72 protein-coding genes and 3 pseudogenes (2 of these 75 running past the window's edge) are annotated in these 53718 nt (G+C 54.3%); 27 read left to right on the top strand and 48 right to left on the bottom strand.

The features are described from left to right. From ACT3T7_RS02330 to ACT3T7_RS02220, 23 genes are all read right to left on the bottom strand, one after another. A protein-coding gene (locus ACT3T7_RS02330; protein WP_444629958.1) for a DUF4055 domain-containing protein crosses the window boundary here: on the bottom strand, positions 1-380 show its 5' portion. Its footprint begins 1018 nt before the window's first position; the window shows 380 of its 1398 coding nt (coding positions 1-380); the start codon lies at positions 378-380; the stop codon falls past the left edge of the window. A gap of 2 nt (positions 381-382) precedes the next feature. Continuing rightward, positions 383-1837, bottom strand: a complete 1455-nt coding sequence (locus tag ACT3T7_RS02325; protein ID WP_444629957.1) for a terminase large subunit domain-containing protein — start codon at positions 1835-1837, stop codon at positions 383-385. Further along, positions 1837-2382, bottom strand: coding sequence for a terminase small subunit (locus ACT3T7_RS02320; RefSeq protein ID WP_444629956.1), 546 nt, complete (start codon positions 2380-2382; stop codon positions 1837-1839). The genes ACT3T7_RS02325 and ACT3T7_RS02320 overlap by 1 nt, the downstream gene beginning before the upstream one ends. 94 nt (positions 2383-2476) lie before the next feature. Beyond that, the gene (locus tag ACT3T7_RS02315) at positions 2477-2737 is read right to left on the bottom strand and encodes a hypothetical protein (protein ID WP_444629955.1); all 261 of its coding nucleotides are present in this window, start codon (positions 2735-2737) and stop codon (positions 2477-2479) included. Continuing rightward, the gene (locus tag ACT3T7_RS02310) at positions 2730-2864 is read right to left on the bottom strand and encodes a hypothetical protein (protein ID WP_444629954.1); all 135 of its coding nucleotides are present in this window, start codon (positions 2862-2864) and stop codon (positions 2730-2732) included. The genes ACT3T7_RS02315 and ACT3T7_RS02310 overlap by 8 nt, the downstream gene beginning before the upstream one ends. A 25-nt stretch (positions 2865-2889) precedes the next feature. After that, on the bottom strand, positions 2890-3180 hold the full coding sequence (locus ACT3T7_RS02305; RefSeq protein WP_444629953.1) for a hypothetical protein: 291 nt from the start codon (positions 3178-3180) through the stop codon (positions 2890-2892). Beyond that, positions 3173-3406: a DUF7940 domain-containing protein gene (locus tag ACT3T7_RS02300; protein ID WP_444629952.1), complete on the bottom strand. Its 234-nt coding sequence runs from the start codon at positions 3404-3406 to the stop codon at positions 3173-3175. The genes ACT3T7_RS02305 and ACT3T7_RS02300 overlap by 8 nt, the downstream gene beginning before the upstream one ends. Beyond that, positions 3403-3711 carry a hypothetical protein gene (locus ACT3T7_RS02295; RefSeq protein WP_444629951.1) on the bottom strand — a complete coding sequence of 103 codons (309 nt, stop codon included), beginning with the start codon at positions 3709-3711 and terminating at the stop codon, positions 3403-3405. The genes ACT3T7_RS02300 and ACT3T7_RS02295 overlap by 4 nt, the downstream gene beginning before the upstream one ends. Then, positions 3708-4040, bottom strand: coding sequence for a phage holin family protein (locus ACT3T7_RS02290; RefSeq protein ID WP_444629950.1), 333 nt, complete (start codon positions 4038-4040; stop codon positions 3708-3710). Before ACT3T7_RS02290 ends, ACT3T7_RS02295 begins: the two co-directional genes overlap by 4 nt. Before the next feature lie 44 nt (positions 4041-4084). Further along, complete coding sequence (locus ACT3T7_RS02285) at positions 4085-4690, bottom strand: hypothetical protein (RefSeq protein WP_444629949.1); 606 nt, start codon at positions 4688-4690, stop codon at positions 4085-4087. 264 nt (positions 4691-4954) lie between these two features. Beyond that, complete coding sequence (locus tag ACT3T7_RS02280; RefSeq protein WP_444629948.1) at positions 4955-5620, bottom strand: hypothetical protein; 666 nt, start codon at positions 5618-5620, stop codon at positions 4955-4957. Then, positions 5617-5814: a hypothetical protein gene (locus ACT3T7_RS02275; protein ID WP_444629947.1), complete on the bottom strand. Its 198-nt coding sequence runs from the start codon at positions 5812-5814 to the stop codon at positions 5617-5619. The genes ACT3T7_RS02280 and ACT3T7_RS02275 overlap by 4 nt, the downstream gene beginning before the upstream one ends. After that, positions 5811-5957 (bottom strand): hypothetical protein, encoded by a 147-nt coding sequence (locus ACT3T7_RS02270; RefSeq protein WP_444629946.1) that lies wholly within the window; start codon positions 5955-5957, stop codon positions 5811-5813. The genes ACT3T7_RS02275 and ACT3T7_RS02270 overlap by 4 nt, the downstream gene beginning before the upstream one ends. Further along, positions 5954-6256, bottom strand: a complete 303-nt coding sequence (locus tag ACT3T7_RS02265; protein WP_444629945.1) for a hypothetical protein — start codon at positions 6254-6256, stop codon at positions 5954-5956. The genes ACT3T7_RS02270 and ACT3T7_RS02265 overlap by 4 nt, the downstream gene beginning before the upstream one ends. Before the next feature lie 35 nt (positions 6257-6291). Continuing rightward, entirely contained in the window at positions 6292-6513 is a 222-nt protein-coding gene (locus tag ACT3T7_RS02260; RefSeq protein WP_444629944.1) for a glutaredoxin domain-containing protein, read from the bottom strand. Further along, positions 6510-6935 (bottom strand): DUF968 domain-containing protein, encoded by a 426-nt coding sequence (locus tag ACT3T7_RS02255; RefSeq protein ID WP_444629943.1) that lies wholly within the window; start codon positions 6933-6935, stop codon positions 6510-6512. The genes ACT3T7_RS02260 and ACT3T7_RS02255 overlap by 4 nt, the downstream gene beginning before the upstream one ends. After that, positions 6932-7072 (bottom strand): hypothetical protein, encoded by a 141-nt coding sequence (locus ACT3T7_RS02250; protein WP_444629942.1) that lies wholly within the window; start codon positions 7070-7072, stop codon positions 6932-6934. Before ACT3T7_RS02250 ends, ACT3T7_RS02255 begins: the two co-directional genes overlap by 4 nt. Then, positions 7069-7587: a recombination protein NinB gene (locus ACT3T7_RS02245; RefSeq protein ID WP_444629941.1), complete on the bottom strand. Its 519-nt coding sequence runs from the start codon at positions 7585-7587 to the stop codon at positions 7069-7071. Before ACT3T7_RS02245 ends, ACT3T7_RS02250 begins: the two co-directional genes overlap by 4 nt. Continuing rightward, a complete protein-coding gene (locus ACT3T7_RS02240; protein ID WP_444629940.1) occupies positions 7524-7760 on the bottom strand; it encodes a hypothetical protein in 237 nt (78 codons plus the stop codon). Before ACT3T7_RS02240 ends, ACT3T7_RS02245 begins: the two co-directional genes overlap by 64 nt. After that, complete coding sequence (locus ACT3T7_RS02235; protein ID WP_444629939.1) at positions 7757-8017, bottom strand: hypothetical protein; 261 nt, start codon at positions 8015-8017, stop codon at positions 7757-7759. The genes ACT3T7_RS02240 and ACT3T7_RS02235 overlap by 4 nt, the downstream gene beginning before the upstream one ends. After that, the gene (locus ACT3T7_RS02230) at positions 8014-8811 is read right to left on the bottom strand and encodes an ATP-binding protein (RefSeq protein ID WP_444629938.1); all 798 of its coding nucleotides are present in this window, start codon (positions 8809-8811) and stop codon (positions 8014-8016) included. Before ACT3T7_RS02230 ends, ACT3T7_RS02235 begins: the two co-directional genes overlap by 4 nt. After that, complete coding sequence (locus ACT3T7_RS02225; protein WP_444629937.1) at positions 8801-9709, bottom strand: replication protein; 909 nt, start codon at positions 9707-9709, stop codon at positions 8801-8803. Before ACT3T7_RS02225 ends, ACT3T7_RS02230 begins: the two co-directional genes overlap by 11 nt. Further along, entirely contained in the window at positions 9706-10494 is a 789-nt protein-coding gene (locus ACT3T7_RS02220) for a BRO-N domain-containing protein (RefSeq protein ID WP_444629936.1), read from the bottom strand. The genes ACT3T7_RS02225 and ACT3T7_RS02220 overlap by 4 nt, the downstream gene beginning before the upstream one ends. Before the next feature lie 383 nt (positions 10495-10877). Between ACT3T7_RS02220 and ACT3T7_RS02215 the strand changes: the two genes are divergently transcribed. The 21 genes from ACT3T7_RS02215 (at position 10878) to ltrA (ending at position 24849) form a co-directional block, all read left to right on the top strand. Continuing rightward, on the top strand, positions 10878-11663 hold the full coding sequence (locus ACT3T7_RS02215; protein WP_444629935.1) for a S24 family peptidase: 786 nt from the start codon (positions 10878-10880) through the stop codon (positions 11661-11663). A gap of 94 nt (positions 11664-11757) precedes the next feature. After that, positions 11758-12669 (top strand): hypothetical protein, encoded by a 912-nt coding sequence (locus tag ACT3T7_RS02210; RefSeq protein WP_444629934.1) that lies wholly within the window; start codon positions 11758-11760, stop codon positions 12667-12669. Between the two features lie 207 nt (positions 12670-12876). Further along, positions 12877-13251, top strand: coding sequence for a helix-turn-helix transcriptional regulator (locus ACT3T7_RS02205; RefSeq protein ID WP_444629933.1), 375 nt, complete (start codon positions 12877-12879; stop codon positions 13249-13251). A gap of 252 nt (positions 13252-13503) precedes the next feature. Then, the gene (locus tag ACT3T7_RS02200) at positions 13504-13785 is read left to right on the top strand and encodes a hypothetical protein (RefSeq protein WP_444629932.1); all 282 of its coding nucleotides are present in this window, start codon (positions 13504-13506) and stop codon (positions 13783-13785) included. Between the two features lie 393 nt (positions 13786-14178). Then, positions 14179-14367, top strand: a complete 189-nt coding sequence (locus ACT3T7_RS02195) for a hypothetical protein (protein WP_444629931.1) — start codon at positions 14179-14181, stop codon at positions 14365-14367. Positions 14368-14458: 91 nt separating this feature from the next. Then, entirely contained in the window at positions 14459-14782 is a 324-nt protein-coding gene (locus ACT3T7_RS02190) for a hypothetical protein (RefSeq protein WP_444629930.1), read from the top strand. Beyond that, entirely contained in the window at positions 14779-15198 is a 420-nt protein-coding gene (locus ACT3T7_RS02185) for a DUF551 domain-containing protein (RefSeq protein ID WP_444629929.1), read from the top strand. The genes ACT3T7_RS02190 and ACT3T7_RS02185 overlap by 4 nt, the downstream gene beginning before the upstream one ends. A gap of 73 nt (positions 15199-15271) precedes the next feature. Continuing rightward, on the top strand, positions 15272-15559 hold the full coding sequence (locus ACT3T7_RS02180) for a hypothetical protein (protein WP_444629928.1): 288 nt from the start codon (positions 15272-15274) through the stop codon (positions 15557-15559). After that, complete coding sequence (locus ACT3T7_RS02175; protein ID WP_444629927.1) at positions 15556-16467, top strand: recombinase RecT; 912 nt, start codon at positions 15556-15558, stop codon at positions 16465-16467. The genes ACT3T7_RS02180 and ACT3T7_RS02175 overlap by 4 nt, the downstream gene beginning before the upstream one ends. Continuing rightward, positions 16464-17123, top strand: a complete 660-nt coding sequence (locus tag ACT3T7_RS02170; protein WP_444629926.1) for a lambda exonuclease family protein — start codon at positions 16464-16466, stop codon at positions 17121-17123. The genes ACT3T7_RS02175 and ACT3T7_RS02170 overlap by 4 nt, the downstream gene beginning before the upstream one ends. A gap of 9 nt (positions 17124-17132) precedes the next feature. Next, complete coding sequence (locus tag ACT3T7_RS02165) at positions 17133-18257, top strand: hypothetical protein (protein ID WP_444629925.1); 1125 nt, start codon at positions 17133-17135, stop codon at positions 18255-18257. A 37-nt stretch (positions 18258-18294) separates the two neighbouring features. Then, positions 18295-18675 (top strand): hypothetical protein, encoded by a 381-nt coding sequence (locus ACT3T7_RS02160; RefSeq protein WP_444629924.1) that lies wholly within the window; start codon positions 18295-18297, stop codon positions 18673-18675. 36 nt (positions 18676-18711) lie between these two features. Beyond that, positions 18712-18951 (top strand): hypothetical protein, encoded by a 240-nt coding sequence (locus tag ACT3T7_RS02155; protein ID WP_444629923.1) that lies wholly within the window; start codon positions 18712-18714, stop codon positions 18949-18951. Positions 18952-19036: 85 nt separating this feature from the next. Next, complete coding sequence (locus tag ACT3T7_RS02150; RefSeq protein ID WP_444629922.1) at positions 19037-19234, top strand: hypothetical protein; 198 nt, start codon at positions 19037-19039, stop codon at positions 19232-19234. Positions 19235-19408: 174 nt separating this feature from the next. Then, positions 19409-19591: a hypothetical protein gene (locus ACT3T7_RS02145; RefSeq protein ID WP_444629921.1), complete on the top strand. Its 183-nt coding sequence runs from the start codon at positions 19409-19411 to the stop codon at positions 19589-19591. Next, positions 19591-20139, top strand: a complete 549-nt coding sequence (locus ACT3T7_RS02140) for a hypothetical protein (RefSeq protein WP_444629920.1) — start codon at positions 19591-19593, stop codon at positions 20137-20139. The genes ACT3T7_RS02145 and ACT3T7_RS02140 overlap by 1 nt, the downstream gene beginning before the upstream one ends. A 279-nt stretch (positions 20140-20418) precedes the next feature. Further along, on the top strand, positions 20419-20973 hold the full coding sequence (locus ACT3T7_RS02135; RefSeq protein WP_444629919.1) for a hypothetical protein: 555 nt from the start codon (positions 20419-20421) through the stop codon (positions 20971-20973). Positions 20974-21033: 60 nt separating this feature from the next. Further along, the gene (locus ACT3T7_RS02130; RefSeq protein WP_444629918.1) at positions 21034-21453 is read left to right on the top strand and encodes a hypothetical protein; all 420 of its coding nucleotides are present in this window, start codon (positions 21034-21036) and stop codon (positions 21451-21453) included. A 71-nt stretch (positions 21454-21524) separates the two neighbouring features. Then, complete coding sequence (locus ACT3T7_RS02125; RefSeq protein ID WP_444629917.1) at positions 21525-21752, top strand: DUF4224 domain-containing protein; 228 nt, start codon at positions 21525-21527, stop codon at positions 21750-21752. After that, the gene (locus tag ACT3T7_RS02120) at positions 21749-22774 is read left to right on the top strand and encodes a tyrosine-type recombinase/integrase (protein WP_444629916.1); all 1026 of its coding nucleotides are present in this window, start codon (positions 21749-21751) and stop codon (positions 22772-22774) included. The genes ACT3T7_RS02125 and ACT3T7_RS02120 overlap by 4 nt, the downstream gene beginning before the upstream one ends. A 686-nt stretch (positions 22775-23460) precedes the next feature. Beyond that, the gene (gene ltrA / locus ACT3T7_RS02115) at positions 23461-24849 is read left to right on the top strand and encodes a group II intron reverse transcriptase/maturase (RefSeq protein ID WP_444629915.1); all 1389 of its coding nucleotides are present in this window, start codon (positions 23461-23463) and stop codon (positions 24847-24849) included. A 74-nt stretch (positions 24850-24923) separates the two neighbouring features. Here the strand turns inward: ltrA and ACT3T7_RS02110 are convergent, their stop codons facing one another. The 5 genes and pseudogenes from ACT3T7_RS02110 to ACT3T7_RS02090 form a co-directional block, all read right to left on the bottom strand. Then, entirely contained in the window at positions 24924-25244 is a 321-nt protein-coding gene (locus ACT3T7_RS02110) for a site-specific integrase (RefSeq protein ID WP_444629914.1), read from the bottom strand. After that, positions 25175-26017 (bottom strand): tyrosine-type recombinase/integrase, encoded by an 843-nt coding sequence (locus ACT3T7_RS02105; RefSeq protein ID WP_444629913.1) that lies wholly within the window; start codon positions 26015-26017, stop codon positions 25175-25177. The genes ACT3T7_RS02110 and ACT3T7_RS02105 overlap by 70 nt, the downstream gene beginning before the upstream one ends. Continuing rightward, positions 25900-26172 (bottom strand): annotated as a pseudogene (locus ACT3T7_RS02100) (helix-turn-helix domain-containing protein); the annotation flags it as partial. The gene ACT3T7_RS02105 and the pseudogene ACT3T7_RS02100, both read right to left, overlap by 118 nt. Positions 26173-26909: 737 nt before the next feature. Continuing rightward, the gene (locus ACT3T7_RS02095; protein ID WP_444629912.1) at positions 26910-27197 is read right to left on the bottom strand and encodes a hypothetical protein; all 288 of its coding nucleotides are present in this window, start codon (positions 27195-27197) and stop codon (positions 26910-26912) included. 553 nt (positions 27198-27750) lie between these two features. Further along, entirely contained in the window at positions 27751-28119 is a 369-nt protein-coding gene (locus ACT3T7_RS02090) for a hypothetical protein (protein WP_444629911.1), read from the bottom strand. Positions 28120-29233: 1114 nt separating this feature from the next. Here ACT3T7_RS02090 and ACT3T7_RS02085 point away from each other — a divergent pair. The 6 genes from ACT3T7_RS02085 to ACT3T7_RS02060 all read left to right on the top strand — a co-directional run bounded on the left by ACT3T7_RS02085 (position 29234) and on the right by ACT3T7_RS02060 (position 33014). Further along, positions 29234-29449 (top strand): hypothetical protein, encoded by a 216-nt coding sequence (locus tag ACT3T7_RS02085; protein ID WP_444629910.1) that lies wholly within the window; start codon positions 29234-29236, stop codon positions 29447-29449. 365 nt (positions 29450-29814) lie between these two features. Further along, a complete protein-coding gene (locus tag ACT3T7_RS02080; protein ID WP_444629909.1) occupies positions 29815-30612 on the top strand; it encodes a hypothetical protein in 798 nt (265 codons plus the stop codon). Positions 30613-30795: 183 nt separating this feature from the next. Beyond that, positions 30796-30999, top strand: a complete 204-nt coding sequence (locus ACT3T7_RS02075) for an AAA family ATPase (RefSeq protein WP_444630016.1) — start codon at positions 30796-30798, stop codon at positions 30997-30999. A gap of 194 nt (positions 31000-31193) precedes the next feature. Continuing rightward, on the top strand, positions 31194-31736 hold the full coding sequence (locus ACT3T7_RS02070; protein WP_444629908.1) for a DUF4276 family protein: 543 nt from the start codon (positions 31194-31196) through the stop codon (positions 31734-31736). Beyond that, positions 31688-31825 carry a hypothetical protein gene (locus ACT3T7_RS02065; RefSeq protein ID WP_444630015.1) on the top strand — a complete coding sequence of 46 codons (138 nt, stop codon included), beginning with the start codon at positions 31688-31690 and terminating at the stop codon, positions 31823-31825. The genes ACT3T7_RS02070 and ACT3T7_RS02065 overlap by 49 nt, the downstream gene beginning before the upstream one ends. A gap of 178 nt (positions 31826-32003) precedes the next feature. Then, positions 32004-33014 carry a LacI family DNA-binding transcriptional regulator gene (locus ACT3T7_RS02060; protein ID WP_444629907.1) on the top strand — a complete coding sequence of 337 codons (1011 nt, stop codon included), beginning with the start codon at positions 32004-32006 and terminating at the stop codon, positions 33012-33014. 6 nt (positions 33015-33020) lie between these two features. Here ACT3T7_RS02060 and ACT3T7_RS02055 read toward each other — a convergent pair. The 20 genes and pseudogenes from ACT3T7_RS02055 to ACT3T7_RS01960 form a co-directional block, all read right to left on the bottom strand. Beyond that, positions 33021-34124: pseudogene (locus ACT3T7_RS02055) on the bottom strand (transketolase-like TK C-terminal-containing protein). Positions 34125-34168: 44 nt separating this feature from the next. Continuing rightward, on the bottom strand, positions 34169-35122 hold the full coding sequence (gene tal / locus ACT3T7_RS02050; RefSeq protein ID WP_444630014.1) for a transaldolase: 954 nt from the start codon (positions 35120-35122) through the stop codon (positions 34169-34171). Positions 35123-35175: 53 nt separating this feature from the next. Then, positions 35176-35418, bottom strand: a complete 243-nt coding sequence (locus ACT3T7_RS02045; RefSeq protein ID WP_444630013.1) for a hypothetical protein — start codon at positions 35416-35418, stop codon at positions 35176-35178. A gap of 46 nt (positions 35419-35464) precedes the next feature. Then, positions 35465-35787, bottom strand: a pseudogene (locus tag ACT3T7_RS02040) (FGGY family carbohydrate kinase); the annotation flags it as partial. Between the two features lie 25 nt (positions 35788-35812). Continuing rightward, positions 35813-36544, bottom strand: coding sequence for an SDR family oxidoreductase (locus ACT3T7_RS02035; protein ID WP_444629906.1), 732 nt, complete (start codon positions 36542-36544; stop codon positions 35813-35815). Between the two features lie 9 nt (positions 36545-36553). Further along, positions 36554-38095 carry an FGGY-family carbohydrate kinase gene (locus ACT3T7_RS02030; RefSeq protein ID WP_444629905.1) on the bottom strand — a complete coding sequence of 514 codons (1542 nt, stop codon included), beginning with the start codon at positions 38093-38095 and terminating at the stop codon, positions 36554-36556. A gap of 55 nt (positions 38096-38150) precedes the next feature. After that, the gene (locus ACT3T7_RS02025) at positions 38151-39131 is read right to left on the bottom strand and encodes an ABC transporter permease (protein WP_444629904.1); all 981 of its coding nucleotides are present in this window, start codon (positions 39129-39131) and stop codon (positions 38151-38153) included. Beyond that, on the bottom strand, positions 39128-40630 hold the full coding sequence (locus ACT3T7_RS02020) for a sugar ABC transporter ATP-binding protein (protein ID WP_444629903.1): 1503 nt from the start codon (positions 40628-40630) through the stop codon (positions 39128-39130). Before ACT3T7_RS02020 ends, ACT3T7_RS02025 begins: the two co-directional genes overlap by 4 nt. A gap of 58 nt (positions 40631-40688) precedes the next feature. Next, positions 40689-41627 (bottom strand): ABC transporter substrate-binding protein, encoded by a 939-nt coding sequence (locus tag ACT3T7_RS02015; RefSeq protein WP_444629902.1) that lies wholly within the window; start codon positions 41625-41627, stop codon positions 40689-40691. Between the two features lie 249 nt (positions 41628-41876). Beyond that, positions 41877-42605: an SDR family oxidoreductase gene (locus ACT3T7_RS02010; RefSeq protein ID WP_444629901.1), complete on the bottom strand. Its 729-nt coding sequence runs from the start codon at positions 42603-42605 to the stop codon at positions 41877-41879. A gap of 540 nt (positions 42606-43145) precedes the next feature. Further along, positions 43146-43484: a DUF1989 domain-containing protein gene (locus tag ACT3T7_RS02005; protein WP_444629900.1), complete on the bottom strand. Its 339-nt coding sequence runs from the start codon at positions 43482-43484 to the stop codon at positions 43146-43148. A 367-nt stretch (positions 43485-43851) separates the two neighbouring features. Beyond that, positions 43852-44931, bottom strand: a complete 1080-nt coding sequence (locus ACT3T7_RS02000; RefSeq protein WP_444629899.1) for a LacI family DNA-binding transcriptional regulator — start codon at positions 44929-44931, stop codon at positions 43852-43854. 6 nt (positions 44932-44937) lie between these two features. Further along, entirely contained in the window at positions 44938-46215 is a 1278-nt protein-coding gene (locus ACT3T7_RS01995) for a D-tagatose-bisphosphate aldolase, class II, non-catalytic subunit (protein ID WP_444629898.1), read from the bottom strand. Then, complete coding sequence (locus tag ACT3T7_RS01990; protein ID WP_444629897.1) at positions 46212-47162, bottom strand: tagatose kinase; 951 nt, start codon at positions 47160-47162, stop codon at positions 46212-46214. The genes ACT3T7_RS01995 and ACT3T7_RS01990 overlap by 4 nt, the downstream gene beginning before the upstream one ends. Before the next feature lie 3 nt (positions 47163-47165). Beyond that, complete coding sequence (locus tag ACT3T7_RS01985) at positions 47166-48140, bottom strand: ABC transporter permease (protein WP_444629896.1); 975 nt, start codon at positions 48138-48140, stop codon at positions 47166-47168. Then, complete coding sequence (locus ACT3T7_RS01980; protein WP_444629895.1) at positions 48137-49645, bottom strand: sugar ABC transporter ATP-binding protein; 1509 nt, start codon at positions 49643-49645, stop codon at positions 48137-48139. Before ACT3T7_RS01980 ends, ACT3T7_RS01985 begins: the two co-directional genes overlap by 4 nt. Positions 49646-49703: 58 nt before the next feature. Next, positions 49704-50594, bottom strand: a complete 891-nt coding sequence (locus ACT3T7_RS01975; RefSeq protein ID WP_444629894.1) for a substrate-binding domain-containing protein — start codon at positions 50592-50594, stop codon at positions 49704-49706. A gap of 472 nt (positions 50595-51066) precedes the next feature. Then, positions 51067-51849, bottom strand: a complete 783-nt coding sequence (locus ACT3T7_RS01970; protein ID WP_444629893.1) for a 3-hydroxybutyrate dehydrogenase — start codon at positions 51847-51849, stop codon at positions 51067-51069. 196 nt (positions 51850-52045) lie between these two features. Further along, positions 52046-53293, bottom strand: coding sequence for an MFS transporter (locus ACT3T7_RS01965; RefSeq protein ID WP_444629892.1), 1248 nt, complete (start codon positions 53291-53293; stop codon positions 52046-52048). A gap of 78 nt (positions 53294-53371) precedes the next feature. Next, on the bottom strand, positions 53372-53718 hold the final stretch of the coding sequence (locus tag ACT3T7_RS01960; protein ID WP_441679325.1) for an antiporter. The gene runs 1249 nt beyond the window's last position; the window shows 347 of its 1596 coding nt (coding positions 1250-1596); the start codon falls outside the window, past its right edge — the gene reads right to left on this strand; its stop codon occupies positions 53372-53374.

Below are 53718 nucleotides of genomic sequence, written 5' to 3'. Positions count from 1 at the left end.
GAGACAATGCGCAGGTAAAGCTGCTTCAGCCCAAACCCGTCGCTGGTCGCCTCATGCTCCAATGCCTTCATGCGATCAGGCAAGACAATCTCAGGCTCTTGGCGTGACACTAGGCCAACCATCGTCCGTAAGCTGTCTTTAACCCACAGGGGATACTCTGCCCGCGCCTTGTATGCGTCGTACAGCTGTCGAGCTTGCTCAGCGGTTAACGGGCTATTCTCAGTGCCTGCTAGCGATTCCGCTTCGATCATGCCGCTAGTTTTGGGTAGATAGGCCGTACCAGCGGTTTTAATGACGCGAGGCCCGACAAGTGCGTCTGTCATTTCCTGCCATTCGTCGATCATGGCGGCGTATTGTTCGTGCTGCGAAGTGACCGCCATAGTTAGCCTAAGCCTCCGATTCGTTTCATGCCCGCCTTGGCGCGCTTATTCATCACGCGATAGCGCAACGTGTCATAGTCGTGATCTTCTGCCGTAGTATCGATGTCATCAGGATTGCGCTGATCGCGCGGAAGCACAGGCAGGTGGGCAATGATGCTGATGCAGTGATCCATGAAGTAGAGGCCGGGGCTTTCTGGCTGGTCTTTAGCTGCCTCTTTTAAGCGCGTGCGGATCATCTCAAGACCATTAACCCTAGAGCCTGGCTTCTTGTCTGATTCCGTCCAGCGCACACCTTCGGCTTCCATTTTCTTGGCTACCGAGTCGCTTCCGGATTCGTTGACGTTGCTTATTTGGTTATCAGCGGGACCGGGCTTCACTTGCCCAGGCAGCCACTTGCCAGTTATCAGGGAAGACTCGCGCTCTTTGATGCCTTTAGCGATTTCAGGAGCGGAAAGTTTTAAGCCCTCATTCGGGCCTTTGGCGCCGTACCATTCATGACAAACGACAATAGAGCCCTTGGGTGGGCAGAATACCGAGCCGTCTTCTAGTTCTACTTCACTGCCGTCGCTCTCTGCGAACCAAAGCACCGAGAAGGGGTGTGATGAGCCCCAGTCGAAGCCGCGATCCACATACCAGCTTGAAGGCACCTTAAAGCGAGGCTTAACGTGCCGAGCCTGATTCCAAACGTCATCAAAGGCACCACCGGAAACGATATTCCAGTCACCGTCCTTCATCGCCTTGACCAGAGCTGGGTTACCCAAGCCTTCCAGTCGGTCGATATAATCAGGGTCGTTATTCAGCAGAGTGGGGTTGTCATCGAGCCGCGCCGGGATGTACTGGCGAAGCATCCCGCCTTCAGTCTTAGCGGTTTTATGTATCTCCATCGGCTTGGCCGCATTAACAAAGGAATGCTTCACCCAGTTATGCCCGACGCCGCCCGGGTTAGTACCTGCAATCGCCCGAGGCAGCATCGCCTTGTATTTCTCGGGAACCTCAAGCGCACCCAGGCGAAGACGCCCGCGCAGATAGCGGTAAATGCTTTCTGTGAAATGCGTTAGCTCATCCATTAGCAGGACGTGTATTTCCGCGCCCTGGTACTTGAACTTGTCCTTCTCATGCTGGCAGTGGGCTAGGAAGATGCGCGACCCATTCCAGAACTCAATGTAATGCTTGGAGCCGTTGTACTTTGCCCATCCGGTCTTAAGCCATGGCGATAACATCTCAAAGAATCCACCGGGTCCATACAGGTGGTTTTTCTCCAAGTCGTCAGACAATCTGCGGAAGATGTAGACCATCAGGCCGGGGATTTCAGCACACCAGATTACGGCCGCAACGCGCATCAGGTGAGACTTACCGCCACCCGCAGCGCCGCCATAAAGTATCTCGGTAGCTACTGAGTCGAATGCCTCTCCTTGTCGCTTATGCAGCTTTACATTAAGGGAGGGGTCGTCGCTCATTATTCTCTCGTTATATTAATCACCGGGGCGGTGGTTTTAATCGTGCCTGAGTGCTCGTGCTTCTCAGTCCACATAGCCAAGTGCTTACCGATAAGCTCAAGCGGGCCCTTCTTGTCAGCCAGCTTCACCTTGTGGACGTATTCGACTTCCGGCTCTTCACCGTCAGCAGCGGGCAGAAACTTGGTCACCACCTCGATGCTTTGAATGGCGGCAGCGGTATCATCATCTAAATCGTGGATGCTCTTTAACTGACCGCTAGGCGTGAACAGCTTACGAATGTCAGAGAAGCCCATGCGCACAAGCTGGGCAATGACCTCTTTAGCAGTCACCTCAGCATCTTGTGAGCGATTCTGAAGCCGTTCCTGAATCAAATTTCCGATGTCAACATTTGTCAGCAATCGCTGACCTTGTGATCTTGCAGTCTTCTCGCTATACCCGGCGCGTATTGCCGCTTGGGTAGCATTGAAGTCAACAGTGTACTCATCAACAAAACGAGACTGCCGTGCTGTCAGCGCGACAGCCTCCGGGGCAGTCTTTGGGGGCATTTTATGGCCTCTGTACAGGTTGTGTAGATTATTGCCCGCGATACAGCTTAACCATCTGCGGTCAGGTATAAGTATTTGTGCAGTTTGTACAGCTTTAGAAGCCGTCGTTTTCATCACTCACACGCATAGCCTCCATAAATTTAATCGCCTCACTGCCACGAACATCACCACCATCCCAGAACTGCACATAGGCCTGACGGTCGTTGCCGTGGCCGCAACAGGCATTCATGACCAGCTTTTCATCGAGCGTGCCCAAACAGCCGTCATGACCTTCGGGTGTTGGCGGCAGGCCGCACTTGGCGCAAATGCCGCGCTGGCCGCTGCCTGCCATGTCAGGGGTGTATAGATCAGGCATCGCACACCTCTACGACAATGCCGTGTAACTCAATAGCCCAATCAGCTAAACGCTTTTCCCGAGTCATCAGCGCCCAGAACGCGTCATCGTTCAACGATTCGAGCTGCTCGCTATCAACCTCGGGCATGTAGCCCAGCGTGGGCACTGTGCAGCTAATCAGCGTCGGGACCGGAGGAGTGTTGGCGCAGCCTAGGATCGCCAAACAAAGCAGGCCGAGTGCCAGCGCTCTTATGCTGTTCGTTCTCACGCTGTACATGGGCTGCATCCTCTCGGGCTTTCTCTTTGGCTACGCTAATTCGCTGCTCTTGCTCTCTGCGTTGACGCTCTACGCTTGCGGTCTGGGCGTTATCTTTGGCCTGCTGCCGGGCGTTGTTGCGCTGCTTGAGTAGCACGCCCAGCGCGCCTATGAGCAGCACGAAGATGCCGCCGATTAGCTCAATCATGGGGCTTCCTCCGTTCGCGCTCTTGGGTAACAGGCTGCTGGGGTATCAATCGAGCAATGACGCCCGCAATAGCGACCAGCGAGGCCAGTACCGCATACGCCCAATCGGGGATGACGCCCTGCCAGTGGTGGATAACGGGCTGGAGGCCAAACAGCAGTGCCGCCGCTACGCCTAAGCGAACCGACCACATCTTGGGCAACGCCCGCCACTCAGGGATTAGATTCATTGATACGTCTCCCAATTAATCGGCGGCAGGTCGCGGTCTATTCGGCATGCGTTGACGCGGCCTTGGGTGCTCAGGATGTGGTGGTGCATCTTGTCGTGCTTGCTCTCAAGCTCGTCCAGGGCTTCCGCTTGTTCGGCGATAACAGCGGTGGCCCTGTTTAGCTCTGATCGAGACTCAACCGCCTGGCTGATAAAAATGGCAAGCAATGCAACGGAAATGATGAACGCAACGGTCGATGCCCATGCCTGACGCTGGTAATAACGCACCTTGCGGCGCAAGGATGTGAATTCTTCCTTGGTTGTCATTTCCCACCTCGGCTATTCAGGATGTGGCGCGCCATGGCCTCTACGGCAGGGCGAAAGAACCTAACTCCTAGAAAGCCGGTTACCACGCCAATGAATATGGCCCAGTCATCGCTCACGCCCATAGAGGTCATTACGGGACGGCAGGCCATTACGAACACGCCGCAAATCAACGCTTCCGCAATATCCTTTCGCGTCAGCTTTACTCGATCCAGATAGGCTCTCACCAGCGCCATAAAGATGGCCACCAGTCCAGCCACTAACCACGGGGCGTTGATCTGGATCCACAACGCTATTTCCCATGTTTTATGATCGTGTGGATCTGGTGGCATGAAATTCACTCTCTGCATCGGTGGCTCACCTCTGCGAGCGCGGGTTACGATTTTGTGTAAAAAACTTCTCGGGCATTGCCCGGCTTAAAACCTTCCAGATAAACGTCGCGCACTTTGCCAGCCGCTTCCGCTTTGGTGATCTTGCCGTCCTCATTAGCGTCAAGGCCGCGATTCTGTGCGTAGGCGCGGGTGCCGTCGCTGAACAGCACGGTTCCGAGCGGGCTAGAAATGTACTTAGGCATCAGAATCGCCATATACATGTCTTCAAGCGTCTTTACGCGCTCATGCCATCGGTACTTGGTGAAGTAGGCGTAAACGTACTCAAGCTGCTCAACGGCGCTCATGCGGGCTAGGGCATCGGTGGTCGTGCCTAAGTCGCGAGCGGTGGCGGGCATAAATTGAATCAATCCCGTTGCGCCGCTGCCAGCTGCGTTGCGAACACTTGGCGAGAACGTGCGCCCAGACTCAAACGCCATACAGCCCATTAGCTCGTCGGATAAATCAGGACCCCAGCCCATGCGGCCGCAAATCTCGAACAGCTTTTCAATGAACGCCTCGCTGACCTTTGCGCCCCAGGGGAGCATGAACGGTTGCGGCGTATACGTGGCCGTGCCTTTTTGCGGCACGTCTCGCATGAATAAGAGTGCCATGGCAGACCTCAGAAATAAGAAAGCCGCCGGGGAGGGCGGCAAGGGCCGAGCTAGCGGCCTAGGTAGGGAACAGGAACGAGAAAGCCCGCACTTGGCGGGCCGGTGAACTCATGCATTTTTTGCAACAGTTCAAATAGAAAAGCCCCGCGATTAGCGAGGCTTTGAAAAGGTGCTGGTGAAGCGCAACTTGTCCAGCGTAGTGATTAGTAGCTTATACCGACCTTATTTGGTGGTCAAGTATTATATGCCTACTATATGCGGTGTTTAGGCGGCTATTCGGTGCATTTTATTCGTCTGCTTAATGATCTTGTGTATCGGCTCCATGGCTCGGCCCTCGAGTACCGCCAGAATGTCGCCTATCTTCGACCACTCTTGATGCCATCCATCCTGAATCCAGTTCTTTGAAACGATCTTAACGCCCATAAACTCCCGGCAGTAGAAGCAAACCTCTTTCGGCTGCCACAGCGGGCGGCTTCCGTCCATGTCGTTACGATCCTGTATCATGCGCGCCTGTATTAGCGCCTCTACGCGCTCTTTACGTGCGGTGCGATAGCTGGACCACTCCGGCGTTTTCTCGATGTACAGCGCAAGAATGGCCTCGGCTACATCATCCAGATATTGGTTGGCTGCTCCGGTATCGGCTAGACAAAGCCAGTGGCCAACGGCGGCAAGCAGGGGAGTGTCGCGCTCCATGCGCTTAGTTGCCGCATAAACAGGTGTGTAAATATCGCCATAGGCTGCGCCGGGACCGCCTTTATTCACGCGGTCTTGTGTAGCGGTTACCGGGTCGCGCTGATCGCTCTTGCGCCGCTTACCTTTGGTTGGCTGCGCCTCCTGCATTTCAGCCAGGTCGACCGTGGCCTGAGTGCGAATGCCCGTTTCGTAAGCCATGGCCCACGCGATTCTTGGATTGCTGCTTAGGTAATTCATGCCGCCCCCTTAGCCTTGTGCTTTTCCGCGATGCGCCGCGCCTGATTGCCGTTCTCTGCGCTGCCTATTTCGTCGCTGCCGTGATAAACCACGAATAGATCGACGCCGCTTAGCGTGAATCTACTGATGCGGTACTGGCCGCAGTCGCTGATGATGCAGCGGTCGTTAGCCTTATCCTTGAGCTTCCATTTCATCGCGTCACCATCCGCAGGCAGTACAGCCCGCTATGCCCGGCCTCTCGGCATTCATCCCAGACCAAAACGCTAAACAATCCAGTGAACGCGAGGCCCGTAATCGCCATACCAATCGCTATTGCCCAACATGCTTTATCGCTCATTCGAAAACCTCCCGCTCCCAACCGCCGCCAGCCTTTTTGCTCTGCTTCTTCACCGCGATAAACCGGAAGGGGAACATTTCAGCGGCCACTTTGATCTTTACGCGAGCATCTTCTCTCCAGAAACCTTTTACCTCTCGCATTTCCATCAAGCCGTCTGCGCGTAAAACTGCGAAGTCCGGCGTGTAACGCGTGTTATCTGCCAGCTTGAAAGTCATTGCTTCAAAGGAGTACCAAACGATTTCACCAGCTTGTTTTTCAGCTTCCAGTAGGGCGGCATAGGCCGCCTCAGTCTTGTTCATGGTTCCGGCCTTCATGCGGCCTAGGGCTAAGTCGCTCACCGGCCCACCTCCAGCGCTGCAATCAGGTCAGGGCGAAAGCCACTCCACGTCTCGCTACCAGCCTCAACTATGGGCAACTGGCGATGACCGTCAGCGTAGAATCTATCGCGCACCGAGTCTGTGAATGCCATCTGACGGTATTCGATACCGCGCTTTTCAAGAGTGCGTTTGGTTGCATCGCACTGCGGGCAGTTTGGAGTTGTGTAAATTTTAATCATTGGGCTAGCTCCTTAGCTTCGATAAACGCCAGCGCCTGCGTTAACTGCTCCCGCGCTTCGCCGGTGAATTGCGCAATGCCAGCGCGCAGGGTGTGGCGTAGCCAATCCGGTTGCATGGCCTGCATTTCAGGGCTCTGGTGGGTGAGGGAATGACATGCCCTGCACAAACTCATGGCGTACGAATCCGGGGCCGTTAGCCCGACGCCTGATAGGTTCCAATGAAGGCCTATTACGTGGTGCGCGTCACAACCGTAGGTGCCGCAACCTAGGCACGGTTGTTTACGCACCCACGCCAGATACTTCTCGCTACGCCAGCGCTTGTCGGTGCTCTGCTTGCGAGCTGCTTTGCGCTTGATGGGCTTGCGGGCCATAGGCTGCTTGGCGCGCAGGGGAGTTTTGCGGGCCAATTCTGATCGTTTCATTTCGTCACCTTGATCGTGATAAAGGCTAGGAAATAAAGGTGAATCATTGCCCAGGGCGGCATAGGCATGCCGAGCGGAAACGCCGAAAAGAAAGCGAGGCCGACCGATATAGCTACCGCCAATAGAGAGTCTTTCATGCGGCCACCTCCCGGTACTGTTCATAGACCGCCAGAGCAGGCTCAGACCACTGCACGCCGTGCTGACTTCCGAAGGCATAGATAAGCTCGATGAGCTGCGCGAACTCGGCCTTGCGCATCTTGCTAGTCCGCTTACCGAGCATGACGAACCCGCCGTCGATGCCTGGGGCAACGCGCTGCTCGCTGTCGAGGCCAGCGGTTAGAATGTCTTTCCAGTCTTCCGGCGCGAGATAGCCCATGGCGCCGTTAACGTGCCACTGCACTTGGCGGGATACGTCGCTCAGCATCGGCCAGAGCTTGCGGTTTTGATCAAGCGTGCGTTTGCCGTTTTGATGCCGCAGCGCGACCTCTACCGGGGCTCGCTCAAGACCCTTGCCGATGGCCTGGGTAACGCGGGCGATGGCGTACTGCATCTCTTGGAGTGAGGAAACGGGGATGATTAGCTCGTTCTTCATACCTCCACCTCCCGCAACGCTAAGCGATGCTTGCTCACCACCGGCTGGCTTACTTGCCATTTCTCCGATATTTCCCGCTGCAGCATCGAGCTTTCCAAGTCTTCGACGTAAGCGGGGTTATCCATCAGTGTTGGTTTGCGCTTGCTTGGGTCGCGTGACTTGCGGTGTGGCGTGGCTTCGCGCATACGCCAGCCTGTTTGCTTCTGCGCCAAGTCGTGTTTTGTCAGGATCATGCGACACCTCCAAACATATCGTTTTGCGATGAATCGCTGGACCGGGCAGCGCTCAAAAGCTCAAGCCGAAAGCTGCGCGGATCACGCCAGAGAACTACGGCAGCCATGCCTTTCTGCTTTGAAATTGGGCGGTGCCAGTAAATAGTGCTGGGCGTTACCTCAGTAATTTCCAGCGGCTCAGGGAGCCGGTCGCAAACGCGGGGTATGATTTGCACGCGGTCGCCTACGCGAGGGTCTTTGTATATGTCGCGAGTCATGCGGCACCTCGTCCCAGCTCACGGCGAGCTGATTCCCAGTTAAAGACCATGAGCTTGCTGCACTCACGCAGACGATCCACAACGCGATCACCGACCCATTGGCCTAGGTCGCCTGGCTGCACGTTGGAAACGATGATGGTGGGCAGGCACTGTTCATACCGCTCGTTCATGATGTCGAACAGGTAGTTAAGCTCGGAGTCGCTACCGAAGGAGACGCCCACCTCATCCAGCACAAGCAGGGCAGGTGAAGCGAAGGCGTCAATCGCCTGAGACTCGGTTTCCTCGCTGGATTTATAGGTATCCTTGATGCGCCGAAACATGCGCGCAGCCGTGGTGTACAGGCCCGCCTCGCCGTGGTGCTGAATTACGTGATTCAGCGTGGCCACTGCCAAATGGGTTTTGCCTGTCCCGGGGTTGCCAAGCAGCATCAGGCCATCGCCGCTTTTCAAGTGCTGCGGGAAGTCGTGCGCGTACTGTTCGCAATTTTCCAGATACTTTTTCTGCTGGTCTGTCTCTGCGCGATAGCTGTCGAATTGCTTGTTAGCGAAGCGTGGCGGCATGCCAGCGTAGCCAATGCGTTTCTCAAGGCGGTACTGCGCTGCGGCTTTTCGGTTCGCTTCAAGCTCTTTGACCTGCTCTGCCATGCGCTTTTCTTCGGCGCAATCAGGGCAGCCAGACCATGTGTCTGTTTTTCCAAACAGGATATGACGCGATTCGTACTCACCATGGCTATCGCATACCACGGCTGCCGTTTCGGCGTTCATGAGTGATTGCACGAGGCTGCTAGAACTCATAGGTGCCGTCCTCCTGCGCTACCAAGCCGTCGGTGCTGGTGTTTTCCAGGCCGGTATGGCGGCCAGGTGTTAGGCGTGATTTCTTCTGCGAGTGCTCTGCTTTGGCCTGCTTGGCAAGTTGATCCCACTTGCGACGTAGCTTGTCTGGGCACAGCACAACGCCAGACCAAAACTCGTGTTTGGCAGTCCAAGTAATCAGGTAGCGGATTTGCTCAACGGTGCGGCCATCCCGCTCACGCATCAGCCGAAAATCGTTTGCCCAAGTGCTGGCGTTGTGTTTGACAGGGGTATCTAGGTCAGCGCTTACGGCAGCGACCATTTCGCCAATCAACTCATGGTCGACAGGGTCACCCCATTTTTTCGGTGAGGATTTCTTCGAGGAATTATTACTATCTTTAGATAGTAATCTTTCTTTCCTTTCTTTAGGTGTCACCCCATCTTGGGGTGATTGAGATACCCCATTTTGGGGTGACTCACCCCAAGTTGTTTTGGGTTTCTGTTTTGGGGTAACTCGTGACTTTTGAGCGGTAAAATCCCACTCATCGACGTTCTTGTTAATGCGAACCGGAGAGCGTCCACCGCCATTACGGGTAACCACTTTCTTACGGATTAAGGCATTCAGCGTCTCTGAGCATTTGCCCTCAGATATGCCGGTCATTTCGCTGATAACAGACGCAGCAATCCAGTCCTCAGCTTTACGCCAGCCGTAGGTCATGCGCTCGATGACGCGAATAACCCGAGCTTCACGGCTGGTCAGCGGAGCGCGACAGAAAGCCTCTACGATAGGGTTAGCGGTTCGTGTGTATCCATCTTCCACTTGGATACTCCTACGCTCAGGCGCGGGTGTTTCCGCCACCTGATAGCGTTCGTGATCTGAGATATGGGCTAGGTTGCTCACGCCGCCACCTCCAAGCCAACCAGTGCTAATAGCTCAGCGAATTTCTCGCGAAACCAATGCGGTTGCGTCTCTCGGGGTGATTGCGGGCTGACGATGTTCTTGCCGTAGGCCAAGCCTTCGTCGGTGATGCACCAGAAGTGTTTGATCTTGCCGCCAGTAGACTTGCGTTCACGGCGCTCCATCAGGCCGATTTGATATAGGCGCTCGTTGAAGGCAATGGCGCTAGAGCTAACGCCGTACTCGCGTAGCAGGTGAGTAGCGCTAGCGGTATCCATGGCGCCCACATGACCAGGGGCGCTGTCTTCGGTGTAGTCGGGTAGAAAGCTGGTATCGGCACCAGTGGCCTTACCAGCCTTTTGAAGCATGACGATCTTGCTGGAGTCAGAAGGGCGCAGGACGGTGATAGCAAGCTCACACAGGGCCATGGTGGCCGGAATGCTCGCTTGGCTAGCTTCGGGCTGGTAGCTGCCAGTTTTACGGATAGACGGCAGAACGTCGCCAGCCAGCCACTTTTGAAAAGGAAGGGCTTTCGGCTTATCACTGCGAGCGGTGAAGAAATACAGGCCTTGTTCGGTCAGAACGGTTAGGCGCTGCTCTCCCATAGGGGTCTGAACGGAATTGACCCCTTTCCATTCGTCGGGAACATGGGAAACCGTGGCTGATCCAGCCCAGCGATACCCAAGAGCCAAAGCAACATCCTTGGCAACAAACAGCGGCTCGCCATTGTCATCTTGAATGACGCGGACTTGATTCTTTTCGAAGTTGAACGGTTTAACGTTTTGCATTAGAGTTAACTCCATAGTTAGTAATTCGAAGCCCGGCAAATGCTCCCCAGCAGCGCCGGGCTTTTCCGTTTTGGGCGTTTGCCCACCTACCTGTATCTATTTCCAGCCCCTATAGGGGCGATGTGCTGAACCTTTGGTTCGGCTATCATTTGTTTATGCAGCGGCTTGATTGGGCGAAAACGATTTGCGGATTTCAGCAGCGCTTACGCCCTTGATTAGCCCGGCCAAGGCCTCTGAATAGTGCGTTTCGCCCGTGTACTCAGTTCGTGGTAGAGAGTTGCGAGACGCCCACTTGTAAAGCGCTCGCGGGGAGATGCCGCATGCTTTAGCTGAGGCTTCAACTCCACCTGCTTTTTCAAACAATTCCCGCAAGGAATGCATGTATGGAAACCTCTCAAGGTGTACTTTCAGTACATTCTAGACCTGTACTGACAGTACACGCAAGCAGTGGCAGCATTGAACGCATGGTTCAAAATCAAGTTTTCCGGGATGAGTTCGCCTCCCGGCTCAAAAAAGCGCTTTCTTACCGCGATGTTGCGACACATGGGGCGGGGGTATTTCTGTGCCGCGTCACTAACAAAACACCGAAGGCGGCTAGCAAATGGCTTAACGCGGAGGCAATACCGGGGGCCGCCAATATGCAGGCGATAGCTTCAAGCCTTGGTGTGCGCAGGGAGTGGCTCCAGTACGGCGTAGAGCCTATGGTTGAGACGCCACGCAACCTTGAGGGCGGCAACTTTAATATCGTCGAGCAGCCTGAAACCTACTTTCGTTACCCGGTTGTTAGCTGGGTTAAGGCTGGAAGTTGGGCCGAGGCTGTCAGTCCGTTTACCCCCGGCTGTGAAGATCGCTACTTGATGACCGACTATAAAGCCAAAGGCGGCGCGTTCTGGCTGGAGGTTAACGGCGACTCAATGACCGCCAGCGTTGGCGAGAGCGTGCCTCAGGGCATGATGATCTTGATCGATACCGGCATAGAGGCTGAAAACGGTAGCCTGGTCGTTGCGCAGATTGACGACAGCGAAGAGGCAACTTTTAAGAAGTTGGTGATTGATGGTGGGCAGAGGTACCTCAAGCCATTAAACCCGGCTTATCCTGTCCTGCGCTGTGATACGGCTAGTTGCCGCATTTTGGGTGTTGCAGTTGAGATGAAGCGCAGTTTGCGGTAACGGGGTTGCAGGTATGTATATAACAATGCCCTCCAAGAGTCGACCCTTCCCGGCACCCCATTAACCAATAAAAATCATGTCCTTAGGAGTATTTATGGCTTCGGTTCCGGCACCCCGTCAGGGAGTACTTGATCTAGGCGTAGAGGTAGAGCGTGATGTTGGCGGGATTGAAATGGGGGTGCTTGAAAATGGCGTTCCATATCTTACGCAACGTGGGCTTGCTGAAGTATCAGGGGCGCCACGAAGCACCCTTTATGACATCACTCAAGAATGGTCAGCGAGCTTTAATGACCCAGTCCTAACTAAGGACAGGCTCTCTTTTTTGCGTCAGCGCTTATTGGAGCAGGGTTTTAATGAGCCCAATCTCTATATCGAAATAAAGAAGGATGGCTCGCCACACTATGCTTATCCCGACATCGTCTGCATGGCGATTGTCGAGTACTACGCTTTTGAAGCTAGAACCCCTAACCCTACCGCTCTCAATAGCTTTAGAAAGTTCTCTTCGTATGGGCTTAGAAGCTTTATTTATGATGCTTTACATTATCGCCCAGCCGATAAGTGGAAGTTTCACCATGATAGGGTTTCGATTTTACAAAACGTTGTGCCCGTTGGTTATTTCTCAATTTTTCATGAGATTACCGGCTTGATAGTCGATCTTATTGAAGCTGGGGTTAGTGTTAACGATAAAACTATCCCTGATATAAGCGTTGGCTCTACTTGGGCTAGGCACTGGAAAGCCAACGGCTTAGCTGGAAGTTACGGTGAAAGAATTTACTTTGAACACAACTATCCTGACTATTACCCTCAGGCCCAAGCTAACCCGCAAGAGCCTGCAGCTTACCCAGAGGCCGCACTACCTGAGTTCAGAAGGTGGTTCAGAGAAGTCTATCTTCCAAGTAAGTTTCCAGCATACATACTAAAAAAAGCAGGTGTTTTATCTGGCGGCCCAGCAGAGGCGCACAGAATTGCTGGCATGTATCAAGACCACGGCCTTCCAAAGCACTAAGTCCGACTAGATAGACTCAACACCCGCCCGCGAGGCGGGTTTTTTTGTGCCTAAAATTCAGTCTCGAATAAATTTTTAAATCCTTAAATCATTGATATACCAATGGTTCATTTTTTCGCGCCCTTAAGTTGTACTTTTGGTCTTGACGATATTGAACCTATGGTACATATTTACACCACGCAACAACACAACAGAAGGCAAGCAGACATGGAAGTAACACAGGGTGAATGGGCAGCTAGCTATCAAGACAGCGGAGCCGCAGAAGGATTTACCCGCATGGAAGCGACCTACCTGCTGTGTGTTGTGAACGGAATGAGCAGCAAGGAAGCGGCAAGGGCGATAAATCGAGGTCAGGAAACCGTTAAGAAAGGCCTCAAGCGCGCCTACTACCGAGTGGAAGCCACCTGCGCACCAGAGGCGGTAGCTAAAGCTCAAGCCAAGGGATGGCTCAGATACATCGGCAAAGCGGCCATGTGCGCAGTTCTATCGGTATCGCTGCTCACAGGCACAGACGACGGCCTACGCCGCTCAAGCCAGACGCGGATCGTTCGCCGGGTAGAACAGGTTTCGATTTACGCATAACTGAGGCTGCCAGTAACAGCCAGCTCTTTAACAACTTATTACCCCGAACGTCCGTAGCGTGGAGAGCGCGAGAGGCCAAGGGGAGTGCGTGAAGGCTACGACAGTGCCAACGATTAGCCCATTCGCAAGAGTGGGCATTCGGAAGGGTGAATGCTACGCCAGCGGGCGGATGCGCACGGCTATTAGCCATCAGGTTCATGGAAGCGGGAGATCAGCCCCCGCCACCCTTCACGAATTACACAGGAGAGCGTTATGAACGGTGAGTTTGCAAAGATTTTTGAAGTAGAGGGTCATCAAGTGCTTATCCATGCGGATAAGAACGACGATAACGAGCCATGCATTACCGCCTCGCTTCAAGCGGATATGGGGCGCATTGATTTGTCCTTTGCTTATCACGATGAGGATAGCGGCTGGGATAAGCGCGATCACAACATAGCGAAGGTGCTGGCGGGTGACGAATTCATAGCGCGTAAAGCGTATGAGCAGGTTAAGGATATGGGCTTCTTGGATGCGTTCAGCAAGCCGGTCGACTAGCCGCTAATCAACAGGAGGTGGGTATGGCAAAGGCTCACTACAAGGTTCCCGGCGTCGATTGCCGGTCTATGGGCCAGACAGAGCATGAATTCACTCACCAGGCTGCCTGCGGTTACGTGAGAGATAACGTGACCACTAAAGTGGATAAGGTTACCTGCAAGCTATGTTTGCGGGAAATGAGCAAGACCCGTTCCGCTGGGTAAACGCGGCCTAAAGCCTTCCCGTTCGGCTGAGAATAGAGCGGGCATTAGGGTAACGCTCTGTTCGTCGGTGCATCCCCTAACTAACGCGGACCAGCCACGTCATCAAGCAGAGCGTTACCCAGTGCTTGAAGAAAGACTCCTTGCTTGCCCACTCCGGTGGGCTTTTTTATACCCAATAAATGAGGCCGACATGAATCCTAACCACGAAGAGTTCCGCGCCCAGCTACGCGCTAAGGGCAAGCATATCAGTGAGCAGCCGAAAATCGGCAGCAAGTTCGACCCCGCACGACTGCGCGGCAAGAACGCATTGCGCTGGGCTGTTTATGGCGAGCGCAAAACCAAGCAGGCCGCGCCGTTGCAACTCTGGGCCGCCCCGTAATGCCCCGCGACCTAATCATTTTCCTATCACTGACATTTGCTGTGAGCGTAACGGTGTTTATCGCGCTGATTCGCAGCAAGTAGGAGGCTTTATGAACACGGCTTACGCAGTACCGGATCAGGACGATGTGCGCTACATGCAGCACGCCCCGGCGAATGATGACGATCACGATTATGAAGTTGAGCTGAAGCGCAAAGAGGCTTATGAGGAGCTTCATAAAGATGGCTGGCTGCCCGATGATCGTGACGTTAGCGCGATCTACGCGATGTTTTTGGAAGAGGATCAAGGCGAGCTTTTGGAGTTGGCCTATAGCGCCAGATGCGTCGGAGCACATTCACGGAATAGCGTTGGTATCCGCATCGCAGACAAGCTCAACGCGATCATAGACCGCGAAATTGCAAAGGTGGTGGTATGAGCCAGTGGAAAGTAACCGGCGGCAGCTATGACAGCGCAGGGCGCGGCGTCTTCACGGTCACCAAGGGCAGTAAGCGCTTGGATCATCGCGAGCAGGACGAGCTTGAGGCGCTGCTGATCGGATGGATCAGTGTTGACGATGAAATGCCCCCGCCATTGAAAGATGTGCAGGTTGTCCAGCTTTTCGAAGGTACGGGAAAGCGAGCGCAAATGGTAGGGCGATATATCCCCCGATTCACAGAAGAATCGTCCGATGAAAGTGATGGGTGGGAGGAATACAACGAGGAGGACGATACGTATTACACGCCCGCCGGATGGTATGAGGTGCAAAACAATTGGGGTGAGTTTGCCTACATCCATTGCAGTGAAGGGCCAGTTACGCACTGGAGGCATCTTTCAGAGCTGCCCACCAACTAAAAAGCCCGCATACCTGGGCGAACAGGTAGCGGGCCAGATCAACGTCGAGAAGATCAATACGGAGAATATCACAATGGGAAAGCTATACAACGAAGAAAAGGTTCTTTACTTCGCTAACGAGGCTAAAGGTTTGCATGTATCGGTGCGCGAAGAAGACGATACCGACCTATCGAACATAGTTAATAGCCTGCTAGATAGAAAGCTTATACAGCGCGTTGCGGTGGATGACTCCGGGCTGTACTACAAGACCACAGAAGCTGGCGAGAAGCGCCTGCTGCAGCTGCAAATCCAGTGGCGTAAAGGGCGCGGCAAGTCAGTGCTTAAACACGAGAAGCGACTGAAAGAACTGGAGGCAGCATGAGCAATGCGATAGCAACGCTGACCGAAGATATTTACGCCCAGCGAGACGCCTTTGCTGCCGTTCTCAGCGAGCCTAGCCTGAACTTCGACCGAGAGGCCGGGTTCGCTATTCAGGCGATGCAGAGCAACGATTTTCTGGCAAAGATTGCCATGAGCAATCGGCAGTCGTTAGTCAATGCGGTGAACAATACGGCGTCCATCGGCATCAGCCTCAACCCAGCCAAGAAACAGGCCTATCTGGTGCCTCGGGATGGTCGCGTGTGCCTCGACATTAGCTACATGGGCCTGGTTGATCTGGCTACCAGCACCGGCTCAATTCGCTGGGCGCAGGCCGAGCTTGTCCATGCCAGCGACCACTTTGAGCTGAGCGGCATTGATCGTGCGCCCCTTCACAAATTCAACCCATTTCACCCTGAGCGCGGCGATATAGTCGGCGCTTACGTGGTAGTCAAGACGGCAGACGGCGACTACCTCACTACCTGCATGAGCCGCGCCGACATTGATTCGATCATGAATCGCTCGCAGTCGGTGAAGTCGGGCAAGTCGTCACCCTGGAAAACAGACTACGGCGAAATGGCCAAGAAGACCGTGGTTAAGCGGGCCTATAAATACTGGCCCAAGACTGAGCGGCTAGAGAACGCCATTCACCACTTGAACACCGATGGCGGCGAAGGCTTAGCGCCTACGGACAAGCAGCAATCAAACCCTGAGCTGGCTAACCGCTGGATTAACGAAGTCATCAAGGCGGAAAGCGCCGAAGCGTTGGCTGAGATATGGAAAAACGGGCTTGCCGAGATCCGGGCATCCAAGGATATGGTGGCTTACAACCAGTTCAAGGCAGAGGTGGCCAAGCGCGGCGATGCATTAAAGCAGGCCGAGCAGAATACTTATGAAGGAGAGACGGCATGAAGATCCTGCATTTGACGCAAGGCAGCGCTGAATGGCTGGCCGCTCGCGCTGGCGTTATCACCGCTTCTAAATTCGTTGATGCTCGGGCAACGCTAAGTCGCGCAAGTAAGAACGGCAAAGCGGGAGATCCTGCTGGCAAGGCGGTTGAATATGCGTGGCAGGTAGCGCTAGAGCGCATCGCTGGCGAGCCTGTTAGTGAGGCCTTCGCCACGTGGCAAATGCGCAGGGGCACGGAGCTTGAGCCCGAAGCGCGCATGGCCTACGAAATGAAGACCGGCCTACTGGCTAGCGAGGAAGGCTTGATTCTTTCTGATGACGGCCTGTTTGGCTACTCCGCCGATGGACTGGTGGACGATGACGGCATTATCGAGATCAAGTGTCCAGCCAACTGCCAGAAGATTGGCGACATTTGGACGAACCCCGAAGCCGCGGCGGATGAGTACATCGACCAGATTCAGGGCGGCATGTGGATCACTGGCCGCAAGTGGTGCGACTTCATCATGTATTGCCCATGGCTAGAGCCGGTCGGGAAAGAGCTGTTCCGCAAGCGGATTGAGCGCGATGACGATTACATCGCAGCGCTTGAGAGTGATCTGAATAACTTCGCAGCCTTAGTTGGCCGATACGAAACCACGCTGCGCGCCGAAGCGGCCTAGGAGAACAGCATGACCGAAGTAGCCGAAAAGGAATCGACCGAGTTAGTCACCGTGCCGTCGAAGGATACGGCGCTGGAAGTGTTCAAGGCCGAGCAAGGCCTTGATCCCTACCTGCAAACGATTCGCCAGGAGCTGGATAGCTTTCTCGCCGAGCCGCCCTCCCTGGATACCGCAACGGGCCGCAAGGCCTACGCATCCATGGCTCACAAGATAGCCCGCAGCAAAACGGCAATCGACAACATTGGCAAGGAGCTGGTAGCCGACCTTAAACAGCTACCGAAGACTATCGACGCTGAGCGAAAGCGGTGGCGTGACCAGCTAGACGAATGGCGCGACGAGGCGCGCGGGCCGCTGAATGAATGGGAGGCTGCCGAAGAAAAACGTATTGCCGGTCATCAAGAGGGCATTGCCGCAATGCGGTGTTGCGCCGAATTCCTTGATGATAGTGAAGTGATCGAACTCGAATCTACAATCACATGGCTTGAAGGTCAGGGTATCAACGAGCGCTGGCAGGAGTTTGAAGCCGAAGCGCACCGCGTTAAAGCAGCTAGCCTTGCCGCTTTAAAAGCCGCCCTTGAGCGCCGCCAGAAATACGAGGCCGAGCAAGCCGAGCTTGAACACTTACGCCGAGAAGCAGTCCAGCGCGAGCAGAAAGAGCGCGAGGAACGCATTGCCCGAGAAGCGGAGGAACGTGCACGGCGTGAAGCTGAGCAAGCCGCGCAGGCTGAACGCGAGGCCGTGGCGCGGCGTGAGCGGCAGGCAAAAGACGAAGCGGCGCGTAAAGAGCGCGAGGCCAAGGAAGCCGCAGAGCGCCGTGAGCGGGAATATCAGGAAGGCATTGCCAAGGCAAAGCGTGATGCAGAGTTAGCCGCCCGGCGTATTCAGGAAGAACACGACCGCAAAGAGCGTGAGCGCGTAGCCGAGCAAGAGCGGCAAGAGCAGGCCCGATTGGATGCCGAGCGCCGCCAGCAGGAGGAGGTTGCCCGCCGCCAAGCCGACAAAGAGCATCGCGCCACAATCAATCGCACAGCCATGCAGGCCATGATCGACGGCGGCATGCCCGAGGAATGCGCGAAGCAGGCTATCACGCTCATTGCGCGAGGGCAGGTGCCCGGAATCACCATCAACTATTAGCAGCCCTCGAAGGGGCTTTTTTATGCCGGGAGGTTTTATGTCAGCGCATCCCGAATGGACGACGCGAGAGGTGGCCGTCTTGCGCCGAGAGTATCCGCTGGGCACGCCGGTAACAGAAATTGCCGCGATGCTTGGGCGTTCTCAGCAGGCAGTGCACGTCAAGGCGCAGCGGCTCGGCGTCCGCCACCCACTGCAAGACGCCAGCGTAGCGGTTTCGCGATTTGAGCAGGAGCGCGGCGCACCGCTAATTGAGATAGCCATGCAGTACCGGAATATGAGGCTAGCCAGACGGGAGTTAGCGGCTGACATAGGCCTTTATTGTGAGACGCTAAAGCGGTTTATACCGCCTGAGATATGGCATTCATGGCCGCATTACACAGCCGGTAGACGGCTAGCCAACGAACAACGCAGAGCCTAGCGCCTCGCCTGTCGGGGCTTTTTATTGGAGTGAACAATGAGCCTTTTTCCCTTTTCTCACAAATTAATAAGCCGAGTGACCGGCGATCCTGCTGATCAAATTGAGACGGTTTCCGTGGGGCGCGCCACTGTATATGCGGACTTTGATGACGAAGAGACGGCGGCGATATTGCCCGAATCTCAGGCGGCCATTTTTTACCGCCTACAAGGCGAAAGTAAGCTCAAAGTTGCCATTATCATGGTTGACGAGTTTCGACAAGCGGCAGGTGAAAAATGAGCTACCTGGATTACAGCCACTGGATGCTTGTCGAGTGGGCTCAAGCCGAAGCGCGGGATGCCTGGGAGCGGTATGTGGAGGGGTTATGACCACATACGAGGAAATCTCCACCTGCCGAAAGCGCAACAGGCGCTACTGGAACCAAGGCAGCCGCTACATTATCGCCCACATACGCGAAGCCCAGCGCCTCCAAGATCACGACCGCGAAGCGCACTGCCGCCGATGGTTGGCCAGTTCCCGGAAGCAGCGCGCCGAGCATGCCTACCTGAAAGATGGCCTATGAAGCCCACAACTAAACGCTGTCCGAAATGCGACTGCATACGCCTTCGCCTATTCCCAAGCATGAACTACAAGCAGTGCGACCGATGCCTGCACCGCTTCCCGTGGCACCTTGATCCGGGGCAGAAGCCGCTTATCGGGCCGAGCGCAGACCGTTACATCATTACCGGAGATAAACATGGATCGAACATTGGAAAGTATCGAGGCGATTAACGAGCAGCTAGCGTCCCGAAATGAGGACATTGAAGCAGATAAAGCGGCGTTAATTGCCGAAAACGGGACATTAGCGGAGCGTGTCGCTGCGCTTGAAGAAGATAACGCAGAGTTGCGGCGGCAGCTTGTTTCAATGAGGGCGGCGTGATGGAAATCAATGATGATAATGCTACCGAGCGCTACAGGCAGATCGCTCAAGAAGCGCACGACGACGCGATGATGTATAGAGACAAGCTTGAGGCTGCTGAGCTGCGCATTGCCGAGCTTGAGCAGTCGCTAGAAAGGCAAGCCAAGGCCGCAATCAGCGGAATGGATGCAGCTAAAGCGGTGGCCAGTTCCAATTTGGAACATGCCACGCGGCTACATTCTGAATGCAGCCCGGAGGCGCTGGAGAGCGAGCGGGCGGCTAATGCTCTACTGACTGAGCGCGTTGCTGAGCTTGAGGAGCGAGAGCAGTCGCTATGGGAAACGCTAGTTAAGATTGCTGACCATATAGGCATTGATTATCAAGCAGCAAGAGGTAGGGACGGAAAACCTAGCGACGTTTACATTGAGCACATCAATCGCGTCAAAACTTTGGCACAAGCTGATGAGCTGGCTAATTGTTGCGACATCCTGACCGATAAAGGCCATGTTGACGCAGCCATTGAAGTTCACTCATTAAACCAAGAGCGACGCCAGCAGGCCGAGGCCTAGCAATGACCCACCAGCCAAGGGGCGGGCAGTGCACGGCCTGTCGCCACGCCCTCGAAGATTGCAGCCACCTACCGTTTAACCAGATGCCGCCCATGTCACGGCACAAGGGCGTCGTCATCGTTCGGTGCACTGAATATGCTCGATCAGCTACCGCAGGCCCGCCGCATAGCGAGGCTCGCACGGCTTAGCCTGGTGGGAGCATCGCCGCAGTGGCGGCTATCGACACGACTGTTTAAAGACTATGGCCGCTGATGCGGTTTTTTAATGCCTGGAGGATTTATGAGCTACACAGAAATGTATTTTTTAAAGGACAGCGGCTACGCCAAGGAGGAATTTAAAAACGCATGGCGTGGCGCGATGTACGTCTGGCAAGACGTCGCTAAGCGCTACTGCAAGATGGACCGGTTCCCGATGGGGATTATGAGCGGTGATGAAGAAAAGATGAGAGAAGTCTGGAACTTCGATAGTCGTCACCCAGGTGAGATGGCTGAGCATGACGCCATTGTAATGCTTAGCACTATGGATAATGCGCTATTAGAGCCAAGCCAATGGGAGCGAGTCGCTAACGCGTTTGAAAAATATAGCGAGGCTCACCCAGATAGCTCGCTCGGGGAGCAGGCTCAGGCGCTAAGAGGAGTGATGGAATCCGAAGAAGGCAAGGAGGTCGTTGCCATCGGCTGGTGCCAGACCAGTGTTTGCGGTGATGCATGGACTGATTTTAATGAGGATGACGACACTATTGTTTATGACCCTAAAGCCGGTGATAAGCACTGGTGGATGATAGAGCAATATAACGAGCTGCACTCACCTAAGGATGCTCCAGAGCCAGCATGATAATTTTTCCACCGATTAGCAGGCCGCCATTGGGCGGTTTTTTGTTTTCTGGAGATTGATATGACAAGCACAGCATTTGATGACCAGTTTTCAGTTTGCACGCCGGAGGAAGAGGAGGCGTTTAAAGCCATTGAGGCGCAGCAGAAGGGGCGCACATCAGAGAGCGCAATATCCAGTCAGCGAGAACGGTTTGAGGCGTGGGTGTTGTCAAATTTACCTACTTACGGAGTAGATCAATTCGTCAACGGTGGATACATACACTCTGGCACCCAATTGGCTTGGGCAGCATGGCAAGCCGCATGTCCGGAAGGCTGGCAGGTGGTGCCGATCCAGTCAGTTGATCAGCAAATAGACGCAGGCTGCGAGGCAACCGGAGATTGTGAGCAGCTGGGAGAATGTCACCACGATTGCGATTGCAGCGTTGCGCCAAAGGTCTACCGAGCCATGCTATCAGCCGCACCAAGGCCGGGGGATGCATGAAGCCGCTAACAGCACATACCGATTAACAGCCGCCCGCTGAGGCGGCTTTTCGCTTTCAAAGGAGGTGTAAAATGGCAGCCCTTTTTCTGACCCACGAAGAAATCGAGCACCTGACCGGCCGTAAGCGCTGCAAAGAGCAGAGCGACACGCTTACCAAAATGGGGGTGAGGTGGCAGGTTAACGCAGCAGGCGTATTGATCGTCGGGCGGCGTCATGTAGAGCAAGTGCTGTCTGGCGAGGGCTTGGCAGCCAATGATCAGGAGCGCAAGAAACCCAACCTTAAGGCGTTGAACGGATGAACGATAACCCGGGCATTCCGCGCGTCTACTGGAAAAGTGGCGCGTGGAGATATAAATGCAATGACCGCCAGAAGGCGCTTATAGGAAACAGCTGGATCAAGCTTGGCACAACAGCAAAGGAGGCAAAGGCAGAATTTGAGAAGTGGCAGGCGCGCTTATTTCCTAGAGCAGGCATGGGCCGCATCTTTGATCGCTACGAAGCCGAGATAATCCCTGCTAAGCGCTCAGAAGCAACGCGGCGCTCAAATATGCAGGAGCTAAAGAAACTACGCGCTGTATTCGCTGAGTGCGAGCCTGACGATATAAAGGTTCACGATATTTACGCCTATATGGATGCAAGGGGCGTGCAGTCGAAGAATCAGGCTAACCATGAGCTTGCCTTGCTCAAGCATATTTTTCGCTATGCGCAACGCTGGGGCATTGTTGAGCATAACCCAGCCGACCCGGTGACCAAGTTTAAGCTCAAGCCTCGCGACCGCTATGTAAACGATGCCGAGTTTAGTGCTTTCCTGCGCCACACATCACCTTGGGTACGCCGGTACGCTTTGCTGAAATACAAAACAGGCTTGCGGCAGCGTGACTTGCTGCAGCTTAGGCTGGATCAGTTAACGATTGATGGTATTGCTTTACGCAGCAGTAAAGTGGGCAAGCTGATCATTATCCCCTGGGATGATGAGCTAAAGGTTTTGGTTGCCGAGGTGAAGGCCGACAATTTAACGCGGGGGAAGCAGGGCGCTACCTTGTTCTGCAAGCGAAATGGAGAAGCGTACGATAAAGATCATTTCCACAGCCGATGGCAGTACGGCATGAGAAAGGCTATAAAGGAGGGCGGCATAGATCGCTTCACCGAGCACGACCTTCGTGCCAAGCATGCAACTGATGCAGAGCTATTAGGTATCGACGTACAATCCAACTTGCAGCATAGTGATCGCCGGACGACTGAGATTTACCTTCGCGCCAAACAAGTGGCCACCGTCCAATCATTAAATGCCGACCGCTTTAAAATTGACGATTTTGGGTAACGTCCCGCCCGCCAAAGCAGCTAGGTAACACCATTAAAACCACTCTGTATAACGCAACATCGTTATACAGCGCCCTAGAACGCCTTTGATTTTAAACAGAAAAACAGCACTTATACTACGGTCTTGAAAACCGGCATAGGTTAATAGCCTATCCAGGGTTCGAATCCCTGTCCCTCCGCCATCTCGATTCTAAAGCCCCGTTTTTACGGGGCTTTTTTCGTTGTGCGCCAGGCATGGCGCGTAGCGCCTTGATAGGCGCTGTTCCTGGGGGTGGTGCCTCAGGATGACTTGGGGGTGAAAGTCCCCTGCACGCCCGGCAAGGGGAAGTGCTAGCCGACGGCAAGGGTGTCTCCCGCGAGAGAGAATCTGAAGGAAGCCCGAGGCAAAACGCTGGCCTGACGAACAGGAAGTGGATACGAGGCGTCATGGCGGGGTGAGGTGGCAATGATCACTAAAGCCCAATACTTGTACGGAACGCCATGATGTAAATCCGACAGGCATAAGCGGGAAGGTCGCGCGTCTTACCCTGGGAGGTCTGGTGGTCTGCCACAGTGCTACCGGCGTCGAGAGGCGACGGGATAGATCACCAGACGTCAGCAGAGGCCATAGTAAGTGCCGGTTCACCACGGCACCAAGGGCCGAACATGAAGAACCGCGAGTAGGCGATAACGTCTCGAGGATCGATCATGAAGACAGAAACCGACGCTAATACCGTCACTCACCCAGAGGGGCAGGAGCAGAACTCCGCGCCCCGGCCGGTGAGCGTCGAGACGATCCCGGCGTCGCTATCGTGGACGAAAGTGGAGCCAACCACGCTCATGGAACGGGTCGTTGACCCGGAGAACATGGCGCGAGCTTACCGTAAGGTGGTGGCCAACAAAGGCGCACCGGGTGTCGATGGCATGACGGTGCATCAGTTAGCTGACCATCTAAGGAAGTACTGGTCAACGCTGCGCGAGCGACTGTTGGCCGATGAGTATCACCCCAGCCAGATCCGAGCCGCCACTATCCCCAAACCTGAAGGGGGAGAGCGGCAACTCGGCATCCCCACGGTCACCGACCGGCTCATCCAGCAAGCACTGTCGCAGGTGCTGACGCCGATCTTCGATCCGACCTTCTCCGAGTCGAGTTACGGCTACCGCCCCAAGCGCAGTGCCAGGCAGGCCGTATCGGCCATGAAGGCCCACGTCACCGCCGGCCACCGCTGGGTGGTCGACCTTGACCTGGAGGCTTTCTTCGACCGAGTGAACCACGACCTGCTGATGGCACGGGTCGCGCGGCACGTTGACGACAAGCGCGTGCGGCGTCTGATCCGTCGTTATCTGGAGGCGGGTATGTTCCAGCATGGCTTGCCCACGCCGAGGCGGCAGGGAACCCCCCAGGGCGGACCCCTCAGCCCGCTACTGGCGAACATCCTGCTGGACGACATGGACAAGGAGCTGGAACGCCGAGGCCACCGCTTCTGCCGCTACGCCGATGACGTGCAGGTGTATGTCAAAAGCTGGCGAGCAGGCGAGCGGGTCATGGGCAGCTTGAGTGAGTATCTCGAGAGCTCACTTCGGCTGACGGTCAATCGCCGTAAAAGTGCGGTGGACCGGCCATGGCGACGCGGCTACCTGGGCTACAGCCTCACTCGGCACAAGCAGTTGAAACTGACGCTAGCCAAGGCCAGCCTGACGCGCATGATGCAGCGTGTCCGTGAGATCCTGAAACGTGGCAGGGGGCGCAACATCCAGCGGACAATCGAAGGGTTGAGGCCAGTCCTGCGAGGATGGGCCCATTACTTCAGCCTTGTTGATGTGAAACGCCCCTTGGAAGCGCTGGATCAATGGATACGACGGCGCTTGCGCGGTCTGATCTGGCGGCAATGGAAGCGCCCGGCGACCCGGCGTCGGAAACTCCGAGGCCTGGGTCTGGACGCGTGCCGTGCTTGGAAATCGGCGGGCAATGGGCGAGGGCCCTGGTGGAACGCCGGAGCCTCGCACATGAATGAGGCCCTGCCGAGAAAGTGGTTTTACGATCTGGGCCTGATCTCGATACTCGATACGGTCAGATGGCTCAAACGTTGTTCATGAACCGCCGTGGTACGGAACCGTATGCCCGGTGGTGTGAGAGGACAGGGGAGGCGACTCCCCTTCCTACTCGAATTCTAGGCTTTCTTTTTTCTGCCCAGCAACGCTTCTATATTTTCCGCCGGTTCTTTTACGTGATGAGAACGTGATTGCAGCTTGGCGACGGCATCCCTTGCTCGATGTGGTGCTAAGTGCGCATAGCGCTCTGTCATGTTTATGGTGGAGTGACCAAGAACCTCTTTTACATCTGCCAGCGGTACGCCTTCCGACACCAGCCAGCTTGCGCATGTGTGCCGCAAGTCATGGATGGTGAAGGCTTTGATACCCGCTAAAGCACATACCTTTTTAAATATTGGGTTCGGGTAAACATAACGGCTACCATCACGCTTAGAGAACACCCAAGGAGAAGAAGGGCAATAGGTCTGGCCGTATCGATGCCGACGCTTAACGCAGCCACTGCTGGCTCGTTCAGCGGTATCGTACGACGCTTACCTGCTTTGCTGTCTTCGGGCTCCAACGTTATCAGCGTATGCTCCCAGTTCACTCGCCGCCATTCCAGCTTTAGCAGCTCGCCTTTGCGTGCGCCTGTATGCAATGCCAACTCGATAAAGTCGGCTAAGCGGTCACCCTCGCGAGTCGCTTTAGCCTTCTCGATGAGCGTGTCGGCTTCCTTGCGGGTGATCCAGCGCACGCGCCCAGGCGGTTCTTTAAGCATCCGGCCCTTCACAGGGTTGGGTAGCGACCATTCCATATGCGTCACCGCATGGGTAATCATGGCCGCCAGTATGGCCAGCTCTCGATTGATCGTTGCGGGCCCGACACCTTCGCTCTGCCGGTAGGCAATAAAGGCACGTATATCTGCACCTTCCAAAGTCCCCATCACCTTATCGGCACCAAAGAAGTCGTACAGCTTGCCGGTGCGCATCATGATGTCGGACAGCGAACGTTTATCCTGGCTGGCCAATAGATACTCTGTAGCAACCTCAGCAAAGCTGCGTTCCGGCGCCTCATCCCAATAGGATTGGCGATAAAGCTGCGCTTTCCACTTTCCTTCTAGCGCCTCTGCAGCTTGCTTGTCGGTCGTCCGAGTAGAGCGTCTAATTGGCTCGCCGCCTCCCGGCGGGGATAGGTAGACCCACCAATAAGGCGAGTCTGGGCGCTTATACGGCATGGCTTTCCTCCCGTTTTCGCGCCGGGTGCATCGGTAGTGTCGCTTACCGATGCAGCTCCGGCAATCATGGCTTGCAAGGCTTGCTTATTGACGTAGGTTTTGCCGCCGATTTTGAGGCCTGGCAGCGTGCCATCCTTTACCCAGCGCGACACAGTGGCAGGATGACAAGCTACAGTTCTGTAGCAGCCTCATCGCGGCTCATTAGCATTTCGCCATGGTTATCTCCAGGCATAAAAAAACGCTCATTGGCGGCGATAGTTTTTAAAGAGTTGGGTTGATACTCGCCAATAAGGCGTATCAGGTATTAATCGCTGTCGCCTCAGTAGGGCAGCGATCCGCTTGACGTTGGGAAGATCGGTTAGCATGCTCAAACTCCGTGCATCGCACGATTACCTTATGCTTGCACTTGCTTAAGGTGGGCATGGTTGGAAAGGGGAGGTGGCTGCAGTCTTTGATAGCGTGGCGGCAGGCCATGCACATGCTGCCTTTGGAGTGGTGGGTCATTGATTGCCCTCGATCTGGCGGCTGAGTCGCGCAGTGAGTAACGGCGACAGCGAGTATCCATCCACTTCGAACCAGGATCGGTTGCAACGTCTATGAGCTGTTTCCGGTATGTTTCGACTCCCATGGCCAGCTTGTCAACTGATAAGCTTTGATTAAGGTAGCGTCCCATCACGTACCCTCATTGGCTTGGCTGAGGCGTCACGCATATCTACTGCAAATTCGCGCATACCTTTACCGCTAACATTAGGGTAATTGGGGTCTTGCGAGCACGGGCTTCGATGTGGCTGACAATATTTTCCAAGCATTCAGCCCATTGTTCGATTGCCTCAGTCTGCTTTATCGCGATTGCTTTAGCGAACTGATCAATATACTGCTCTTCAGTTGAGCCCTAGGAATTAACCAAGCATTCATCTTCTGGTTCATCATCTGGGTAATCTTCGTCTGGCTCTCCCGGGACCATGAAGAACTTGTTTTCAATAGCATGCAGATACTTTGCAAAAAGCCAGCAATTTTGAATATTCGTTACTATCACGGAGGTCTGGCGGCGAATATCGTGGCGAGCCGGACAGCCTATGGTATCCACTACCGCTTCTGCATGCGCTGCCAGTTCGTCACGCTCGGCCTTAACCTGCTCTAGCTCTTTTAGTGCGTCGGTATATTGTTGATCCATAGCCATTACGCGGCCCTCATCTAAACAAGCTGCCGCCGCAGCTCTGCATTATCTGCTTCGAGTGCAGCAATACGCTCCGCTAATATCCCATTTTCGGCAATTAATGCCGCTTTATTCGCTTCAGTCCTCATGTCGGGATGCTAACTGCTCGTTAATGGCCTCTAGGCTTTTTCAAGTGCTTGGTCCAAGTTTATCTCCGGTAACGATGTAACGGTCGCGGCTCGTCCGGCCAGTAGGCAGCGCTTGGTCAGGGCTTTCAATATGCCGCTCCCAGGTTTCCCGCGCTTCGGCTTTAGCCATCTTGGTGAGCATCAGTTTGCTGTAGTCTAGATAACCCATAACTTGCCTCGACTATTTCTAAGAAACCTCTATCATGCTGCCGCTACCTTAAGGATGTCTTACCTTGCGCTGCTCGTTATAAAGCCCTCGCTTTCGCGTGATACGGCCTGCGCTGGCTGGGCAGCGCCTTCCCCTGCTTGCTCATACGTTGGCGAGTTAGCTGACCCAGCAGTGAGCCATTCGCCAGTGGGATTGCGGGCTATTGTCCATAGCTGTGTTTTTAGCCTTTTATCCTCGCGGTTGAATAGGTAACGCTGATCTCTGCTTCAATCGTGAACGTGTTATCGCATCGCTCGCATTCACGCTCTTGCTCTCTATTGACCATGCCGTCAATTTCTTCGCTTTCTGCTTCAAACTGTAAATCGCAATAGGGGCAGCGCGGATTATCCTCAAGGCGGTAATCAATCTCGTCTTGCTTTTTCGGCATCGCTGCAAGCGATTTCGTCTTTTCTGCCTCGTGCTCAATCTCGGCGCAAGGCTTGCATTGCCGGTCTTTGTAGTCTTTACGGAAAAGCTGAGTAGCTCCACTCCAGGTACGCTTCATATCCGGCGTTAACAGCGGCTCGTTAATGAGAATTGGTGCCTGCATAATTTCCTCCAGACAAAAAGAAGCCCACTGGCGACGTACGTCATCACAGTGGTAGCCTTCGTTAATAAAAAAGGGGAATCACATGGCTTTCCACAACCCTGACCCGAAAATGCGGGATATTGAAAAGCGCAATGCTGCCGCCCGTACCGCGCTGTATCGCAGAATATGGCGCGCTCTGCGAAAGGCAGTGATGGCGAAGTCTAAAAAGCCCCGCAATGCGAGGCGCTAGGCTCTACGTTTCGGTATTTGAGCGCCCCGATCAGGCGTCAGTTAAAAGGGATTTCGTCGTCGAAGTCGTCATACTGCGCAGGATTGAGGGCGCCGTATGGCTGATGGTTATTTTGTGATGGACGCTGGTTATGCGGGGGCTGTTGTTAGCCTCCGTTGTTTGCTGGCGGATGGCCGTTGCCATGCTGTTTATTGGGCTTGAAGCACGACATGATTACCCTATCGCGGTTATCCGGATTAGGCGCAATCCTGCCGGATTAAACCAGCGATGCAGAATGATGAACTCATTGCCGTCGTCGCTTTTCATCAGCGTGCCGACGTTTTGCCAGCGAGCTTTTGTCTGGCCTGATTATCGGTCTTGGTATTCGCCGGTTTTAACGGCAATGGGATTTCGTAATTGGCAATAATGTGGCCATACCGAGATTCCTCTAAGTGTTTGGCGGGCATCTCTGGTAATCTCGCGTTATCGCGAGGTAGGAGATACAGATGAGAAAATTGCAATTAACTGCTGCGGCAGTTATCGCTGCAGCGCTGTCTGGTTGCGCGGTATACAGCGACGGCTATGGGTACGGCGGGCATCGTGACTACGAGCGGGGTTCGGACGTCCCGAATGGGCATCTTCCGCCTCCCGGTGAATGCCGAATCTGGTACACAGATAGGCCACCTGGCCACCAGCCGCCTCCTGGCGATTGCCACAAGTTGCGATATCAGGTGCCACCTGGCGCTCGCCTGATACACGGCTAATTCTGGAAAAAAGCCCCTCGGGTGAGGGGCGAATGCAGGGAAATGGTCGGCATTCTCGGCCTCGACCGGGGCGCTGGGTCTCACTATCGCAGTTAGCGCGTCTTAGCTATCCTGAAGTTTCCACACACCAGGAGCTAAAAAAATGGCTGACACAATCACGGCACAATGCCCAGACTGCGGCAATACCGAACTCAGCATCCCTGATAACGATGATGAGCAAGTTGTTTGCGCCGCTTGCGACTCCGAAATAGGCACTAAGCGATCTTTCCTTGATAATCTAGATAAAATTGGCAAAGAGATTGGTGATGGCGTTTTGGGTGTCTTCGGTGCCAGTGGCAAGGGCATCAAGAACCGATAAGCGCCTCGCTTCGCACTTTGTTGGCCAGCTCGTGCAAGTCGTCATTACTGATCTGATCTGCCGTGCTGGCCGACTCAGTAAACTGGCTTTCGGGTGCGCCCTGGATATGACTAAGGCGCTTCCATTGACATGTCGTAGCCTTCACGCACTCCCCTTGGTCTCTCGCGCTCTCCACGCGTAGAACTGAAGGGACTCGTAACTGCCTGTTCCTGGCCACTACCGAAGACGCCTTCCTAAGTTGCATGGAATTACTTTCCCTTTGGCGTTCCGGTTTCATGGAGCCCGTTGAATCTCCAGCTTTGCCACCGCACATATATGCCCAGCAGGTTATGGCGCTTTGTTTATAGGAGCGGGGTATCATTGAGGTGGATATCGAATATTGGATTGGCAAGATGTCGGATTTCCAGCAGATTGATCCTCAACAGCGGAAAGCAGTCCTTAACTATATGTTGGAGGCGAGTATTCTGCGCAGTTGCAGCGGCGTAATGGGGATTGGAAAGCGTAGGGAGCGTACTTTCGGCTTCCGGCGCTTTATAGAGCTGGTTTCGGTTTTTACGATACCATCTGTGGTGAAGGTTTTTCATGGAAAGCAGGGACTGGCTGAGGTACACGAACTTACTTTTGCCGTGGGTAAGTCAGTTAGTCCGGTTCTGCTGACTCTCGGGGGTAGGAGCTTGTCTACTACTTATGTTGACTGGCCGAGGCGTCGGCCCTTAGCGGAATCTACAGAGCTTAAAGGTTGCTCTCAGTGGCTTGGATCTGGCCTTCCGATGCACTGCGCTCTCTGTCAGGGGATTGGATGCGAGTTACTTCCTACAGAGATTTCTAATGGGTATTCTAAGCGGGCCGAGACAATGCTTGAACAGCTCCGAGAAGAGTTTGGCTTGGAGTCTGAGCAGACCGCGGTTCTGATCGACAGCGACCGAAATGCAACTTGGTGGACACATTTTCCGGCGTTATATTGCAACGCTGCAATAGCCGATGCACTGCTGCACTTTGGCCGCAAGCAAACTTCAACGTTTTCGACGTATTTACGTTTTGACCCCAACAGCTATGGCGCAACCTTAATTTCCTCGCAGGATGGGCGCTTGGTTTTTAAGGAAGAATTTTGTGAGTTTTTCGCCGATAGCATTGGCTTTTCAGGTGGTGAAAAAAAGAGCTAGCAAAGCCAAGCGCTGACGAGTCAACATTGTCATCACCAAGAGGTACGACAGAAGGAAAGGTCGCTAAGTATAACAGGGGGATAACCTTGCGGCCTTTTCGTATGACGTAAAGAACCATAGCCCAGGAATCTACAAGCGAATCGTGTTCACGATCCAGCGAGCCGTGCCGTTTTTCACGATTTCATACCGGCACCTGAAAGGCATAATGACAGTAAAATGCGACTGCGTTGGAAACATAAAGGCAGCGATGCCTACTTTGATGCCCATTCGCTTTCCGATGGAACCCAGCGATTTATCTGCATGGCCACCTTACTGTTACAGACCAACCTTCCTTCTCTGATATTGCTGGATGAGCCCGAACTGGGCCTGCATCCCTATGCCATATAGCTACTAGGCTCGATGCTCTGACTGGTTAGCCAATCTACATAGATCATCATTTCTACTCAATCTGTCTCGCTGGCCAATGAGTTCCGTGCTGAGGATATGGCCGTGGTCGAGCACCGGAAAAATCACTCTACTTTTAAGCGCCTAGATACGAACTCCCTGGAAGCATGGCTGGAGGACTATCGCTTGGGTGACTTATGGGAGAAGAATCTGCTGGGAGGAGGGGCCCCCGCGTGATTCGACTAGGCATTAGCGCTGAAGGAGCGACTGAACGAGTGTTTGTAACACGTGTTTTGGCTCCGGTATTAGCCCAGAATCAAGTGCTTGCTAGCCCCATTGGTATGCGCGGGCGTGTGCTACTTGAGCGCATCGATAAAGAGCTTAGCAAGTCGATGGCTATGTTTGACCATGTAACAACGTTTTATGACTTTTATGGTTTCCATAAACGCCCGTCGGGTGACGTTTACGCTCTAGCAGGTGCTATCAATGGTCTTGTACCCGAGGATAAACGTCATCGATTTACTCCCTATGTTCAGCAGTACGAATTTGAAGCCCTCGTGCTAGCAGTACCTGATTATGCAGAGGAAGTCATTGGCGTTGGTGGTCTGGGTGAACAAATCCGTAAAATAGTTGAGCAAAGTGGTGGTGCTGAACTCGCAATGATGGTTATGACACCTGTCCTACGCGGCGTATCAAAGCTATTGCCCCACGTTATGATAAAAAATTCCATGGGCCAGTAATGTTGGAAAGTAGTTTACAGGAGGCGAGGGCGGGTTGCCCTCACTTCGATGCTTGGCTGAAATGTATTATGCAGTTGAAAGAGGACTAGATGAGGTATGACAAAATCATGATCAAATTATCGGTTTTTTAGCAGGGCAGGTTATACCTATAAATCACTCCCCATTTTCGTGAGCAGACCTTGCGTAGTATCCTTACGGCGCTGGTGCAACTTCGTTGGGTACAGCGACAGACATATCAAAACGATAAAATTCACAACAGAGTAAAGTATGGTAAGTCGCCACAAGGTTACTATCACTGACATCGCCGAACGGGTGGGCATGACCAATATGACAGTGTCGCGTGCCTTGAACAATCCTGACAAGGTGAAAACAGCGACCCGGGAGAGGATCCTCGCTGCTGCGAAGGAACTGGGGTATGTCCCTAATGCTTTCGCTAGCCATCTTCGTAGTCGCAAGAACCGGCTGATTGGCTTGATCACGGCAAGCGTGGATAATCCCTTTTATAGCGAGGTGATTAAGGCGGTTTCCCGTGCGGCCGAGGAGCGTGACTACACCATCATTCTGATTGATACAGATGGATCGCCGCAGCGCGAGGAAGTGGCGATCGAAACTCTGCTCAGCTATCAGGTGGCCGGCATTATTCTTTCGCCCGTCTCCGACGCTGCCGCCTATCGCCCAGCTTACCTTGAGCGCTTGCGTGCTACCCGCTTACCAGTGGTTATGCTGGATCGCACCTTGAACGTATCCGACTTCAGCCGTGTGGTACTGGACAACCGTCTTGCGGGGAGTCTGCTTGGTGAACTGCTGGTGAAGAAGAATATCCGTCGGGTGCTTGCTTTGACGGGGCCGCGTGACTCGCGGATTACCCAAGACCGGCTGACCGGCCTAAAGACAGCCTTTGACGTGGCGGGCGTCTCTTTGGCGGTGGAACAACGCCCTGGGGACTACACCCTGCAACCGGCCTATCGTGATATGGCCAATTACCTACGCCAAGGCAATCTCCCCGAAGCAGTGTTTGGGTTCAATCAGCTGATTACACTGGGCGCCATGCGTGCCCTGCATGATGCACGTGTGTCCAGGAGCGATGTGATGGTATTGGGCGTCGACCGTTTGCCGTATGCTGATATCTTCGAGGTGTCAGTGCCTTGTGCTGCGCATGACACCTACCGGTTAGGGCACGAGGCATTTCGCATACTCTTTGAACAGATTGAGGACCCCGTGGCTGCTGGCCGTGAGGTCGTGATCTCCGCCACACTTATATCCTCCGGCGGTAACTGATAGTCATCAGCTTTCGTCGTACAACATACCCTCGCCCTCGGTGACCACTTGATCGACGGTGAAACCAAAGTGGGCAAAGAGGTCTTCTGCCTTGCCGAATTCCCCAAAGGTGTGCATGTCGATGACACGGTCATCTAGGCCGACATACTTGTACTAGTAGGAGTAGTGGCTGGCCTCAATGGCGATGCGTTTGGTCACGCTGGGCGGCAGCACGCTCTCGCGGTACTCGGCATCCTGGACGTCGAAGGTGCTGGTGGAGGGCCGTGAGGCCACCCGTACCGAGTGGCCCTTGGCCTTCATCTCGACGGCGGCGTCCATGGTCAGACCCACCTCTGAGCCGGTGGCGATCAGGATAAGATCAAGTGACACCACGCGCCCTTTAGGGACATCCTCTTTCAGGCCATGCCCACCACGCTGAATATTGGCCAGCGGCGCTTTGTCGCGCTGCTGATGGGGCAAATTTTGACGCGACAGTACCAGCGCGGTGGGCCCGCTTGCCGTTTGAGGGCGGCATCCCTAGCGACGGCGGTTTCTACCACCAGCCCTCGACCTCGCCGCCAATGGAGATACCGTTGTCGTCATAGAAAGCCACTATCTTGCCTAAGCCTTGAGTGCCAGCCAATGACGCCACCTCGTGAGAGATGTCCTCCATCAGGCAGCCGTCGCCTAGGAAACACAAGGTGCGGTGATCGATCAGCGTGTGGCCGGGGCGATTGAACTTCGCCGCTAGGGTGCGCTCGGCAATGGCCATGCCCGCAGCGTTGGCTAGTCCTTGGCCCAGTGGGCCAGTAGTGGCCTCGACGCCAGCGGTGTAGCCCAGTTCCGGGTGGCCCGGGGTCGTGGAGTACCACTGGCGAAAGTTCTGCAGATCCTCGAGGCTTAGCGCGTAGCCGGACAGGTGCTGCAGTGAGTAGAGCAGCATCGAGCTGTGGCCATTAGAGAGCACGAAGCGTCCGGGTTGGCCGGGTTGTGGCTCAGCTGACCGTCCCACAGCACTTCGGCGATATCGGCCATGCCCATTGGAGCGCCGGGATGGCCGGACTTTGCCTTCTGCACGGTATCCATGGAGTGCGCGCGAATGGCATTGGCCAGTTCGAAACGTGACGACATAAGGATTCCCGAACGGTGGCTAGTTGGAAGCTCAGGTTGCGAGATCAGAGAGTCGCCAAGCGGTCGGCGATTAGTTCCTCCAGACGTTCCTGATCATCGGCGAAGCGACGAATACCTTCGGCCAGTTTGTCATTGGCCATGGCATCCTTGTTATGATCCCAGCGGAAGGCGGACTCGGAGAGTGGAGTAGGACGAGGACCACCGTTGCGTGTCATTAACACCTTGGGTTCCACCTCGCCCGTTGTGGTAGCGAGTTCCTCAAGCAGCGCAGGTGAGATGGTTAATCGGGGGCAGCCGGCGAGTGCCAGCACCTGGTCGATAGTGCGGAAGCTCGCGCCCATCACCACAGTATCGAAGCCACCTTGGTTGACCCGTTCGCAGACGCCGCGCACGAATTGCACTCCAGGGTCGTTCTCGGGGGGGAAATCCTGGCCAGTCTCCTTTTTGTACCAGTCGGTGACACGGCCGACAAACGGTGAGATGAGAAAGACGCCAGCATCGAAACAAGCTTGGGCCTGGGCGTCGCTGAACAGCAGCGTCAGGTTGCAGTTGATGCCCTCTTTCTCCAGCACCTCGGCTGCGCAGATGCTTTCCCAGGTCGATGCCATCTTGATCAGCACTCGATCCTTAGATACGCCGCGTTGCTCGTAGAGCTCGACCAGCTCGTGGGCCTTGCGTATGCTGGCCTGGCTGTCGAAGGACAGCTTGGCGGCGACCTCGGTGGACACACGGCCGGGCGCCAGCTTGGCGATCTCGCTGCCCATGGCCACGGCAAGGCGATCCACGGCATGCTCTTCTCGCTGGCCGTTGCCCTTGGACTTGACTGCCGCGAGCTCTTGATCGATCAGTACCTGGTAGCTTGGCAGATCGAAAGCCTTGAGGATTAGCGAGGGATTGGTGGTGGCATCATGGAGTTGATAGCGTTTGATGGCGTCAAGGTCGCCAGTATCCGCGACCACCAGGGAGTGCTGGCGAAGGGCGTCGAGTCGTTGGGTCATGGAGTATCTTCCTCGAATAAGTGGTCGGTTATGTAAGGCATCGGGGTTGGTGTTCAGCTGTAATGATTTTCCAGGGCCTGACAGTAACGGGCATAGGCTTGGCCATAGGCAGCGACGCGGTTGGGTTCGGGGTTGGTTCGGGATCTCTCGTCGAGACGCACCAGCCGCGCACAGAGGTCTTCGAGCGAGGTGCTGGGATAACGCTCGCACCAGGTAGCCTGCAGTGCTGCACCTAGCGCTGCGGCATCGGTGGCCATAGGGCAGATCACCTGGGTGCCAGTGATATCGGCAACCATCTGGCGCCATGCAGGGCTCTTGGCACCGCCGCCTATCAGATACGGTGTTGTGGTTTGCGGTTTCGGTATCGCACCATAGCTTGGCCGGATGCACCGGCTCTCCCGCTGCGTCCAGTGCTACCAGACCATGCTGCTGGCCAGAAACGCCGATGGCACGAATTGCCCGTGGTTCGATACAAGCGTCGGTCACGGCGCCAGCAAAGGCGCCGCGGAAGGCCGCCACCCAGTCGGCCGGACCTGCTCGCGGCGGGCGTGGGCGCCTTTGCTCAGGGCGTGAGGACGGCTCGCTTCGCCGAGGATTCGTCCAGCGTCGACATCAACCACCACAACCTTGGTACTCTGGGTACCACGGTCAACACCGATATACATGTCAGGTTCCTTTTAACGCAAGGGGCTAGTGAGACGTGAAGCCACCATCGATCGGCAGGCAGGCACCGCTGATCATCGAAGCGGCCGGGCTGAGGAGGAAGGCCACCGGCAGGGCGACTTCCCGAGGGGTGGCAAAGCGACCTAGGGGAATGGCGGCCAGCATTGGGTTGCGCTTGGCGTGATCGGCCCAGGCACGTTCGGCCATGGGGGTCAGGGTCACGGTCGGGTTGACACTATTGACGCGGATGCCCTGGGGGCCCAGCTCGAGGCATAGCACACGTGTCATGGCATCCATGGCGGCCTTGGACGCGCAATAGCCGAGGTGGCCGGGCAGAGCAGCCATAGATGCTTGGCTTGAGACGTTGACGATGCTGCCTTGGCGGCCGTGCGCGATCATGTGGCGGGCCGCTTCCCGTGACACCACGGCACTGGCAGTGACGTTCGTGGTCATGATGTCCCCGAGATCCTTCGCTTTGAAATCCAAGACATCGTCTAGGATCGAGATGCCAGCACAATTGACCAAGCCATCAAGGACGGGCATTTCTAAGAAGGCCGCGATAACCGCGGCCTCATCGGTGATATCGACGGCTAGGGTGCGTGCTCCTATCTCTTTCTCGAGTTTGGCTAGCTTGTCCCGGTTGCGACCAAACAGTACTAGTTCGGCACCGAGTTCAACTAGAGATCGCGCGATATCGAGACCGATGCCGCTGGTCGCCCCCGTAACGAGAATGCGTTGGTTGTGGAGTTCGAAGTTCATGATGTGGCGTTACTCGCTCGATTTGTGATTGGGATTTAGCCGATGCATGATCGGCTTGAGCGTTGGGTAAAGCTGGCAATACAGAGTGAAGAGCTTGTCGTAATGTCGTGCAGCGTCTTCAGACGGAACGGAACGCTCAACTAGGTTGCCATGCTGCAGGGGGTCGGCCAGGTCGATAAGACCGGTGGCCTGCCCGGCGAGTAGTCCGGCCCCTAGGGCCGCCTCGACATTTTCTTGGTAGGTGTAAACGGGCATGCGGGTCACGTCGGCGATAATCTGCATCCAAAGATCTGACTGGGTAGCTCCGCCAACCACAATTAGATGGTCATCCAGTGTCACGCCTTGTTGGGTACCTGCCTCAATATTGTGTCGTAGAGCGAAGGTGACGCCTTCAAGCACGGCGCGATACAGGTGATGGCGACGGTGATAGAGACTGAGGCCGATGAAGCAGGCGCTGGCTTTTGCGTCCCATACAGGACTTCGCTCGCCCATCAGGTAGGGCAGGAATAACAGGCCATTAGCACCGGGGGGAAGCTCGCGAGCAGGTGACTCAAGCTGCTCGAAGGCGCTGCCGACCTCGCTGGCGGTCGCCTTATCCTCGCCGCAGAAGGTATCGACGTACCAGCTGACCGAGGCGCCTGCAGTCAAAGCGCCACCGAAGGTGTAGAGGTCTCGGTCGCTGTTCAACACATGCGGCATGCTGATCAACCCGTGCCTTGCATCGACACGCTTGTTGATTACCCCCCAGCACATACTGGTGCCGATCATGGCGACATGGTTGCCGGGTCGTGTCGCCCCCGCCGCTAGCGTCGCCATTGCTGCATCTACCCCCCCGGCGACGATAGGGATACTGCTGCGTAGTCCCAGTGACTCGGCCAGAGAGGGCAGCAGTCCACCGACGACTGATCCCGAGTCCACCAGCTGAGTCGGAAGCTTGTTGCGGTCGAGACCCAGAGCGTCGAGCATTTCCTGCGACCAGGCATGTGCTGCCAGGTCGTAGATGCCGCCGATGTTGCCCGCAGAGCAGTGGTCGATGGCGATCTCTCCGCACAGAAGATAGTTGATGTAGCTATTGGGCGGCAGTAAGTAACGAGTTTGCTCCCAGACTTCAGGTTGTTCGGCCTTGAGCCACATCATCTTAGTGAAGCCGTAGTAGCTGTCCACCCCGTTGCCGGTGATATCACCAAGTAGATCCAGGTCGATATGATCCTTCACCCATTGAACCTGGGTCTCTGCTCGGCGGTCCATCCAGATCAAGCAGGGGTGCAGGGGGGTTATCTCGGAGTCGACTGGTATACCAGAGCCACCATATAGACTACTAACGCATAGCCCTTTGACACTCGCTGGATTGACCCCAGGATGGTCAAGGCAGCGACGGAGGCAGACAAGCACGGCCTGCCACCATGTATTCGGCCACTGCTCAGCCCATAATGGGCGAGGGGTGTCGACCCGGTAGCCCTGGCTATACTCGGTCAGGATCCGGCCCTGGGAATCGATCACTAAGGCCTTGGTACTCTGGGTGCCAATGTCGATACCAATGACGGTTTCCATACGGTTCTCCTTTTTTCGGCGCGAGACTAACCCGTGCCGAAGCACGTGCAGGGGCTCAAGGAGTCCGCTTGCGGCTAATGTATATCGCCAACAGGATAATCAGGCCCTTGATGACGTTTTGGAGGTAGGGCGAAACGCCCATCAGGTTAAGACCGTTGTTGAGCACGCCAAGCAGCATGGCGCCTACCAGCGTGCCGAGAACCATTCCTCGCCCACCGGTGATAGCAGCGCCGCCCAGCACCACAGCGGCGATGGCGTCGAGCTCGAAGCCGACCCCGGCGTTGGGCTGGCCGCTCATCAACCGTGAGGTCAAGATCAACCCGGCAATGGCCGCAGTCGTACCACTCAGGGTGTAGACCAGCAATTTATAGCGGGACACTCGGATACCGGACAGCCGAGTTGCCTCCTCATTGCCGCCAATGGCATACAGGTAGCGTCCGGTCGCAGTATGGTGGAGTAGCAAAAAGCCGAGTGCGTAGACGCTGATCATGATCAGTATCGGGGTTTCAATACCGGCCAGGTTGCCGCGACCGAAGAAGGCAAATTCCGGGGGGAGGCCGGAAATCGGGTAGCCTCCGGTGTATATCAAGCCAAGCCCGCGGGCAATACCCATTGTTGCCAAGGTGACGATGATGGGTGGCATGCCGGCAAAAGCAACAAAAAAACCATTGAAAGCCCCGAAGCCCGCACCTACCAATACGCCTAGCAGGATGGCTAGCGACGGAGGAACCCCCGCCACCATTAGCCCAGCCATTACCGTTCCCGACAAGGCCATTACCGGGCCCACCGAGAGGTCGATGCCGCCGGTGAGAATGGCTAGGCTCATCCCCACAGCTATGATGGCAATGATCGAGGTCTGACGCACCAGATTGGCTTGGTTGCTTATGGTTAGAAAGTTGTCGTTGATAACAGACATAGCAATGAAAACGACGATGAAACCAATCAGTGGGTAGAAGATCGGAGTACGGCGCCAACTGGCCAGCCGCATCTTGTGGGACTGGTGGGTGTTGCCGGGTATTGAGTCGAGCTGGCTCATGAGCTGAGTCCCCCCGTGGCGTGATGCATGATGGATTGTGAATTGAGATCGTTGCCTTGCAGTTCGGCGGTGATCTGTCCCTGGTAGAAGACCGCTACGCGATCGCATAGACCAAGGATTTCGGGGAGTTCGGACGAAATCATGATGATCGACACGCCTCGGGCGGTGAGCTCTTTCATCAAGGCGTAGATCTCTGACTTGGCGCCGACGTCAATGCCGCGGGTGGGCTCATCGAAGATCAGCACCTTACACTGGTGGCCAAGCCAGCGGGCGATGACAACCTTCTGCTGGTTGCCGCCGCTGAGATTGCCTACTGGGGTTTCAGGGCTGGGAGCCTTGACGCGGACTGCCTTCATCAGATCGGCGGCAGTACTAGTCTCATGGCGGCGCTTGATCAGTGGTAAGACACCCTGAAATTGTGTCAGATTGTTCAGGGAGATGTTTTCGCGACACGAGAATGGCAGGATCAGTCCTTGGATCTTGCGGCTTTCCGGTAGAAGGCCGATCCCCTGCTTCAGGGCGGTGGCGGGATGTAAGAGCTTAGTTGGCTTGCCCTCCATAAGGATCTTGGCATGCACGGGTCGCGTCGCACCGATCAGCCCCATAGCCAGTTCTGTGCGGCCCGAACCCACTAGGCCAGCAAAGCCGAGGATCTCGCCGCGGTGAAGCTTCAATGAATGCTCGGGGCCATTAACATCAAGGCGCAGGGATTCAATGTCTAATACCACATCGTTATAGTCGGCATCACTACGGTGTTCGGGGTAAAGGTTCTCAACGCGGCGGCCAACCATTTTCTCGATCAGGTCGTCGGGCGTGGTAGAAACGACGTCGCAGTCGTCGACCTTCTCACCATCACGCATCACGGTGACACGATCGCAGATGGTGAATATCTCTTCCATATGGTGTGATATGAATACCATGCCGACCTGTTGTTCGCGCAGTTTTCGCATGATGGTGAACAGATGATCGGCTTCGCTAGGCGTGAGGGTTGCTGTCGGCTCGTCGAGGATCAGGATTCGTGCTTTCAGCGACAGGGCCTTGGCGATCTCGATGAACTGCTGGTCGGCGACACTCAAATCGACGATGGGCCGGTCGAGGGGGATCGAGACCTTGAGGCGGTCTAACAGGTGCTGCGCCTCGGCGTTCATGCTGCATCGGTCTCGCAGCCCGAACCTGTTACGCAATTCGCGCCCAAGGAAGATATTATCCACGGCATCCAGATCAGGGATCAGGCTGAATTCCTGAAAAATGATACCGATGCCTGCGTTGAGGGCGTCTTGGTAGCCATGGAAATGGCATACCTCGCCATTGATGCTGATCTCACCTTCATCCTGTCGGTAGATGCCGCAGAGAATTTTCATCAGAGTCGACTTGCCGGCCCCGTTTTCGCCGAGCAGAGCATGCACCTCGCCAGCATGGACATCGAGCGATACATCCTTGAGGGCCCTCACCCCGGGAAATGACTTCGAGATGTGCCTCAGGGAAAGTAATGGAGTCATAGGGATACCCTCGTGTGCCGCCCGCAGGGGCAGCACACGTCATCATCGGTGGGAGGGGTTACCAGCTAAAATCAGCGGCCTTGTCGCGGTCGATCAGTTGTACGTCGATGGGAATTTCCGCGGGCGCAGTTTCTGCACCCCAGTGCTTAGCCAGCGCTAAGCCGAGCCCCACACGCACCATGTCTGCGGGATATTGCGCTGAGGTGGCGATGAACGCGGAATCAGCCTTCTGGATCTCTGTAACTGCCTCGGGATGACCGTCGACGCTGACCAGCTTGATGTCCTTGCCACTGGCCTCAATGGCGATTAGAGCGCCCATCGAGCCGATATCGTTGACGCTGAAGAAACCATTGAGATCAGGGTTTGCCTGGATGATGTTCTCGGTGACCGTCATCGCATGGGTACGCTCCTGACGGCCATTCTGTTTGGTTACTATCTCGATGCCATCGTACTCATTAAGTGCATCGGTGCAGCCTTCGATACGTTGCAGGATCGGCACAACCGGAATGCCATCCAGTAGGGCTACCTGACCTTCACCATCGAGTTGTTGGGCTAGGTATTCGCAGGCTAAGTAGCCGGCGTCATAGTTTTTGGAACCCACGAAACCATCCACTGGGCCCTCTGCCTGGGCATCGATCGCGACCGTGGTAACGCCTGCCTCTTGGGCAGACAATACCGCCGTTTCAACCCCGACGGAGTCGGCGGGGTTGAGTAGCAGAATATCGATGCCTCGCTGGATCATGTCCTCTACGTCGCTGACCTGTTTGGAGACATCGTGGCGCGCATCGGTGACAATGACCTCAGCCCCTAGGCTCTCTGCGGCGGTTTTGAGCGCCTCCTGCATGGTCACAAAGTACTCGTTGTTGAGCTCCTGGAAGGACATGCCGATTGTCAGGGTATGCTCATCGGCTGCTGCGGTTCCTGCTACAAAGACGGCTGCGCAGACAGAGGCAAGAGCCGCCTTGCGAAAATTTGCCGTGTTCTTATTAATTTTCATTGTTAACTCCGTGATTGTTATTGTTTCTCTGAAAGGTTTTCAATGTTGACAAGACTATTAATGTTAACGTCAACAATTCGAAGGCTATGTGTCCTTTAGAGGCTGGTCAACGGTCATTCGACCAATGTCTATTCCTCTAAAAGTTTTACAAGTGGCCAAAGCGTTCATTCAAAACTGTAAGAGGTTGTAAGGTTACTTGATCTCATTAAGCTAAAAAAATACCTTAATAGTTGCTGTATTGAATGCTTTCTACATATCAAAGTTGCTAGGTAAAACAATCATGTCTCGGATGGTTACATTCCGGGGGCGAGTAAGCATGAACATAATCGCATCAGATACATCCGTCGGCTCGATGATACTGCCGGATTCTTTTGCCTTGCGCAGGTTTTCCTCTGGCCAATCGGCAAGCAATGCGCTATTGACAGGGCCGGGAGACACAGAAGCCATGCGAATGCCGTGCTTGTTGACCTGGCGACGAGTAGTCTGGACGAAGCTGTTGATGGCCCACTTGGAGGAGGCGTAGACTGGTTCCCAGGGCACGGGGAAATGCCCTGCAACGGAGCTTGTCACCATAATGTCGCCCGTGCGACGTTCGATCATATAGGGCAAGACGTTATGGACATTTTTCATCACTACATTGACGTTCAAGTTCAGCATTCTGTCGATGGCAGCAGGGGAGGTATCGAGTAAATCGCCGCCGATATAACTACCAGCATTAGCGTGGAGAATATCCAACTGGCCTGCTTTCTCTAGAATTTGTGAGAGGAGAGTGTCGCAGTCCTGAGGGTCGAGCAGGTCAATAACTAAAGGAAGCGCGGCTTCGCCAAGTTCTTCACAGATGGCTTTCAGCGCAGCATCATCTCGATCAATCATAACCACTCTGGCGCCAGCATCAATCATGGCCTTTGCGGTGGCCAGCCCGATACCTGATGCTGCACCAGTAACGGCAGCAACCTTACCAGTAAGTTCATTAGCCATCTTATAATCTCCTATACCTTCAAGTTCCTCGCTCTTGATCCGTCTCAAAAGCACACGTAGATAAAATTGACGGCATGATATGTTGACGTCAACATTTATGAGGCTATGCTTTATTAAAATACGAATCAATGGGAACAAGACCAATGTCTAGGTTCCGATGCTTTTGAGGAGATTTGAGTTCAACGTCTGGCTAGCATTCGATACAGGAGCAGCCGCTGTGCTTTAGCACAGCGGCTGCTCCTGTATCGTTTCTCAAACATATCTCCACGCTGATAAGCAGGTGACACTTTATTTTAATGGCGTGGGCTAACGCCATTTCGGCAACGTCCCTCGGGTAGCTGGTCACTCCCCCAGTCTTACCTACGGTATTATGAACATACAAGCGATGTAGTCATGCCAACTGTGTCTCACCTCTAGGTACACCCAACCTGTAGCCTTATCAATCGCCCTTGCATTTAGTAACTTTGCTGCCTTTTTAAGTATTTGCGGGTCTTTAATTCAAATTGTTTGAAATTAGGGTTCAAAGTTTAAGACAGTCTATTATTTGTTCTTCTTTATCTCGACCCACTTGGTCTCAGGTAGCTGATGGCCATGACGCCCCTTATATAGGGTGCAGGCTGCGGAGACTGCCAGGCGTTCCTTTTCCAGCGAGTAAACCTCCACGCCGAGAGGATGGCATGTCTCTAACGGGTCACGTGCCTCCGGCCCCCATAGATCTACTGATAGGTCGCCGCCAGGGCAGCAAGAGAGTGCACACAGCAGATCAATTTCAGCAAAGAATTCGAGATAGTCGTCCTGGCGTGCTGGATTGGCCTTCATAAAGTACTGGTCATTATCGTTGAGCCCTGTGCATTGGAAGATGTTTAGAACATCGTGCACATCGAATTCGGTCAGCCCCCAAGGTCTACTGCCCGGACTAGGTTAGAATGACAGTGGAAATCGAAGTCCTCCCAGTCAGCAGCCGATTGACTTATGGATCGCAACGGGTTCCCAGCAGCTCGTGAACACGTCCCCCTCGCTGTCTTCCCCATAGTTGGCCAGTGTGTCATCAATGATAGTCGCCATGGGGCGCAAATAGGGAAGGGTGGACCACCTACGCTGCTGCCGTCGGTATTCAGCTAAGCACTGGGCCGGGGCAATTTGGTAGGCTCAGCGTCGTGGATTGCTCACTGTGGTTAGGCAGCGTTTTATCCATTAGTATCCAATTAAGAGAAGGCCATAAAGCACCCATTGTTTCCTAGAATCATTATGCTGATTCTCGAAGAACCAACTGCCCTGGCATAAGGTTTGAGTGTGTGGTAATGCTCGCTTCGCTCTGAAATTCACCAATTCGTTCCATTAACTGCTGCATAGCACCCTGAGCAATACTTGCCACATCCTGGGAGACCGTTGTCAATGGCGGGCAGGCGTAGCGTGCGAAGGGGTGATCGTCGTGGCCAGCAACACGTAGCGTTGCTTCGGGCCGGCGTCCCACGATTATCCCCGCCTCCCAAGCTGCCAGCTGTACGCCGAGGGCAATACGGTCATTGGCGCAAAGAATTGTTGTCGATAGACGGCCTTTACTCAAGAAGGGGGTTGCGACCTCATGGCCGTGGCGCTCGAAATCCCATGTCAAGGCCTTTGGCATTGGCAAGACACGGAGCGGCTCTTTTGCCTTAGCCATGGCGTTTTCGTAGGCGGCTAGACGGGATGCAGCGTTGCGGTTAATCTCCGGCATCCTTAGGAACCAGGGGGGTTCCCCCGAACGGCACAGATAGTCTACGATCAGCCCTATACTCTGAGCATTGTCTGTACCTACAAAGGGAGCATCGGTGTCGGGCGCACTATCGACATAGACGATAGCACTGCGCCGCTCTAGTGATGTGAGTCTGGAGCTTGGCCCGTCGTCACCCATCGGTACAACAATGGCCCCGGCAATGTTCATGGATTCCAGCCGCGCTATAGCATCAGCTTCACGGGTGGCTTGACCGTTGGAAGAGAGCATGAACACGACGTAACCTGCCCGAGAGGCAATATCCTCCACTTGACGCACCAGCTCCATATAGAAAGGATCGGTAGCAGTAGGGACAATGACTCCCAGCACCCGGGTACGGCTGCGCTTTAAATTGGTCGCAAACAAGTTGGGTGTGAAGCCTGAGGATTCAATTGCCGCTTCAATTCGGTGTCGCGTGGATTTACGTACGCTATCCGGTGCATTGAAGTACTTGGATACCGTAGGGCGAGACAAACCGACAAATGTCGAAAATTCCTCCATGGTGCGAATATTCCCGGCAATGCAGGTATCCTGCGTCAATTGCCTTTTGTGTCGGCTGTGTTGGTCATTCACGTCCTTTCATCCTTTGCATGCTAATATATAGTCTTGCATGACGTCTTCGATAGCAGCAAATATCAGTTCGCTGGCACGTGGTGCTACGTCCTTGTTGCGAACCTTCTTGAGTAGTCCTCCAAGGTATTGGCTGATCAATGGCTCGGGAATATCTATTTCATCAAAAAGCTCGAGCAGTGTATGCACGGCCGACTTGGCATTCGCTGCGGGCCAATAGTAGCGAATGCGGTCACTATAAGAGAAGTGGCGTAGCATCGCTTGTTCATCATTAGTGCCTTCGTAGTATTTCTGCCAGTTTGCCGGTTCTGCTTGCATTACGGCTTCCATAGCGTTGCGCAGACTCTGGCGCGTCGAATCCGGGTAAAGCTCATCAGCAATCATGTCGAGGCCGTAAAGTGTCTCACGAAGAGCGAAGGTCAAACCAGGGCCGACCTTAAGAATGGCGAAACCATCCGCGACCAGATTGCTGAGCGCCGAAGGTGGTTGATAGTCTGTGGAGTGAGCCTCAAATACGATTCCAGGCAGTTCGCTGAGGGTTGTGCTCAAATCCCTGGCCTTGACTGGATCATAGATAACGACATTATGATTGCCGAATTCGACGCCCGGCTGTACCACGGCAGCAATAATTCTGCCGAAAGCTTCTGTCAGGCCAGCCTGCTGGAAGGCGCGTTGATGTATTTTAACCGTTTCACGTATAGCGTTTGGGCTAGTTACTTCCAGGTCTTCGATGGCTTCCAGAGCACCGCCTGGGATGGGCACTTCAGTGCCGATGACATAAACCGGAGACTGACTTTGGCCTAGGGCTGCCTGCTCTGCTGCTCCGGCCAAGCGCGCAGCGCGTTCGGCAGTCTTGGCATCGTCCAAGGCAACTGGCTCACCTGCACAGCCCATAGAGCAATCCAAGTGGAGCTTTGTGAAACCAGCTGCGGCGTAGGCTCGGATCATTGATTCAGCTTTATCCATCGCAGCCTCAGCCCCGAGTGCCTTCCATGGGTTGGGGCCCAAGTGATCGCCGCCAAGTATTATTCGGTTGAGAGGAAAGTTCGCGCTAACGGCGATATTTTCAACCAGAGTACGGAAATCTTTAGGTGTCATGCCCGTATAGCCGCCGTCCTGGTTCACCTGATTACATGTAGCCTCTATGAGAAGCGGAAGCCGCGTTGGCAATGTGGCTTTCATGGCTGCTTCGAGCACCAACGGGTGGGCAGAACATACCGAAGGAATACCGGAAGGACCTTCTTGCTTATGCCAGTCGGCAATATGACGAATCATAGGAGCATTCATTTATTGTTCTCCTGTGAGTTTAGCAATGTATCGAGCTGTAGTTTTGTAGTGGTGCCTTCCATTGGGCCAAGGCGAGTTACGGCATAGGCGCCGGCGGCATTGGCATAGCGCAGAGCGATATTGGGAGGCACACCATTGATCCACAATGCTACGAACGTACCGCCGAAACAGTCACCGGCACCGGTCGGGTCAACCTCTTTTACCTGTAGCGGTGCGACATCAGTACGTTTGCCTTTGGCGTAGTAGCTAGCCCCGTTATTACCACGCTTGATGACAACTTCCCCGATACCTTGATTGAGGAGATCATCTACGGCGCCTTGCTCTGTCTTGGCTTGTGAAAACAGAAAAATTTCCTCTCCGGAGGGCAGAAAGAGATCGGTCTGGGTCATCATATATGACAGCTCGTCGCGCAGGCCGGGCATTGTGAGCATCTCAGTACGGAGGTTCGGATCGAAGCTTAGGGTGCCGCCTCGTTCCTTAATACGTTGTACTGCTAACCTTGCCGCACTGGCCATCTCGGGGATGGCCAGTGCGGTGCCCATAATGTGAACATGATCGCAACTGTTGATCAGCGCTTCGCTAGCAGTCGTAGAAGGCATCCGAGCTGCGGCGCTTTGCGGCAAGGTATAGACAAAGCGGCGAGTGCCATCGGGGCGATAGCGTACAAAGGCACACCCGGTGACTTCCCCAACAGCGATCTCAATACCGGTGGTATCGACGCCGTCTGAGCGGAGGCGGTCGATATTCAGGTGGCCGAAGTCGTCGTCGCCAACACGCCCAAGGATGGCGCAAGACTGTCCCATTCGCCCGACTTGATCAATGAAAATGGCCGGTGCGCCAGAGGGATAGGGGCCCGTCAACGACTGTGCTTCATAAAACCCTTCGCCCGTGGTAGTTGCTACGAACTCCACTAGAATCTCGCCGATGGCGAGGATTTTCTTGGTCATAATTTATCCCTTCTGACGCTTGGTACGGACGTCGAGCCAGACGGCCACAATGATGACTAGCCCTTTGACGATAAGCTGGTAGAAATAAGGCACCGAGAGCATGTTCATGCCGTTGTTGAGTGCGCCCATGATTAAGGCGCCTAACAAGGTGCCTACCATGGTGCCGACGCCACCAGCTAGACTCGTACCCCCCAATACGACGGCGGCGATGGCGTCCAACTCGTAGCTCATGCCAGCATTGGTTTGAGCGGAATACAGGCGGGAAGACATCATTATGCCCGCCACTGCGGCCATAAGTCCTGAGATAGTAAAGATAGTGATTTTAAGCCGGTCGACCTTGATACCAGAGTAAATAGCCGCTTCCCGGTTGCCTCCGGTGAGGTAAGTTCGTCGACCGAACGTCGTGTGGGCCAGCAACAAATGATTAACGAGAAACAGTACCAAGACGATCCAGATGATGATGGGTACGCCAACAAAACTCCCGGTGCCAATAGCCGTCCAAGTAGGGTCAGTCAGCATGGCTGGTGCGCCGTTGGTGGGCAGGCTCACCAAACCACGGTAGATACTCATGGTCGCAACGGTTGCAATAAATGCTGGTAACAGCAGTTTCGCTGTCAATACTCCGTTGATTAGCCCCATCATGGCACCTGCCAGCAGCGTGATAGTCACGGCAGGAATGAAGCCCCAGTCGAGTGCAATGATCTGAGCACCCACCATGCCAGCGACGGCTAGCATGGAGCCCACCGAAAGGTCGATATCGCCCAACAGGATGACCCAAGTCATACCAAAGGCGAGGACCGCAATGACGGCGACCTGCTGGAGAATATTCATAACGTTGGCAAACGACAAAAAACGCTCATTGGTTAGCGAGAAAAATAAGCACAGTGCAATGAGTGATAGGAATATGCCACCGTACTGTCGCATTCTGGATTTAATGCGCTGATGGTTGGCCGGAGATAACTTGATTAGGTGCATCATTGGTATTGTCCTGTGGCATGGGCCATAACTCGTTCAGGGGATGCTTCAACAGCAGATATAATGGCGGCCATATGTCCTTCGGACATGATCGCTACGCGATCAGCCATGCCCAGTACTTCCGGCAATTCCGAAGACACCATTACGATGGCTGTACCCTCAGCAGCGAGTTGGCGAATGAGCCTATAGATTTCGAACTTGGCACCGACGTCTACCCCTCGCGTCGGTTCGTCAAGAATCAGCACCCGCGGACGCGTCACCAGCCATTTGGCCAAAACGACTTTTTGCTGGTTGCCACCGGAGAGGGTGCCGACCACAGTGTCGATAGAGTGAGTACGTACGCCTAAGCGCTGGACCTCTTGTATGGCCAAGCGCTGCTCTTCGCCAGCCTGAAGCATACCGCCTGTAGAAATGTGTGACAGAGCCGCCATGGTAATGTTGGCTCGCACTGTCTGGTTGAGCACGAGTCCTTCCTCCTTGCGGTTCTCGGTAACAAACCCTATGCCTCGTGCGATTGCGTCGGTAGCGCCAGTCAACTGAACGCTCTCTCCGGCAAGAAGGATCTGCCCGGATGCTCTACGGATACCGAACAGGACATTCATGAGCTCAGAGCGTCCAGAGCCAATCAACCCGAAGAAGCCAAGAATTTCTCCAGCCCTGACGTCAAAAGATATATCGTTGAATTCTCCGGTCCGCGTTAGTGCTTCCACAGAGAGCATTGCTGGGCCGTCGACTTTTGGAACGGCCAGACAGGGAGGATACATATCCTCCAAGCGGCGACCTACCATCAGAGAAATCAGTTCGGAGATTGTTGTCTCACTCTTTTCCAGAGTCGCGACATACTCACCGTCTCGTATGACGGTGATGTCATCTGAAAGACGCATAATTTCTTCCATGCGGTGAGATATATAAATGACGGCCTTGTTGCGTTTTGTAAGCCGGTCAATTATACGAAACAGGATCTCTGCTTCTGAGTCACTCAATGATGAGGTCGGCTCATCTAGTATTACAACGTCTGCGTCGTGACTAAGGCCTTTGGCGATCTCCACGAGTTGTCGCTGAGCCATGGAAAGATCGCCCACACGAGCATGAATGTTGATGGGCAAGCCCAGCTCATCGACTAGTGTTTGAGCCTTGGCAATTAGCTTGGCATCTGAAATCCAGCCCAATCGAGAAGGTTCTCGGGTGGCAAGAATGTTCTCCGCCACGCTTAGATTGTTGCATAGGCTTAACTCCTGAAATACGATGGCAAGCCCGCTGCGTGCTGCTTCCTGTGGAGAGGCAGGCGCATAAGGTTCGCCTCGCAAACGCATCTCACCAGCGCTCGGGGAGTGAACGCCAGCAAGAATTTTCATCAGTGTAGATTTTCCCGCACCGTTCTCTCCCAGTAGCGTGTGGACCCGTCCGCGCTTAACATTAAGATCCATATGTTTTAGTGCGATAACGGGGCCGAAATGCTTAGCAACGTGGCTCAAGCTGAGTACCGGCGGTTGTTGGGATTCAGTCATGGCACACCTTCAAGATCGGTAGGAAAAGCGGCGACTAGCACCGCTGTACAAGCCGTGATCACTTAGCGGTGTAAACACCAGGTACGATAGGCTGTTCTGCCGGAACTTCTTCGCCGTTAATAATCTTGATCGCTGTCTGTATTGCCAAACGGCCGATTTCTTCCGGATACTGCTGGATCACACCGACCATTACTGGGTTACTGTCGACTGCATCTCGCGCTTCTTGCATGCCATCAAAGCCGATAACCTTGACCTGATCCTGCAGACTTGCGGCTTGCACAGCAACGCTGGCAGCCAGAGCAGCATCATCACCGAAGCCGAAGATACCAGTGGTATCAGGGTTGGCTTGAAGTATATTCTGAGTAGCAGAGAGTGCCTCGGCACGTGTAATGCCTGTTTGCTGGGCAACGACCTCGATATCGGGATAGGCTTCTAATCCATCCTTAAAGCCGTCGATACGAGCAACGACAGACTGCACGGTGGGGTAGTCAATAATCGCTACCTGTCCCTGTCCATTAAGTACCTCGCCCATCAACTCGGCGGCTCGCTGACCGCCAGAAAAATTGTCGGTGCCAATATAGGAAGCGACCTCTACGCCCTTGGCGGGAATATCCACGGTGATGACATTAATGCCGGCTTCTTGGGCTTTCATGATCGCCGGTAGAACGCCTTGACTATCAACAGGTGAGATAATCAGTATATCAATATCTTTGACGATAAAGTCCTCGACATCAGCGAGCTGCTTGCTCAGATCCTGGTTGGCGATGGAAACTTCCAGAGGCATATCACTGGCCGTCGCTTCTTCCTGCATGGCCTCCGCCAGCTGGATATAGAACGGATGTTGTTGAGTCAACAGTGATGCGCCGATTCCCCCGGCCCAGCTACTTGAAGTCATCAATGCAAATGCGGTGACGCCGAAGGTTGATAGCGTATTACGAATGATACTCATGGAGGCTTCTCCTTTGTAGGGCTGTCGAGGCACGAGGGAGGCAAGGAATAGCTTGGCGTATATAAGCACTACAATGCTTCTCGTGAATAGAAAAATATATACACGTGTAAAGAATAGCCATGCGACTTTGGTCGCGCGGGTCTTGGATGAGTTGATACAGAGCAGATCAAGAAGTGTGGATATATCCAGAATGTGTCTATCTATGGGGTGCCATAGGAGTGCACGTGGCAATCATTTTAGGTTTGTTTTCAGTAATAAGTGCAGCGCCTGCGGTTAGTAGTGTTCTTGGGTATTCACCCAAGAACACCTTGGCTGCGGTTAGGTATGTTAGGGAAGGTACGTGCTTCTAATGCTTTATCTGACCACGTTGCTCACTGCTTAGCGTCCGACCTAAAAGTCTGATGGACTAACGGCCAAGAAGACATAATCTTTGCGGTGTTAAACCATCAGGTCGCTTTCAGCAGACTAGCAGTTACTGCATAAACCAGCCGTGGCTTACTACCAACGACTGACCGGTCATCACATTGCTCTCGGCACCCGCAAAGAACAGCACGGCATCGGTCACATCGTCAGTGGTAGTGAATTGCCCATCCACGGTGTCTTTAAGCATGACGTTCTTGATCACTTCCTCTTCAGTGATACCCAGCTCTTTTGCTTGCTCAGGGATCTGTTTGTCTACCAATGGTGTGCGCACAAAACCTGGGCATACTACGTTGGAGGTCACGTTGTACTCTGCTCCTTCCTTGGCCAGCACCTTGCTAAGGCCGATCAGGCCATGCTTGGCGGTGACATAGGGCGCCTTGAGCTTAGAGGCCTCTTTAGAGTGGACCGAGCCCATGTAAATTACACGGCCATAATTGGCGGCGTACATGTGCTTTAAGCAGGCTCGCGTAGTAAGGAATGCGCCGTCAAGATGGATGGACAGCAGCTTTTTCCAGTCTTCAAACGGAAAGTCGACCAGCGGATGTACGGTCTGGATACCTGCGTTACTGACCAAGACGTCAATCTTGCCGTACTTGGCAATGACCTCATTCACCGCCTTTTCGACTTGCGCTTCGTCGGTGACGTTCATTGCCACCGCAAACGCATCGGCGCCAGACGTCTTGATCTCTTCGGCAGTAGCCTTGGCGGCATCCAGGTTGAGGTCAGCGATGATAGGAGTACCACCCTCAGCAGCAAAACGAATGGCAATTTCCTTGCCGATTCCGCTGGCAGACCCAGTAATAAGACCAATTCTGTTGTCAAAACGCGCCATGGTATACTCCTTTTAAGTGTTGGAAGTGCCATCAAGATAATCAAAAACAACCTGACCCAAGCCAAGAACCGGCAGATAAGCAGCATATAATCTCGCTGATCACTGTGGTAGACAACACTCCATCATCGCAAATTACTAAAGGCCGCTACTTCAAACGGTAAGCAACGGCTTTCAGAAGAGAGGAAGTATGATTTGCTTAATCTTCCGTTTCTTTTGTAAACGTTTTGACACGTCTTTCTGTCCACCACATCCAGATAAGCGAAATAAGCGTTACCGCGAAGCACAGCATCCATACAGTGGTGGCGATGCCTGTCAGGTCGACGAGAGCGCCAAACATGATAGGCAGTAGAAAACCTCCCAGGCCGCCTGCAAGGCCGACAATGCCGGACACCAAACCAAGGTTTTCCTGGTAGTCATTGGCAAGATACTTAAAGACGGAGGCTTTACCAATTCCCCACGCAATGCCCACTACAAATAGTGCGGTAGTGAAAAGCCACACGGGAATGCCAAACCCAAACTCCACGCGAGCCCCATTGGCAGCGCCTTGAACGCTATAGTAGGTCTCTGGATAGGACATGATAAAGAGCGCAATTAAACTCGCCCATAAGCATGTCCAGGTTACGGTGTGGGCGCCGAAACGGTCCGATAACCAACCGCCGAATGCGCGAATAATGCCGGAAGGCAAGACGAAAATAGTGGCAATCACGGCAGCTAATTGAATGCCAAAGCCATATTCATTCATGTAGTAACGGGTAAGCCATAGCGAGACGCCGACATAGCCGCCGAACACTACCGAGTAGTATTGACAATACTTCCAGACTTTTGGGTCGTTGATAACGTTGAGCTGCTCACGCAAGGAGCTACGTTGTGTATTGCGATGGCTCGGGTCAGTAAACGAGAAGAACCAAAAGAAAGCGGCAGTTGCGAGCATGATAATCGCATACAGATTGGGTACTGCTTGCCAGCCAAGCATAACAATAACGGTAGGGGCTATGTATTTGGTAACAGCGGCACCCGCATTGCCCGCCCCAAATACCCCCATTGCCAAGCCTTGGCGATCTTTTTCAAACCACTTTGCCGTATAAGTGATACCAACCGAAAAAGCTCCCCCGGATAGGCCGATAAAAGCGCCTAGTATTAATAACTGCCAATAAGCGGTGGCGAACTGCACCAGCCAGATAGCGGGCACAATAACCAAAAGCACAATAAAGAAAACCGGACGCCCGCCGTAACGGTCTGTCATGGAGCCCAAGGGCAAGCGGGCGAGAGCACCGGTAAGAATGGGAATGGCCGTTAAAATGCCAAACTGCGTTCCGTTAAGTGCTAATTCCTCGGCAATAGGAACGCCAATTTCACCAAACATGGTCCAGACCATAAAGCACATGGTGAACGCAAAGGTGTTGGCAATGAGTACCGCATTCTGCTTAAAACGATGGGTAGCCATGGCGCCCCCTGAGTTTTCGCGTCAATAGGATAGATAGCATTGATATCCAGGTTCCCAATTTAATAAGGCATCAAATCACTATGGATTCCGCACATAGGCATTTTTGCGCAGGTAGAACCACCAGTTGATCAGTAGGCAAACCAGGTAAAAAACGGCAAAACCATACATGGCTACTTCAGGCGAGCCTGCACGAATTTGATCCCCCAGCACAACGGGAGCAATAAACGAGCCGTAACCAGCAATAGCCGCTGTCCAACCCAGTACCGGACCCTTTTTCTGCGCGTCAAAAATAAAGCCAATACTGCGAAATGTAGAGCCGTTGCCGATGCCGCTGGCGGTGAAGAGCACCATAAACAGCAGCATGAATAACCAGAAGTATTGGTTAGGATCGGTGGCGTTGTACGCCAGCATCATGACGTAACCTG

Source organism: Halomonas sp. 111 (assembly GCF_052379685.1).
Lineage (GTDB): Bacteria > Pseudomonadota > Gammaproteobacteria > Pseudomonadales > Halomonadaceae > Vreelandella > Vreelandella citrativorans.
The sequence above is the reverse complement of the archived record's forward strand: the minus strand, read 5'-3'. Positions and strand labels throughout refer to the sequence as shown.

Bases quoted from the DNA above. Each gene is read 5' to 3' on its own strand.
- ACT3T7_RS02320 (WP_444629956.1), bottom strand. From the start codon at position 2,382: ATGCCCCCAAAGACTGCCCCGGAGGCTGTCGCGCTGACAGCACGGCAG.
- ACT3T7_RS02140 (WP_444629920.1), top strand. From the start codon at position 19,591: ATGGAAATCAATGATGATAATGCTACCGAGCGCTACAGGCAGATCGCT.
- ACT3T7_RS01990 (WP_444629897.1), bottom strand. From the start codon at position 47,162: ATGACCAAGAAAATCCTCGCCATCGGCGAGATTCTAGTGGAGTTCGTA.
- ACT3T7_RS02285 (WP_444629949.1), bottom strand. From the start codon at position 4,690: ATGGCACTCTTATTCATGCGAGACGTGCCGCAAAAAGGCACGGCCACG.
- ACT3T7_RS02150 (WP_444629922.1), top strand. From the start codon at position 19,037: ATGACCACATACGAGGAAATCTCCACCTGCCGAAAGCGCAACAGGCGC.
- ACT3T7_RS02230 (WP_444629938.1), bottom strand. From the start codon at position 8,811: ATGAGTTCTAGCAGCCTCGTGCAATCACTCATGAACGCCGAAACGGCA.
- ACT3T7_RS02250 (WP_444629942.1), bottom strand. From the start codon at position 7,072: ATGAAAGACTCTCTATTGGCGGTAGCTATATCGGTCGGCCTCGCTTTC.
- ACT3T7_RS02210 (WP_444629934.1), top strand. From the start codon at position 11,758: ATGGCTTCGGTTCCGGCACCCCGTCAGGGAGTACTTGATCTAGGCGTA.
- ACT3T7_RS02200 (WP_444629932.1), top strand. From the start codon at position 13,504: ATGAACGGTGAGTTTGCAAAGATTTTTGAAGTAGAGGGTCATCAAGTG.
- ACT3T7_RS02180 (WP_444629928.1), top strand. From the start codon at position 15,272: ATGGGAAAGCTATACAACGAAGAAAAGGTTCTTTACTTCGCTAACGAG.
- ACT3T7_RS02205 (WP_444629933.1), top strand. From the start codon at position 12,877: ATGGAAGTAACACAGGGTGAATGGGCAGCTAGCTATCAAGACAGCGGA.
- ACT3T7_RS02105 (WP_444629913.1), bottom strand. From the start codon at position 26,017: ATGCCGTATAAGCGCCCAGACTCGCCTTATTGGTGGGTCTACCTATCC.
- ACT3T7_RS02060 (WP_444629907.1), top strand. From the start codon at position 32,004: ATGGTAAGTCGCCACAAGGTTACTATCACTGACATCGCCGAACGGGTG.
- ACT3T7_RS01980 (WP_444629895.1), bottom strand. From the start codon at position 49,645: ATGACTGAATCCCAACAACCGCCGGTACTCAGCTTGAGCCACGTTGCT.
- ACT3T7_RS02170 (WP_444629926.1), top strand. From the start codon at position 16,464: ATGAAGATCCTGCATTTGACGCAAGGCAGCGCTGAATGGCTGGCCGCT.
- ACT3T7_RS02245 (WP_444629941.1), bottom strand. From the start codon at position 7,587: ATGGCAAGTAAGCCAGCCGGTGGTGAGCAAGCATCGCTTAGCGTTGCG.
- ACT3T7_RS02290 (WP_444629950.1), bottom strand. From the start codon at position 4,040: ATGCCACCAGATCCACACGATCATAAAACATGGGAAATAGCGTTGTGG.
- ACT3T7_RS02280 (WP_444629948.1), bottom strand. From the start codon at position 5,620: ATGAATTACCTAAGCAGCAATCCAAGAATCGCGTGGGCCATGGCTTAC.
- ACT3T7_RS02145 (WP_444629921.1), top strand. From the start codon at position 19,409: ATGGATCGAACATTGGAAAGTATCGAGGCGATTAACGAGCAGCTAGCG.
- ACT3T7_RS02025 (WP_444629904.1), bottom strand. From the start codon at position 39,131: ATGAGCCAGCTCGACTCAATACCCGGCAACACCCACCAGTCCCACAAG.
- ACT3T7_RS02020 (WP_444629903.1), bottom strand. From the start codon at position 40,630: ATGACTCCATTACTTTCCCTGAGGCACATCTCGAAGTCATTTCCCGGG.
- ACT3T7_RS01985 (WP_444629896.1), bottom strand. From the start codon at position 48,140: ATGATGCACCTAATCAAGTTATCTCCGGCCAACCATCAGCGCATTAAA.
- ACT3T7_RS02220 (WP_444629936.1), bottom strand. From the start codon at position 10,494: ATGCAAAACGTTAAACCGTTCAACTTCGAAAAGAATCAAGTCCGCGTC.
- tal (WP_444630014.1), bottom strand. From the start codon at position 35,122: ATGACCCAACGACTCGACGCCCTTCGCCAGCACTCCCTGGTGGTCGCG.
- ACT3T7_RS02155 (WP_444629923.1), top strand. From the start codon at position 18,712: ATGAGCCTTTTTCCCTTTTCTCACAAATTAATAAGCCGAGTGACCGGC.
- ACT3T7_RS02235 (WP_444629939.1), bottom strand. From the start codon at position 8,017: ATGACTCGCGACATATACAAAGACCCTCGCGTAGGCGACCGCGTGCAA.
- ACT3T7_RS02190 (WP_444629930.1), top strand. From the start codon at position 14,459: ATGAACACGGCTTACGCAGTACCGGATCAGGACGATGTGCGCTACATG.
- ACT3T7_RS02215 (WP_444629935.1), top strand. From the start codon at position 10,878: ATGGAAACCTCTCAAGGTGTACTTTCAGTACATTCTAGACCTGTACTG.
- ACT3T7_RS02270 (WP_444629946.1), bottom strand. From the start codon at position 5,957: ATGAGCGATAAAGCATGTTGGGCAATAGCGATTGGTATGGCGATTACG.
- ACT3T7_RS01970 (WP_444629893.1), bottom strand. From the start codon at position 51,849: ATGGCGCGTTTTGACAACAGAATTGGTCTTATTACTGGGTCTGCCAGC.
- ACT3T7_RS02275 (WP_444629947.1), bottom strand. From the start codon at position 5,814: ATGAAATGGAAGCTCAAGGATAAGGCTAACGACCGCTGCATCATCAGC.
- ACT3T7_RS01975 (WP_444629894.1), bottom strand. From the start codon at position 50,594: ATGAGTATCATTCGTAATACGCTATCAACCTTCGGCGTCACCGCATTT.
- ACT3T7_RS02130 (WP_444629918.1), top strand. From the start codon at position 21,034: ATGACAAGCACAGCATTTGATGACCAGTTTTCAGTTTGCACGCCGGAG.
- ACT3T7_RS02090 (WP_444629911.1), bottom strand. From the start codon at position 28,119: ATGCAGGCACCAATTCTCATTAACGAGCCGCTGTTAACGCCGGATATG.
- ACT3T7_RS02315 (WP_444629955.1), bottom strand. From the start codon at position 2,737: ATGCCTGATCTATACACCCCTGACATGGCAGGCAGCGGCCAGCGCGGC.
- ACT3T7_RS02260 (WP_444629944.1), bottom strand. From the start codon at position 6,513: ATGATTAAAATTTACACAACTCCAAACTGCCCGCAGTGCGATGCAACC.
- ACT3T7_RS02045 (WP_444630013.1), bottom strand. From the start codon at position 35,418: ATGGTTGCCGATATCACTGGCACCCAGGTGATCTGCCCTATGGCCACC.
- ACT3T7_RS01965 (WP_444629892.1), bottom strand. From the start codon at position 53,293: ATGGCTACCCATCGTTTTAAGCAGAATGCGGTACTCATTGCCAACACC.
- ACT3T7_RS01995 (WP_444629898.1), bottom strand. From the start codon at position 46,215: ATGAATGCTCCTATGATTCGTCATATTGCCGACTGGCATAAGCAAGAA.
- ACT3T7_RS02175 (WP_444629927.1), top strand. From the start codon at position 15,556: ATGAGCAATGCGATAGCAACGCTGACCGAAGATATTTACGCCCAGCGA.
- ACT3T7_RS02125 (WP_444629917.1), top strand. From the start codon at position 21,525: ATGGCAGCCCTTTTTCTGACCCACGAAGAAATCGAGCACCTGACCGGC.
- ACT3T7_RS02325 (WP_444629957.1), bottom strand. From the start codon at position 1,837: ATGAGCGACGACCCCTCCCTTAATGTAAAGCTGCATAAGCGACAAGGA.
- ACT3T7_RS02135 (WP_444629919.1), top strand. From the start codon at position 20,419: ATGAGCTACACAGAAATGTATTTTTTAAAGGACAGCGGCTACGCCAAG.
- ACT3T7_RS02070 (WP_444629908.1), top strand. From the start codon at position 31,194: ATGGGAGAAGAATCTGCTGGGAGGAGGGGCCCCCGCGTGATTCGACTA.
- ACT3T7_RS02030 (WP_444629905.1), bottom strand. From the start codon at position 38,095: ATGGAAACCGTCATTGGTATCGACATTGGCACCCAGAGTACCAAGGCC.
- ACT3T7_RS02165 (WP_444629925.1), top strand. From the start codon at position 17,133: ATGACCGAAGTAGCCGAAAAGGAATCGACCGAGTTAGTCACCGTGCCG.
- ACT3T7_RS02035 (WP_444629906.1), bottom strand. From the start codon at position 36,544: ATGAACTTCGAACTCCACAACCAACGCATTCTCGTTACGGGGGCGACC.
- ACT3T7_RS02305 (WP_444629953.1), bottom strand. From the start codon at position 3,180: ATGATTGAGCTAATCGGCGGCATCTTCGTGCTGCTCATAGGCGCGCTG.
- ACT3T7_RS02255 (WP_444629943.1), bottom strand. From the start codon at position 6,935: ATGAAACGATCAGAATTGGCCCGCAAAACTCCCCTGCGCGCCAAGCAG.
- ACT3T7_RS02195 (WP_444629931.1), top strand. From the start codon at position 14,179: ATGAATCCTAACCACGAAGAGTTCCGCGCCCAGCTACGCGCTAAGGGC.
- ACT3T7_RS02095 (WP_444629912.1), bottom strand. From the start codon at position 27,197: ATGGCTATGGATCAACAATATACCGACGCACTAAAAGAGCTAGAGCAG.
- ACT3T7_RS02265 (WP_444629945.1), bottom strand. From the start codon at position 6,256: ATGAACAAGACTGAGGCGGCCTATGCCGCCCTACTGGAAGCTGAAAAA.
- ltrA (WP_444629915.1), top strand. From the start codon at position 23,461: ATGAAGACAGAAACCGACGCTAATACCGTCACTCACCCAGAGGGGCAG.
- ACT3T7_RS02160 (WP_444629924.1), top strand. From the start codon at position 18,295: ATGTCAGCGCATCCCGAATGGACGACGCGAGAGGTGGCCGTCTTGCGC.
- ACT3T7_RS02240 (WP_444629940.1), bottom strand. From the start codon at position 7,760: ATGATCCTGACAAAACACGACTTGGCGCAGAAGCAAACAGGCTGGCGT.
- ACT3T7_RS02310 (WP_444629954.1), bottom strand. From the start codon at position 2,864: ATGCCCGAGGTTGATAGCGAGCAGCTCGAATCGTTGAACGATGACGCG.
- ACT3T7_RS02185 (WP_444629929.1), top strand. From the start codon at position 14,779: ATGAGCCAGTGGAAAGTAACCGGCGGCAGCTATGACAGCGCAGGGCGC.
- ACT3T7_RS02120 (WP_444629916.1), top strand. From the start codon at position 21,749: ATGAACGATAACCCGGGCATTCCGCGCGTCTACTGGAAAAGTGGCGCG.
- ACT3T7_RS02010 (WP_444629901.1), bottom strand. From the start codon at position 42,605: ATGGCTAATGAACTTACTGGTAAGGTTGCTGCCGTTACTGGTGCAGCA.
- ACT3T7_RS02300 (WP_444629952.1), bottom strand. From the start codon at position 3,406: ATGAATCTAATCCCTGAGTGGCGGGCGTTGCCCAAGATGTGGTCGGTT.
- ACT3T7_RS02085 (WP_444629910.1), top strand. From the start codon at position 29,234: ATGGCTGACACAATCACGGCACAATGCCCAGACTGCGGCAATACCGAA.
- ACT3T7_RS02015 (WP_444629902.1), bottom strand. From the start codon at position 41,627: ATGAAAATTAATAAGAACACGGCAAATTTTCGCAAGGCGGCTCTTGCC.
- ACT3T7_RS02295 (WP_444629951.1), bottom strand. From the start codon at position 3,711: ATGACAACCAAGGAAGAATTCACATCCTTGCGCCGCAAGGTGCGTTAT.